40 protein-coding genes and 2 pseudogenes are annotated in these 47,029 nt (G+C 66.3%); 20 read left to right on the top strand and 22 right to left on the bottom strand.

The window, feature by feature from the left end; all coding sequences use genetic code 11:
- From J7024_RS26360 to J7024_RS26380, 5 genes are all read right to left on the bottom strand, one after another.
- Positions 1 to 2,985: ESPR-type extended signal peptide-containing protein (locus tag J7024_RS26360; protein WP_268838421.1), on the bottom strand; the 2,985-nt coding region annotated here is incomplete at its 3' end.
- Positions 2,986 to 4,111: 1,126 nt separating this feature from the next.
- Entirely contained in the window at positions 4,112 to 5,014 is a 903-nt protein-coding gene (locus tag J7024_RS26365) for a ferritin-like domain-containing protein (protein ID WP_124829555.1), read from the bottom strand.
- 92 nt (positions 5,015 to 5,106) lie between these two features.
- Positions 5,107 to 5,325, bottom strand: coding sequence for a transcriptional regulator (locus tag J7024_RS26370; protein WP_096502005.1), 219 nt, complete (start codon positions 5,323 to 5,325; stop codon positions 5,107 to 5,109).
- Positions 5,326 to 5,550: 225 nt separating this feature from the next.
- Positions 5,551 to 6,201: an NADPH-dependent FMN reductase gene (locus tag J7024_RS26375; RefSeq protein ID WP_098551163.1), complete on the bottom strand. Its 651-nt coding sequence runs from the start codon at positions 6,199 to 6,201 to the stop codon at positions 5,551 to 5,553.
- A gap of 316 nt (positions 6,202 to 6,517) precedes the next feature.
- Positions 6,518 to 6,823: an NIPSNAP family protein gene (locus J7024_RS26380; protein WP_124826838.1), complete on the bottom strand. Its 306-nt coding sequence runs from the start codon at positions 6,821 to 6,823 to the stop codon at positions 6,518 to 6,520.
- Between the two features lie 290 nt (positions 6,824 to 7,113).
- On the opposite strand from J7024_RS26380, the gene J7024_RS26385 reads away from it, so the two are divergent.
- The 3 genes and pseudogenes from J7024_RS26385 to J7024_RS26395 all read left to right on the top strand — a co-directional run bounded on the left by J7024_RS26385 (position 7,114) and on the right by J7024_RS26395 (position 10,174).
- Positions 7,114 to 7,911, top strand: a complete 798-nt coding sequence (locus J7024_RS26385) for a GNAT family N-acetyltransferase (protein ID WP_175750766.1) — start codon at positions 7,114 to 7,116, stop codon at positions 7,909 to 7,911.
- Between the two features lie 370 nt (positions 7,912 to 8,281).
- Positions 8,282 to 9,435 (top strand): annotated as a pseudogene (locus tag J7024_RS37575) (hypothetical protein).
- A 40-nt stretch (positions 9,436 to 9,475) separates the two neighbouring features.
- On the top strand, positions 9,476 to 10,174 hold the full coding sequence (locus tag J7024_RS26395) for a response regulator (protein ID WP_175750767.1): 699 nt from the start codon (positions 9,476 to 9,478) through the stop codon (positions 10,172 to 10,174).
- 19 nt (positions 10,175 to 10,193) lie between these two features.
- On the opposite strand, the gene J7024_RS26400 is transcribed toward J7024_RS26395, so the two are convergent.
- The 3 genes from J7024_RS26400 to J7024_RS26410 form a co-directional block, all read right to left on the bottom strand.
- Complete coding sequence (locus tag J7024_RS26400) at positions 10,194 to 10,853, bottom strand: lytic transglycosylase domain-containing protein (RefSeq protein ID WP_234745600.1); 660 nt, start codon at positions 10,851 to 10,853, stop codon at positions 10,194 to 10,196.
- Between the two features lie 129 nt (positions 10,854 to 10,982).
- Entirely contained in the window at positions 10,983 to 12,338 is a 1,356-nt protein-coding gene (locus J7024_RS26405; RefSeq protein WP_175750768.1) for a DUF3999 domain-containing protein, read from the bottom strand.
- Entirely contained in the window at positions 12,335 to 15,733 is a 3,399-nt protein-coding gene (locus tag J7024_RS26410; RefSeq protein ID WP_175769950.1) for a DUF2339 domain-containing protein, read from the bottom strand. The genes J7024_RS26405 and J7024_RS26410 overlap by 4 nt, the downstream gene beginning before the upstream one ends.
- Before the next feature lie 476 nt (positions 15,734 to 16,209).
- Here J7024_RS26410 and J7024_RS26415 point away from each other — a divergent pair.
- The 6 genes and pseudogenes from J7024_RS26415 to J7024_RS26440 form a co-directional block, all read left to right on the top strand.
- Positions 16,210 to 17,503: pseudogene (locus tag J7024_RS26415) on the top strand (quaternary amine ABC transporter ATP-binding protein); the annotation flags it as partial.
- A complete protein-coding gene (choW, locus tag J7024_RS26420; RefSeq protein ID WP_124826843.1) occupies positions 17,496 to 18,392 on the top strand; it encodes a choline ABC transporter permease subunit in 897 nt (298 codons plus the stop codon). The pseudogene J7024_RS26415 and the gene choW, both read left to right, overlap by 8 nt.
- A gap of 118 nt (positions 18,393 to 18,510) precedes the next feature.
- Positions 18,511 to 19,509, top strand: a complete 999-nt coding sequence (locus J7024_RS26425) for a GlxA family transcriptional regulator (RefSeq protein WP_124826844.1) — start codon at positions 18,511 to 18,513, stop codon at positions 19,507 to 19,509.
- Between the two features lie 109 nt (positions 19,510 to 19,618).
- Positions 19,619 to 20,566, top strand: coding sequence for a choline ABC transporter substrate-binding protein (locus J7024_RS26430; protein ID WP_175769951.1), 948 nt, complete (start codon positions 19,619 to 19,621; stop codon positions 20,564 to 20,566).
- A 979-nt stretch (positions 20,567 to 21,545) separates the two neighbouring features.
- Positions 21,546 to 22,166 carry a M35 family metallo-endopeptidase gene (locus tag J7024_RS26435; RefSeq protein WP_234745601.1) on the top strand — a complete coding sequence of 207 codons (621 nt, stop codon included), beginning with the start codon at positions 21,546 to 21,548 and terminating at the stop codon, positions 22,164 to 22,166.
- Between the two features lie 81 nt (positions 22,167 to 22,247).
- Complete coding sequence (locus tag J7024_RS26440) at positions 22,248 to 22,577, top strand: OmpA family protein (RefSeq protein ID WP_261323595.1); 330 nt, start codon at positions 22,248 to 22,250, stop codon at positions 22,575 to 22,577.
- A gap of 125 nt (positions 22,578 to 22,702) precedes the next feature.
- Here J7024_RS26440 and J7024_RS26445 read toward each other — a convergent pair whose 3' ends face one another.
- From J7024_RS26445 to J7024_RS26455, 3 genes are all read right to left on the bottom strand, one after another.
- Positions 22,703 to 23,851: a WD40/YVTN/BNR-like repeat-containing protein gene (locus J7024_RS26445; protein ID WP_124826848.1), complete on the bottom strand. Its 1,149-nt coding sequence runs from the start codon at positions 23,849 to 23,851 to the stop codon at positions 22,703 to 22,705.
- 56 nt (positions 23,852 to 23,907) lie between these two features.
- The gene (locus tag J7024_RS26450; protein ID WP_124826849.1) at positions 23,908 to 24,177 is read right to left on the bottom strand and encodes a MoaD/ThiS family protein; all 270 of its coding nucleotides are present in this window, start codon (positions 24,175 to 24,177) and stop codon (positions 23,908 to 23,910) included.
- 128 nt (positions 24,178 to 24,305) lie between these two features.
- Positions 24,306 to 24,995, bottom strand: a complete 690-nt coding sequence (locus J7024_RS26455) for an aspartyl/asparaginyl beta-hydroxylase domain-containing protein (RefSeq protein ID WP_124826850.1) — start codon at positions 24,993 to 24,995, stop codon at positions 24,306 to 24,308.
- A gap of 237 nt (positions 24,996 to 25,232) precedes the next feature.
- Between J7024_RS26455 and J7024_RS26460 the strand changes: the two genes are divergently transcribed.
- Together J7024_RS26460 and J7024_RS26465 are read left to right on the top strand one after the other, a co-directional pair.
- Positions 25,233 to 25,577 carry a DUF4148 domain-containing protein gene (locus tag J7024_RS26460; RefSeq protein WP_124826851.1) on the top strand — a complete coding sequence of 115 codons (345 nt, stop codon included), beginning with the start codon at positions 25,233 to 25,235 and terminating at the stop codon, positions 25,575 to 25,577.
- Between the two features lie 70 nt (positions 25,578 to 25,647).
- On the top strand, positions 25,648 to 25,923 hold the full coding sequence (locus J7024_RS26465; RefSeq protein ID WP_124827035.1) for a DUF4148 domain-containing protein: 276 nt from the start codon (positions 25,648 to 25,650) through the stop codon (positions 25,921 to 25,923).
- 50 nt (positions 25,924 to 25,973) lie between these two features.
- Here J7024_RS26465 and J7024_RS26470 read toward each other — a convergent pair whose 3' ends face one another.
- From J7024_RS26470 to J7024_RS26480, 3 genes are all read right to left on the bottom strand, one after another.
- Positions 25,974 to 26,501 (bottom strand): cytochrome b, encoded by a 528-nt coding sequence (locus J7024_RS26470; protein ID WP_124826852.1) that lies wholly within the window; start codon positions 26,499 to 26,501, stop codon positions 25,974 to 25,976.
- 68 nt (positions 26,502 to 26,569) lie between these two features.
- On the bottom strand, positions 26,570 to 28,048 hold the full coding sequence (locus J7024_RS26475) for an ATP-binding protein (RefSeq protein ID WP_234745602.1): 1,479 nt from the start codon (positions 28,046 to 28,048) through the stop codon (positions 26,570 to 26,572).
- A complete protein-coding gene (locus J7024_RS26480; RefSeq protein ID WP_175796134.1) occupies positions 28,045 to 28,704 on the bottom strand; it encodes a response regulator in 660 nt (219 codons plus the stop codon). Before J7024_RS26480 ends, J7024_RS26475 begins: the two co-directional genes overlap by 4 nt.
- Positions 28,705 to 28,987: 283 nt before the next feature.
- On the opposite strand from J7024_RS26480, the gene J7024_RS26485 reads away from it, so the two are divergent.
- From J7024_RS26485 to J7024_RS26495, 3 genes are all read left to right on the top strand, one after another.
- Positions 28,988 to 29,341 (top strand): hypothetical protein, encoded by a 354-nt coding sequence (locus J7024_RS26485; RefSeq protein WP_124897136.1) that lies wholly within the window; start codon positions 28,988 to 28,990, stop codon positions 29,339 to 29,341.
- Positions 29,342 to 29,402: 61 nt separating this feature from the next.
- Positions 29,403 to 30,572 carry a bacteriohopanetetrol glucosamine biosynthesis glycosyltransferase HpnI gene (gene hpnI, locus J7024_RS26490; RefSeq protein ID WP_124826856.1) on the top strand — a complete coding sequence of 390 codons (1,170 nt, stop codon included), beginning with the start codon at positions 29,403 to 29,405 and terminating at the stop codon, positions 30,570 to 30,572.
- Positions 30,569 to 31,657, top strand: a complete 1,089-nt coding sequence (locus J7024_RS26495; protein ID WP_124826857.1) for a lysylphosphatidylglycerol synthase domain-containing protein — start codon at positions 30,569 to 30,571, stop codon at positions 31,655 to 31,657. Before hpnI ends, J7024_RS26495 begins: the two co-directional genes overlap by 4 nt.
- Positions 31,658 to 31,725: 68 nt before the next feature.
- Here the strand turns inward: J7024_RS26495 and denD are convergent, their stop codons facing one another.
- The 8 genes from denD to J7024_RS26535 all read right to left on the bottom strand — a co-directional run bounded on the left by denD (position 31,726) and on the right by J7024_RS26535 (position 39,876).
- Complete coding sequence (denD, locus tag J7024_RS26500; RefSeq protein ID WP_124826858.1) at positions 31,726 to 32,697, bottom strand: D-erythronate dehydrogenase; 972 nt, start codon at positions 32,695 to 32,697, stop codon at positions 31,726 to 31,728.
- A 28-nt stretch (positions 32,698 to 32,725) separates the two neighbouring features.
- The gene (gene otnI / locus J7024_RS26505) at positions 32,726 to 33,502 is read right to left on the bottom strand and encodes a 2-oxo-tetronate isomerase (protein ID WP_124826859.1); all 777 of its coding nucleotides are present in this window, start codon (positions 33,500 to 33,502) and stop codon (positions 32,726 to 32,728) included.
- A gap of 62 nt (positions 33,503 to 33,564) precedes the next feature.
- The gene (locus J7024_RS26510; protein WP_124826860.1) at positions 33,565 to 34,890 is read right to left on the bottom strand and encodes an MFS transporter; all 1,326 of its coding nucleotides are present in this window, start codon (positions 34,888 to 34,890) and stop codon (positions 33,565 to 33,567) included.
- Between the two features lie 118 nt (positions 34,891 to 35,008).
- The gene (otnC, locus tag J7024_RS26515) at positions 35,009 to 35,647 is read right to left on the bottom strand and encodes a 3-oxo-tetronate 4-phosphate decarboxylase (RefSeq protein WP_124826861.1); all 639 of its coding nucleotides are present in this window, start codon (positions 35,645 to 35,647) and stop codon (positions 35,009 to 35,011) included.
- Positions 35,644 to 36,945, bottom strand: coding sequence for a 3-oxo-tetronate kinase (gene otnK / locus J7024_RS26520; RefSeq protein ID WP_234745603.1), 1,302 nt, complete (start codon positions 36,943 to 36,945; stop codon positions 35,644 to 35,646). The genes otnC and otnK overlap by 4 nt, the downstream gene beginning before the upstream one ends.
- 19 nt (positions 36,946 to 36,964) lie before the next feature.
- A complete protein-coding gene (gene ltnD / locus J7024_RS26525; protein WP_327796269.1) occupies positions 36,965 to 37,903 on the bottom strand; it encodes an L-threonate dehydrogenase in 939 nt (312 codons plus the stop codon).
- A gap of 14 nt (positions 37,904 to 37,917) precedes the next feature.
- Positions 37,918 to 38,622 (bottom strand): FadR/GntR family transcriptional regulator, encoded by a 705-nt coding sequence (locus J7024_RS26530; protein WP_124826864.1) that lies wholly within the window; start codon positions 38,620 to 38,622, stop codon positions 37,918 to 37,920.
- Between the two features lie 186 nt (positions 38,623 to 38,808).
- Positions 38,809 to 39,876, bottom strand: a complete 1,068-nt coding sequence (locus J7024_RS26535) for a GlxA family transcriptional regulator (protein WP_124826865.1) — start codon at positions 39,874 to 39,876, stop codon at positions 38,809 to 38,811.
- A 260-nt stretch (positions 39,877 to 40,136) separates the two neighbouring features.
- On the opposite strand from J7024_RS26535, the gene J7024_RS26540 reads away from it, so the two are divergent.
- From J7024_RS26540 to J7024_RS26565, 6 genes are all read left to right on the top strand, one after another.
- Entirely contained in the window at positions 40,137 to 41,522 is a 1,386-nt protein-coding gene (locus J7024_RS26540; RefSeq protein WP_124826866.1) for an L-serine ammonia-lyase, read from the top strand.
- 15 nt (positions 41,523 to 41,537) lie between these two features.
- The gene (locus tag J7024_RS26545; RefSeq protein ID WP_006480591.1) at positions 41,538 to 42,782 is read left to right on the top strand and encodes a sarcosine oxidase subunit beta family protein; all 1,245 of its coding nucleotides are present in this window, start codon (positions 41,538 to 41,540) and stop codon (positions 42,780 to 42,782) included.
- A 25-nt stretch (positions 42,783 to 42,807) separates the two neighbouring features.
- Positions 42,808 to 43,122 carry a sarcosine oxidase subunit delta gene (locus J7024_RS26550; protein ID WP_124826867.1) on the top strand — a complete coding sequence of 105 codons (315 nt, stop codon included), beginning with the start codon at positions 42,808 to 42,810 and terminating at the stop codon, positions 43,120 to 43,122.
- Positions 43,119 to 46,130: a sarcosine oxidase subunit alpha family protein gene (locus tag J7024_RS26555; RefSeq protein ID WP_124826868.1), complete on the top strand. Its 3,012-nt coding sequence runs from the start codon at positions 43,119 to 43,121 to the stop codon at positions 46,128 to 46,130. Before J7024_RS26550 ends, J7024_RS26555 begins: the two co-directional genes overlap by 4 nt.
- On the top strand, positions 46,120 to 46,749 hold the full coding sequence (locus J7024_RS26560) for a sarcosine oxidase subunit gamma (protein ID WP_124826869.1): 630 nt from the start codon (positions 46,120 to 46,122) through the stop codon (positions 46,747 to 46,749). The genes J7024_RS26555 and J7024_RS26560 overlap by 11 nt, the downstream gene beginning before the upstream one ends.
- A partial coding sequence (locus tag J7024_RS26565; protein ID WP_234745604.1) for a dihydroneopterin aldolase occupies positions 46,746 to 47,029 on the top strand: 284 nt, incomplete at its 3' end. The genes J7024_RS26560 and J7024_RS26565, both read left to right, overlap by 4 nt.

Consider the following 47,029-nt stretch of genomic DNA (forward strand, 5'->3'; position numbering starts at 1 on the left):
CGACAACGAGTTGATACCGGTCGAGGTCGACGTGGACAACGAGCTGATCGAGCTGTCAGCCGACGAGAGGCCCGTCGACGTGGAGGTCGAGAGCGAAGCGACCGTGCTATCGGTCGAGCTCAGGCCCGTCGACAGCGACGAGATTGCGTTGCTGGACGATGACACCGTCGTCGACAGCGAGTCGACGGCCGAATTGGTCGCGAAGAGCTGGGAGCCGTTGATCGCATCGGTACTGGTCGAGGTGATTTGACCGGCCGCGACATTGGTGATCTGACGCGTGGTGTTCGTGCTTGCGTCGCCGACGCTGACGACGCTACTCGGGTTGCCACCCGCAAACGTGGTCGTCACGCCGCCGACGGTACCAGTCGGCGTCGGGTTGGGGGCTTCGGTGACGGAGCCGCTGCCGAGCGCGACATCACCGGTGTTGTTGGCGACGGCATTCGGGCCGATCGCAACGGAATTGGTACCGAGTGCCTGGCTGTCGGCAGCCGTCGAGTTCGCGTGGAAGTATTTGATGCCCTGGCTGTTGATGCTGTCGATCGCCGAGCCGACGTTATTGGCGGTCGACGTTGTGCCGTTCGCGTTGTAGGTCGTGTATGCCGGCGCGGAAACCGTTCCGGTCGTCGAATCATATTTCGCACCGCCGCCGAGCGCCGTAGCCGTGCTGTTGCCGAGGTTGTCGGTCTTGGTCGTGACCGTGCTGAGGCCGGTGGACAGAGAGCCGATCGAGCTGGTGGCAGACGAAAGACCGGTCGACGTGGACGTGGACAGCGACAGAACTGAACTGTTGGTCGAACTCAGTCCCGTCGAAAGCGAGCCGATGGAGCTGGTAGCTGACGAGAGGCCCGTCGATGTGGACGACGACAGCGAAGTGACGTTGCTGTTGGTCGAGCTGAGGCCGGTGGACAGCGAGCCGATGGAGCTAGTCGCCGACGACAGCCCCGTCGACGTGGACGACGACAGCGAGGTAACGTTGCTGTTGGTCGAGCTCAGCCCCGTCGAAAGCGAGCCGATGGAGCTAGTCGCCGACGACAGACCCGTCGACGTGGATGACGACAGCGAAGTGACGTTGCTATTGGTCGAGCTCAGCCCCGTCGAAAGCGAGCCGATGGAGCTGGTAGCTGACGAGAGGCCGGTCGACGTGGACGACGACAGCGAAGTGACGTTGCTATTGGTCGAGCTGAGGCCGGTGGACAGCGAGCCGATGGAGCTAGTCGCCGACGACAGCCCCGTCGACGTGGATGACGACAGCGACGCAACCGAACTCTTGGTGGCACTGAGCCCCGTCGAAAGCGAGCCGATGGAGCTAGTCGCCGACGACAGTCCCGTCGACGTGGACGACGACAGCGAGGTAACGTTGCTATTGGTCGAGCTGAGGCCGGTGGACAGCGAGCCGATGGAGCTAGTCGCCGACGAAAGACCTGTCGACGTGGACGAAGACAGCGAGGTGACGTTGCTGTTGGTCGAGCTCAGCCCCGTCGAAAGCGAGCCGATGGAGCTAGTCGCCGACGAGAGGCCCGTCGACGTGGACGACGACAGGGAGGTAACGTTGCTGTTGGTCGAGCTGAGGCCGGTGGACAGCGAGCCGATGGAGCTAGTCGCCGACGAAAGACCCGTCGACGTGGACGAAGACAGCGAGGTGACGTTGCTATTGGTCGAGCTCAGCCCCGTCGAAAGCGAGCCGATAGAACTGGTAGCCGACGAAAGCCCCGTCGAAGTCGACGACGAAAGACTCGAGATGCTCGAAGTCGTCGTGCTGGCGACCGAGTACAACTGGCTGCCGTTGATCGCGTCGGTGCTGTTTGCCGAGACCAGGCCTGCTGCGACGTTCTGGATGCGTCGCTCCGCGCCGGCCTTGCCGACACTCACGACGCCGCCGCTTGCGGCGCTGCCGGCGTAGTTGCCGAATGTCTGCCCGCCGATCGTCGTGCTGAGCACCGAGCTGGTGCCGCCGGTCGCGGTCGATGCCGTGCCGGTCGTCACTGCGCCCTGGCCGATCGCGACGGAGCCCGTCACGTTCGCCGTGGCGCCCGTGCCGAACGCCGATGCGTTCGCGGTGGTCGCGGATGCGCCCGCGCCGAATGCCGTCGTGTTGGTCGCCGACGCATTGGAGGTGTTGCCGAACGCGGCGGCGTTGTTCCCCGACGCCGTTGCGGAGTTGCCGAGCGCCGTGGCGGACAGGCCCGTTGCTGTCCCGGTCGTGCCCTGTGCATAGGCGCTCTGGCCGATCGCGACGTCGCCGTTAGACAGCGTCTGCGCCGAATTGCCGAGCGCCATCGAGTTGGCGCCCCCGCCGGCCGCGCTCGCGCCCAGCGCGAATGCACCGCTGGCAGACGACGTCGCGCCGTTGCCGATCGCGACGGACGACTGGCTCGTCGCGGTGACTGACTGACCGATTGCGATGGACTGGTTACCGGTGGCCTGCGAGCCCGACGCCCCGGCGTGACCGCCGATGGCGACCGCATCCGTGCCGGTCGCGAGTGCCTGGTCGCCGATCGCAACCTGCGAGCCGAGGCCGTTGGCCGTGGCGGTGGCGCCGATGGCGACAGGCGAGGTTCCCTGGCCCGTGTTGGTACCGATGGCCTGCGCGCCCTGGCCGATTGCGATCGCGCCGTTTTGCAGCGCCGTATTCGAAGTGCCGGCCGTCGCGTTGCCGATTGCGATCGCGCCGGAAACCGTCGAGTTGCCGGTCGCGGTTGCACCATTGCCGACCGCGACCGCGTAAAGGCCCGACGCGGTCGACGAGTACGACGACCCGGTGCCGCCGCCGATCGCGACCGCGCCGGTGCTCGCGGACGATCGGGTGCCCACCGTGTATTGCGCGTACGCCACATTGGTTGCACACGCGCCAGTCACGAGCATGGCTGCCACGACGGCTTTTGCCACGGCCGACTTGTTCGGCTTGCCGCGTGCGGTAGAAATTTCCGATGCGGCAACCCAGGCGCCAAGGGATTCGTTCCAGATAGAGCGGTATGTGCGGTTCATGTCCTGCTATCTCCAAGTGCGCAACGCAACAAACCGGTCTATATCGTCAGATGAATCTGCCGTGCGCCCGCGCGAATCTAAAAAATGTAGGGCCGAGTTTATTTGAGATGGTTTTTTGAGATTGACAAATAGTGAAAAATGGAAGGCTTCGAAAGTTAAAAGAAGGTTAATGGGTCGTGTTTTGATGTATTAACGCGTAACGATTTGGAAAATAACGAGAATGCAGTGTGTAGGGCTTCGTGCACGCCATGTGGCGGGAAGAAAAGTCATAAGATTCAAATGGTTAAGTTTGTTATGTGCGGCAGGTTACATATGACTCACCACAAAACGTAAGACAAATGAAATGGCAAACGTTTGCGCTTGAGCGTCGCCTTTCGGATTTGTAATGATTGTTGGATGGCCGGAGTCGAGAAAATTTGCTGCTTTGTTAATCTATTAATTCGATAGCAATTTGTATTTTTATTTATATTAAATGCCATTCGGCGTGAATGGAAAACACCTGAAGAAGGTGATGCATAATTGTGCACGTTTGCTCATGGCGGGAGCTGCTGCTGACCGTCTGACGGGCGTTCGGCGACCGGTCGGTCAAGCGAAGTTGTAAAAAATTGCTACAGAGCAGTGCTGCTCAGCTCGGTATTCCGATCGGAAATTTGTTCCAATTGATGTGTCCCGGAGGACGTGGTGAGTGGGGACTGAAATAACATGCCCGCCTGTCCCCGACGATCGGGCTTTTAACGCTTACGATCTGGTGGCGAGGGGTTGCGCCCGGCGCTGCCGATAGACGTCCATGGCAAGGTCGGAGACGCGGTGGAAGGGGCCGAAATGTCAAATTCCTGGTGTGACAATTTGCCCTGCCACACGGAGGTCGGACATGCGTGCCGAACGACGGAAACGACGCACTCGAATGTATCGGGTGAGCAACATGGGTCCGACGGACGCGCATCGAGTCCCGCGTCGTCGTGCACGAGGCGTCGGATTCGGGCCGTGGCGCGGCCGAATCGTCGCGTGCGCCGCTCGAGCCCACGGGCTTGTGAAAGGAGGCGCCGCATGGGCAGCGGCTGGAGTGCGCCGGCGACGCTGCGCGTCGGCTTCCGGATCGGAAACCGGAAACGGACGCGCCTCGGCGCTATTTCCGCAAAAAACGCAGCGCGAGCCGCGCCATGCGCGGGACGAGCATCGGGCGCAGCAGCCGCTTGTCGTACCCGGCCATCCGGCGGTCGTTCTCGCTGAGGCACAGCTCGATCAGCTCGCGCGGGTTCAGCGTCTCGCCGATATCGGCGGTGCCCGTTGCCGGGAAGTTAGCGTCGCGTGCGACGCCATCGGCATCGATGCCGCGCGCGATGCCGATGCGCTCCCGGATCAGGAACACCCACACGGCCGCCGCGCGTGCGAAGAACCAGGGCCGGCGCCACCACGGCAGATTGCGCCAGTACCACGCGTACCAGTTAACGAAGAACAGGATGTGCCGGCCTTCCTCCTGGATCACGGGTTCGAAGGTTTCGACGAGTTCGGACGGGAAATAACCGGAGCGTTGCGCGGAGCGAAACAGGCCGAACGCGAAGAAGCTGTCGATGCACTCGCTGAAGCCGGTCATCATCCACGACCATTCGGGATCCGTCGGCGCCGGATAGGCAGGCTCGAGGGCGAGCTTGATGCCGTATGCGTGCACCAGCTTCGACAGTACGACCTTGTGGCGTGCTTCCTCGCCGCCGTCCATCTCGAGTGCGCGGCGCAGCAGCGGATCGTCGACGGTCGCGGCGAAGGTGGCGACGCGAATCGATGCGCGGCCTTCGGTCTGCACGGCGATGTCCCAGATGGGCAGCGACGTGAGTCGCTTGAGTGCGTCGGGTTGGAGTGCTGGCCAGTCGATGACTGCCGGTTTGTACGGGTTGTGTGTGTCGAGCAGCATGCGGCAGAACATCTGCCTGTGCGCATCGGAACCGATCCTGACCGGACCGTGCCTCTCGAAGGTCCAGTTGCGCATGGCGTGATCTGCCGCTGCATGCTCTTCCTGCAGCGTGTCGGACATGGCTGTTGTTATGCGATTACGGAGTGAAAGATTTTTGCATAGCTTCCGTAAACGCGTATTTTCGAGCGCGCGGCTGTGCTGCGGCCGTGCGCTCAGGCCTGCGTGTCGACCCAGAGGCGGCCCCAGCGGGACGCATATGCGAGCGCGTGTTCCTCTTCGAAGAAGAAGTCGATTGCGTCGAACGAGACGGCGCGCGGCGACGGGCCGCCGGTGGCCTTCTCGATCGTCAGGTTCGCGGCGAACAGCCCATTCGGCAGCCGGGCGGCAGCGGGGGCCACTTCGTAGCCTTTGTAGCGGATCGTGCGGTTCATGGCATGCGCAGAGGGTTCGGGCTTTCAGCGTACGAAAACCGGCAGCCCGCGTGAACCAATCTTTCGGCCAATGCAAATTACGTGGCGGGCCGAATCGTTATCGGCGCTGCGGGCGGGCTCGATGGAACGGGATGTGTGGAAGCGGCTCGCGCCGGGCTTCGGGACGCGCACCGCCCGCCGCCGGCGGATCAGGTCGGCCGGGGCGGGGCGGCAGGAAGGCGGCGATTACTGGTTGGCGATCTTCAGAACGGGCGCGAGCGCGTCGACCGATGCGGCATGCGTGGCCGCGCGATGCGACGCGAACGCGAGCGCGAATTCGGCGGCTTGTGCGCCGACTGTCTCGAGCTGCGCGACGACCTTCGGGTCCGAGCAACTGTCGGCGCTGTCGAAGCGCGTTTCGAGCGTGTTCACGGTAGCGCCGAACGGCGTCGGCCAGCCGCGCAGCGCGTGGACGATCGAGCGCAGCGACGTGAGCACGGTGCCGGCCGCCTGCCACCCGTACGCGGTGACGATCAGGCCGACCGCGCGGCCGTCGAGATACGGACGGTCGTCGGCGCGCAGTTCCTCGAGCGTGTCGAGTGCGTTCTTCACGAGGCCGGACACGCCGCCGTGGTAGCCGGGCGTGGCGATGATGATCGCATCGGCTTCTCGCACGGTGTCGATCAGCTCGCGCTGTGCGTCGGTGAGCGTTTTGTGTTCGGGGGCGTAGTGCGGCAGCGTATGCAGGAACGGGCCGTCGAACAGGCGCGTGCGTGCGCCGGCGGCTTGTGCGCCGCGCAGCGCGAACGACAGTGCGCGCTCGGTCGACGACGCGGCTCGGGTGGTGCCGCCGATGCCGACGACGAAGGGGCGGCGGTGTTGATCGAATGCAGTCAAGGGACGCTCCTCGGATGGCTTGCCCGGCTAAGCACCGGCTTAAAACCAGATGGTAACGACCCTGTCGCCACTCTGAAAACGACTTTTCGTTCTATCGATATGCCATGCACGAGGGTCGCGCGTGCGCGCGACGCCGCAGATGGATAGCAGAAATGCTTGGTTGGGACGGCGAGCCATGCTCGATAAGATGGACTCGTCTCCTCCATGATGTCTCTACTGACATGGGTTGGCCCCGCCAAGCGGATGCAGGCGGGGCTTTTTTTCGTCCGTCGCCGGAGCGCGGCGCGTGCCGTGTGGCGGGTCTCCGATTGACGCGTCAGCCGAACACGGGGCGGAAGAAGCTGCGTTCGTAACTGACGATGCAGCGCGTTTCCTCCGCGTAGCGGAAGGCGGCCTGGCAGGCCGGATCGTCCTTCGAGCGTTCGCGGTAACGCTCGTATTCGGCAAGGCTCGGAAACGAGAACATCGCGAGCGCGATATTGCTCGCGCCTTCGGACGGCAGGAAGTAGCCGTGATGCGTGCCGCCGAATTGCTCGACGAGCGGGATCCACATCTTGCCGTACGTTTCGAACTGATCGAGTTTGTACGGATCGATGACGTAGCGAAGGAAGCAGGTGACCATGGGCGCTCGCGGTGCAATGAAGGAGCAGCGAGTCTGGATCGCGTTGAGTGGCGTGTCAACGGTCGGGCGAGTGCGCGTGACGATGTCGTCGACGAGCGGCAAGCCGTGCACTGATTCCCCGAACAACCATCGACGACTTCGCGCGCATGCGGTCAGTTGCACGCGCACCGGACCCGCACGTCGCCGTCGCGTCGTACGCATTCGTGCAGCGCCGTATTTACGACATTTTTTCTTGCGACGCCAGCCGGCACGCTCCTAGACTTCGGTCATTCGAACCACGGAGCACCGCGATGTCGATTTCCCGGAACACGATCGCCGAATGGTCACCCGATGCGCCGCCTGCGCTGCGCACCGACCGGGTCGTCGTGCGACGCTTCGATCCGGCGTTCGACAGCTATGCTCAGCTCACCGCGCTGCTGCACCGTGCGTTCGCGCGGCTCGGCGCGATGGGGTTGAACTGCACGTGCGTCGACCAGGGCGAGGACGTCACGCGTCGTCGCGCCGAGGGCGGCGAGTGTTTCGTTGCGGTGTGCGGTGGGCGCGTGATCGGCACCGCGACGCTGTACGCGACCGATCCGGCGTCGCCATGCTCGCTGTACCGGCGCGAAGGTGTCGCGAGCGTGCGGCAACTGGCGGTCGACCCCGAATGCCAGAGCCGCGGAATCGGTGCGCTGCTGCTGTCGTTTGCGGGGCAATGGGCCGCGTTGTGCGGCTATACGCTGCTCGCGCTGGATACGCCGTATCCAGCGGCGCACCTGGTCGCGTTCTACGGCGCGCAGGGTTTCGAGGTGGTCGACGTGATGCGCTTCGCCGGCAAGCGCTACGACAGCGCGATCCTCTGCAAAAGACCCGTCGCACTGCCTGTTCATCCTGCCCGCCGTGTGTCGCCGGCATCGCGTCTGGCTGCGCGCGCGGCTGCGGTGCGACGCCTCGCGTATGCGTTGCCGTCGCGGGGCGCGACGGTGGCCCGACGCGATTCGCGCATGCGGCGTGGCGCGGGATGGGCTGCGCGCCGTGCGGCCGGCGCCGCGAGCTGCCGCGCGTCGCCGTGGCGGCCGCGCCAGCACGGGCGCCATATGGTCGGCTGAGCATCGCACGCCGGCCCAATCTCGAGTTCTCCCCCGCTTTTACCGCGTCGACGTCGTGTGAGCAGAGCGTGGCGCTCCTGCTCGTGCAAGGCCCATGAGATACCTCGCCGCGTCGCGGCGAAGTGGACGTTTGCGCGCTTTTTATGCTTTGACGGTGCCCTTTGTCGCGATCTTCACGCGGACCTTCCTATGACGGTTGTGTGGAAACGGAAGCCGCACGCCCGGACGCGCGAAGGCATCCGGCTCACCCGACCGATACCGGATGCGGCCGCGTCAACGCGCGCCGGCAAAGGAAAATCGCCATGTCTCCCGCCCTGTGACAAGCCCGCCCCCCGATTGCTCCGGCCATCCGCGCACGGCCACCCACTCGATGTTCGATCCCCGCTCAGGTGCGTCCCGCGATCGCCGACGCGTTCCGCAACCCGGTGCGGTGTCGAAGAGCGAAGGCATCGGACGGCGCCGCTATGGTTGATCCTGCGCCGCTGTTCGGCCGACCGAGGCGCCGGCCGGATTCGCATCGATCGCGATCGCGCTGGCTGTGGTTCGGTGTGTTCGGCAAGCTCCAGCATCGGCTGCTGAGCCGAAAGTTCGAACTTCAGCGAATCACTTCTGGTGGCTCGCGCTCGTCTGGAAGACTCAAGCGACCATAACGCACGGGTGGTGTCGAGGTGGATGGCGTCGGCCGGAAGCTGGCGGCAAAGGGCGGCGTGGTGCTGATGAAGTTTCAGCGGCAATTCGCTGGCGCGGCGGTGAAATCGGGCATCGCTGCGCCGTCGGGTCGACGATCAGCGATCAGCTCGTACCGATCGACGCGTTGATCAGCGGATCGGGCGGCGACTTCTCCATCGGTGACGGAGCGGCACGCGCGTGCTGTCCGACTGGATCGTCGTTCGGGTGGCGGTCAATCCGGGCGAAGCGCTTCTCGACGGTCGTCGCGATGGTCGAAGGCGCGAGAAGCGCAGAAGACGCCGAACGAAATCGCGCTGACCGATCCTGCTGGTCGCGCTGACGATCGTGATGCTGCTCGCGACCGCCACGCTGCTGCCGTTCTCGATGTTCTCGGTCGAGGCGATGAAGGCCGGCCACGTGGTGACGATCACGGCGCTCGTCGCGCTGCTCGTATGCCTGATCCCGACGACGATCGGCGGTCTGCTGTCGGCGATCGGCGTGGCGGGGATGAGCCGGATGATGACGCGCGGCTAGCTGACGACCTTCTCGATCGCGAATGACGTCGCGAAATACTTCGCGATCATCCCGGCGGCCTTTGCGACAACCTATCCGCAACTGCGTGTGCTTGACATGATGCACCTCGCGTCGCCGGCGTCGGCGATCCTGTCGGCGGTGATCTTCAACGCGCTGATCATCGTCGCACTGATCCCGCTCGCACTGAAGGGCGTGCGCTATCGTCCGCTCGGCGCCGCGCCGCTGTTGCGCCGCAACCTGCTGGTGTACGGCCTGGGCGGCGTGCTGTTGCCGTTCCCGTTCATCAAGCTGATCGACATGGTGCTGGTTGCATGCGGATAGGCGTGAACATGAGCTCGCATCGGGACGGAGGCGACGTCGCATGAGCGAGCCGAGCGTCGTCATCGTGATCGTCGACGATGACAGGTTGATTCGGCATTTCGTCCGGGTCGCGCTGAAGGCCGAGCACATGAACGTCTGCGAAGCCGCGACCGGCGTCGCGGGCGTGGCGGCGGTTCGCGCGCGCCACCCGGACCTGATCGTCGCGGATACGAACCTGCGAGATATCGGCGGCACCGCGCTGATCCGTGCGGTGCGGGCCTGCTCGGCCGCACCGCTGATCGTGTTGTCGGCGCTCAGTGCTGAGCGCGACAAGGTCGCGGCGCTCGACGCGGGCGCGGACGACTACCTGACGAAGCCGTTCGGCACGGCCGAGCTGATCGCGCGGATTCGCGCGCACCTGCGGCGGCAGGCTGGCGGTGGCTGCGTCGGGCCGGTGCGGGTATGTTTCGGCGACGTCATCGTCGATCTCGGCAACCGTCAAGTATTGCGCGGCGGTGCGCGCGTGCATCTGAGCCCGATCGAATACCGGCTGCTCGCCGTACTCGCGCATCACGCGGGACGCCTGCTGACGCACGACCGTCTGCTGAACGAGGTGTGGGGTGCGACGCACGACAAGGACGCCCACTATCTGCGCGTGTACGTCGGTCATCTGCGGCGCAAGCTCGAATACGATCCGCGCAGGCCGCAGCACATCGTGACGGAAACCGGCGTCGGCTATCGGCTGGCCGGCGCGCAGTAGCGGTACGTCGTGCGCTGGCTCAGGGGGGCGCGGCGGTTCTTGGCTCGCTGAGGGGCGCGCCGTTCCGCCGGCGCAATTGCGCGTCGAATTGCTGCACGTGAAGGGCCACGCGCTGCGCATAGCGCTTCGTGCCGCCGTTGTACCGCACGAGCGCGGATTCGACGTCGCCGTCCGCATTGTCGAGATAGCCGTGGAAGATCGCCGCGCCGATTCGCACATTGGTCGCCGGATCGGACAGGTCCTTCACATGCGCAACGAGGTCGCGATGCGCGGACGGCAGCACCTGCATCAGGCCGCGCGCGCCGGCGACGCTGACCGCATGGCGATCGAAACCCGACTCGACGGCGATGATAGCGAGCAGCAACGCGGGTGCGAGTCCGTAGCGGTCCGATTCGGTCTGTACTGCACGGGCGATCGCGCATGCGTCGGCATAGGCAACATGAAAGCGGGTGCGCAGCGTGGCCACGATCGCGTCGAGTGCGGGGGACGGTGACGCATCGGGCTCGGCGACGGCGGTTGCCGACGCCGTCGGCGTCGTGTCGGCTCGGGCCGCGGGCGTGACCGCCAGCGCCAGCGCCAGCGCGAGCGCGATCGGGACGGCGGACAGCAGTTGCCTCGTCGGCGGGGCCGGGCGCGTGCGTTGGAGCGGAAGGTCATGCGATGGGTACGTGTCCTGCATGTCGTCGCATCGTGGTTGCGATGCGACGACTGTACGCAGTTACCCGTTGCGATCGTCGAAAGAAACGGGGGCGGCGGATAAAAGGCGTGTAAAGCGCTCGGCGAACGCGCGGTATCACTTGTCGCGATTTTATGTACCGCCGCCGTCGGCGTTGCCGCCGCCCCGTGCGAGGCGCCACGCAATCGTTCCCAGCATGCCGACCGCGACGACCAGCGCGCCCCACAGCACGTAACGGCGTGTCGCGTCCGTATCGGCGACGGCTGATTCCGGCGGTGCTTCCGATACCGGCAATGCCGCGCCCACGCGTGCGGGCCGGACTTCCGGCGCCATGCCGACCAGCAGCGCATCGCGGCTCACGGCTGACGACAGCAGCGCCGCGTTGCCGACGCCGAGCGTAAACGGCGGCGTGCCGCGCGCAACGAAGGTCAGCGCGGCCGGATGCCAGCCGACCGAGACGGCCGGCTGGCCGCCGCCGAGTCCGCCGTTGCGCGTGTCGACGACGATCCGCCATGCGCGGTCCGTATCCGACGGGAATTCGAGCGGCGGATTGCGTTGTTCGCCGCCCTTGCCCTGCAACCGGAACAGCACGGCGTCGGCAACGTCGCGCCACGGCGCTTGCGCGTCGGGGCGGCTCTGCAGTGTTGCACGCGCAACGGTATTCGGTTGCGGCAGGTCGATCCGGACGCGGTCGACCGGGTATGCGCCGTCGGTCTCGAACAGGTATTCGCCGGGCACGCTGCCGGCGCGCACGTGCGTGGCATCGCGCCATTGGCGCGGCACGGTCGACGCATCCGTCGAGCGTGCATCGCGCGGATGCGTCTCGACGTCGACCGACCCGATCGCGGGTGCGCCGTCGAGCCAGTCGAGCCGCAGGTAGCGCGGCCCCGCGCCTTCGAGCGCGATGCGTTCCTGCACCAGCATGTCACCGCCACGCCCGACCTTCAGCAGTTGCGTGCTGCCGAGCGAGCGCCAGCTGCGCAGGTCGTCGCTCGCGGCGACGGCAACGCGCCCCTGGTAGCTGTCGTCGTTCACATGCACGAACAGCGCGTCGATTTCGCCGTCCGCATGCGACAGGTCGACGAGATCCGACGCATGCCTGGCGCGTGCCGGCGCGGTGGCGGCCGCGCGCAGCGAGCCGTCCGGGCCGACGGACACGCCGAGCGGCGCGCGGCTGTCGTCGTTACGGGCCGGCGGCAGCGGGAACCAGTGCACCGGCGTGCGCGACGGCGCCGCCGCGGCCATGACGGGCGCATCGAGTGAATACGGCACGGGCTCGCCCGCGCTGTTGAAGATGCGCACGTCGCCGAGATCGTCGCGCCGGCTGCCCGCATAGACGGCCTGCGGCACGGTGAGCTGGTAATACGCGGCGCTGCCGTCGAGATCGAGCGAGAAGCGATGCACGACGCGTTCGGCGCCCGACGTGGCGTCGGCCGCCGCGAACGACGTCAGCAGGCTCAGGCCGAGCAGGGCTGCGAGTCGTTTCATGATTGTTGATCGTTGCGTTGGAGCGCGGCCTTCGGCGGCAGCGGCGAGAAATAACCGATCAGCAACAGCAGCACGCCGATGCCGATGAACGACACGATGCGCTCGATGCCGGTGACGTGCGACAGGTCGAACAGGAACAGCTTGATCACCGTGAGCGCAAGCAGCGCGGCGCCGACGAACCATAGCGCACGCAACCCGCGACGCGTCGCCCAGATCATCGTCGCGAGCGCGCAGACCGTCCAGTACACGGACACCGACGCCTGCACGAGCGTCGATTCCGCCATCGCATCCAGCGCGTATGGCACGCCGGTCCAGTGATGCAGCGTGCGCAGCAGGATCGCGTTCAGCCACAGGAACGCCGTCGCGCCGGCCGCGCCGAGCAGCCCGACGCGATAGTTGTCGAACGACCAGCCGAGCTTGCGCGCACGCACGAACCACGACCCGGCGAGCGCATAGACGACCACGAGCACGAGATCGAGCGGATTGAGCAGCGGGATGCGCGCCCAGTTGCCGCCGTCCTGCGTGAAGTTCGCGTAGAAGGTCCAGGCCCACATCACGACGATCAGCGGCAGCGCCGCGAGCGCGCACACGCGCGCGATGCCGTCGCGGCGCACGAGCCACATGCCGGCGAACGCGAACAGGCTCCAGCCGACCATGAACACCTGCTGGATGCCGAACGACGACAGCACGGTGTCGATGTCGTAGCCGAAGTGGAACCGCTGATGCAGCGTGCGCAGCAGCAGCGCGTTGAACCACAGGAACACGGTTGCGAGCGCGGCAAGGTCGATCGCGAGCGGATGCCACGTGACGCCGAGCGTCTTCAGGCGGCGCAGCCACGTCGCGAACCCGACGAAGATCAGAAGTTGCGCGACGTCGAGCGGATTGAGCAGCGGCAGCCAGAACAGCGGCGACGCGTCGCCGTCGCTCGTCACACTGGCGATGCTCCACAGCCACAGCAGCGCGGCGAGCGGCGCGGCGCCCCATACCTGATAGGCGCGCGGGAATGCGGCAATCGGCCAGCGCAGGCGCGTGCCGGGGCCGGACACCAGCAGGAGCAGCGCGCCGAAGCCGTATGCCCATGCGCTCCAGCTCCACGCGCCTTCGGGAACGAACGCGCGCAGCCGCCAGAAGCCTTCGAGCGAGAACAGCCCGCACAGCGTCCAGAACGTCAGCGTGTGCAGCGGCGCGATCACGCCGGCGGGGATGGCCGTCGCGCCGGTCGATGTCGCGCCCGACGTGCCGGCGGCCGCGGTGTTGCGCGACTGGCGCCACAGCAGTGCATGGCATGCGACGACGGCGATCGGCCACGCGAACGCGCCCATGCCCGACAGCGGCGCTTCGTGCGCGTCGAACGCGCGCAGCGCGAGCAGCGCCAGTACCGGCGTCAGCGCAAGCGCCGGCCATTCGGCGATCGGCCACGCGAGCTTGCGGCGCGCGACGTGTGCGAGCCAGGCGGTGCCGGCCGCGAACAGCGCGGTCGTGTCGACGACGAAGCGGTCCGGATGCAGGTCGACATGACGGCTTGCGTAGACGAGGATCTCGTGCAGCCCGCCGCTCAACCACCACAGCAGTCCCCAGGCCGCGGCGGCTGCGCCGACCTCTGGCATCCATGCGTGCCACGCGCGCGCTTCGTCGCGCCCGTGCAGCCACCAGCCCGTGAACAGCCCGGCGAGCGCGATCAGCAGCATCGCGATATACGGGCTGTTGAGCACCGGCAATGCGTTTGCGTCGACCGGACCGAGCACGCTCGTGAAGAACGCGCCGGCCGCGGCCACCTGCATCAGCAGCCCGAAGCCGAACGGCGCGAGGCGCTTCTCGCGCACACCGACCCATACGATGGCCGCGCCTTCGATCGCCCATGCGGCGCTCGTCGTCGGGCCCGAGAATGCGAGCGGCACCGCCAGCGTCGCGAAGATTACCGCGAGCGCGAGCATCGCCTCGAACAGCAGCGCGAGGCGATCGCGGCGCCGCGCGAGCCATGCGGCGACGGCAACGTAGAACGCCGACAGCGCGACGGCGCTCCACGCGAGCCCGAACGGCATGTCCTTCACGAGCGACGCCTGCAGTGCGGTCGCGACGATCGGCGTGCCGAACACGAGGGTGCCGTCCACATAGTGACGCAACGCGAGCTCGCGTTTGACGGCATAGAGCAGCGCGATGCCGACATACATCAGGAAGAACAGGATCAGGAACGGCTCGGTGCTCGCGAACAGCGCGGGGCGGTAGGCCGTCACGCCCCACGCGGAGCCGATCGTGAACGTGAACACGAAGCCGAGCAGGTTCAGCGGGCGCCATGCCTTGAACCACGCGATCGCGAAGATACCCGCGTTCAGCAGCGCGTAGTAGCTGAACAGCGCGACGTGGCTGCCGTGGCCGGTCGACAGCAGCACCGGCGCGAGAAAGCCGCCCGCGCTGCCCATGAACGCGAGCGGCAAGGCGTTCTGTTTCACCGCGAGGAACGCGCTCAGCGCGCAGACCGCAACCATCAGCGGGAACGCCGCGCCGACGGGCAGCAACGGGTAGAGCTTGGTCGCGGCGAAGATCGTCAGATACAGGATGCCGATGCCGCCACCCTGCAGCACGAGACCGTACGCGGCGCGGCGCGCACGCACGCGCCAGCCGATCGCGAGCAGCGCGGCCGCGGCGAGCGCGGTGCCGGCCAGGCGGAATTCGATCGGCAGCATGTTGTTGTCGGCCGCGTACTTGAGCAGGAACGCGACGCCGAAGAACAGCACGATGATCCCGACGCGCACGACCGTGTTGCCGCCGAGCAGCCAGTCGCGCGCGGCACGGAACGCGCGTTCGGCGATGCCGGGTTCGCGCGGCTTCGGCGGGACGGGCGGGGTAGCCGGGGCAGGGCGCTCGATCGTTGCGGGCGCATTCATCGGTGCGGGAGTGGCAGCGTCGGCGTCGCGCATGCGCGGCGTGGTGATTGCAGGCGCGGGAGCCGGCATGGACGTCGACGACGGCGAACTCGCGCTCGCGGCGGCAGGCAGTGTCGACGGTCGTGGCGGAATCGCGGCGGCGGATGGCGCGACGATGGCGGACGGAGACGACGCTTGCGCGGGGCTGCCGGCTGCTGCTGCGCCGGCCTTCGCACCGGCGAGCTGGCCGCGCAGCACATCGAGCTCGCGCGTGAGCGTGTCGACCGTCGCCTCGAGACGAGCGACGCGATCGGCGAGCGTCGCGGGCGGCTGTGGTGGCGTCGCTGCCGTCGTGATGGCGAATGCGTCGCGTGCGGTGGTGCCGTTCTTGCGCTTGTGTTGCAGCAGCGCGTGGCCGAGACAGAACCCAACCGCCGCGCCGAGCAGCGCGCCGTTGGCGGCGGAGAAATCCCCGAACAATGCGGCGATACCGCCCACGATGAAGCCGATTGCGGCAAAGGCCCAATTCATCGCCTTGCTCCCTCTTTCATTTCGTTATCGTGCTTCGATCGCGGTGCGCCCCGATCGAGGCTGTTTCGGCATGGCCGGCAGGCGAACCGGCATGCGCGCACTCCGGCGCGGTGCGGTGCGTGCAAGGCGCCGCGACGTCGCGAACAGTGTGGTTGCCGGCAATGTATCACAGCGGCCATGCGGGATTTTCTGGGTTGCGGACAGGCCTCCAGACGTGGCTGTCTGGCCGTTGCGACGCGCGGTTTTACGTACGGTCATGCTTTTTGTCCGCATGCGACCGCGATTCGGTCCGATCGGACGTGAAATTGTCGCAAAGCGACCTGCGGCCGATGCGCCTTGACGCAAAACGTCATCGGTCGCGCGTCACGCTGCTGCGCACAAGTCTCGCGCGCGATGCCCGTCGTTGCCGGCCCTGCGCGTATTGCATTGCCGCAATCGGATGCGGTCGCGTGCCGCGGTCCGCCAGGTGCGGCTGCCGGCCGTGTCGTATTTGCGCAAGCGTTTGTCGTAATTCGTCGGCAGGTCGGGGTTTTTTCTGGCAACTATGTAGGCACGCTATGTGACACGCGTGAGTCCCCGCTACACGAGGAGAAGGTTTCGATGGATGCCCCCAAGGTCGTGGTCGAAGGTCTGTGCAAGGTGTTTGGAAGTAACCCGCAGCAGGCGCTCGACATGCTCGCCGCCGGCTCGACGAAGGACGAAGTGCTCAAGCGTACCGGTCAGGTCGTCGGCGTGCACAACGTATCGTTCGACGTGCAGGAAGGCGAAATATTCGTGCTGATGGGCCTGTCTGGCTCCGGCAAGTCCACTCTGATCCGCCTCGTGAACCGGCTGGTCGATCCCAGCGCCGGCAAGGTGATGATCGACGGGCTCGACGTCGCGTCGGCACGCCGCTCGGCGCTGACCGCGCTGCGCCGCAAGGACATGAGCATGGTGTTCCAGTCGTTCGCGCTGATGCCGCATCGCACCGTGGTGTCGAATGCCGCGTTCGGCCTCGAGGTCGCGGGCGTCGGCAAGAAGGAACGCGAGCGCCGTGCGATGGAGGTGCTCGAGCAGGTCGGTCTCGCCCCGTTCTCGCAGAAGCTGCCGTCCGAGCTGTCGGGCGGGATGCAGCAGCGCGTCGGCCTCGCCCGCGCGCTGGCCGTGAACCCGTCGCTGATGATCATGGACGAGGCGTTTTCCGCGCTCGATCCGCTCAAGCGCCGCGAAATGCAGGACGTGCTGCTGCAACTGCAGAAGGAACAGCGCCGCACGATCATGTTCGTGTCGCACGATCTGGAAGAGGCGCTGCGCATCGGCAACCGCATCGCGATCATGGAAGGCGGCCGGCTCGTGCAGGTCGGCACGCCGCAGGACATCATCACGAACCCGGCCGACGACTACGTGCGCGCGTTCTTCGACGGCGTCGACACCAGCCGCTATCTCACGGCCGGCGACCTGATGCAGACGGGCGCCGTGCCGATCGTGTCGAAGTGCGATGCCGCAAATGTCGCAGCGACGCTGAACGGCAGCGCCGAATACGCGTTCGTGCTCGATGCGGCACGCAAGCTGCGCGGCTTCGTCACGCGCGATGCGATCGGCCAGGAGGCGCCGTCCGTGCGCCCGATCGAAAGCATCCGGCACGATGCGTCGCTCGAACACGTCGTCGCGCGCGTGGTCGCGAGCCCGAATGCACTGCCGGTCGTCGACGACGACGGCTGCTACTGCGGCTCGGTCGACCGTGCACTCATCCTGAAGGCCATCACGCGTTCGCGAGGTTCCCATGTCTGAAATGATTCCGCTCGGTACCTGGGTCGACCAGTCCGTTCACTACCTGCTCGACCACGATGCGGCGACGTTCGATGCGATCGGTCGCGCGATCGAGGGTCTCGCCGCCTTCGTCGAACACAGCCTGCAGGCGATCCCGATGTGGCTGATGATGGCGATCTTCATCGGTGTTGGTCTGTGGCGCGTGGGTTGGCGCTTTGCGCTGTTCACGACGCTGTCGCTGCTGCTGATCTTCGCGACGGGCTTCTGGGATCAGACCGTCATCACGCTCGGCCTCACGCTGTCGTCGACGATCATCAGCCTCGTGCTCGGCATTCCGCTCGGCATCTGGGCCGCGAAGAGCAAGTGGGTCGCCGCGATCGTGCGTCCGATCCTCGACCTGATGCAGACGATGCCCGCATTCGTCTACCTGATTCCGGCCGCAATGCTGTTCGGTCTGGGCCGCGTGCCGGGGATCCTGTCGACGGTGATCTTCGCAATGCCGCCGGCCGTGCGTCTGACGAGCCTCGGCATCCGTCACGTGAACCGCGAGATCGTCGAAGCCGGCCAGGCATTCGGCTGCACGCCGTGGCAACTGCTGTACAAGGTGCAGTTCCCGAACGCGCTCCCGTCGATCATGCAAGGCGTGAACCAGACGATCATGATGGCGCTGTCGATGGTGATCATCGCGTCGATGGTCGGTGCGGGCGGCCTCGGCAACGACGTGCTCGCCAGTATCCAGCGTCTCGACATCGGCCTCGGCTTCGAAAGCGGTCTGTCGGTCGTGCTGCTCGCGATCATTCTCGACCGCATTACCGAAAGCTTCGGCCGTGCGCCGGGCACCGTGAAAGCACCGCTGTTCTCGGGCCTGAAGCAACTGTTCCGCGGCAAGGCAACGCCCGTGCAAGCGTGACGCGCTGGCGGCCGGCAAGTCCTCCGGCCGCCTTCCCTGACTCGATACCGGCCTCCGCGGCATCCGTCGCGGGGCTGACCGCCTGCAACCTGCTCAACCCGTTCGCCAGGAGCCCGATGTGACGTCCGCCGCTGCCGTTGCGCCCGCCGCCTGCGTTTCACCGGTTTCGTCCCTCGCCCATTTCGGCTTCCTGACGCTGCCGAATTTCTCGATGATCGCGTTTTCGAGCGCCGTCGAAGTGCTTCGGATGGCGAACTACGTCGGACGCGCCGACCATTACCGGTGGTCGATCTACTCGCTCGACGGCGCTCCCGTGCATGCCAGCAACGGCATCGCGGTGCGGCCGACCCAGGCGCTCGACTACACGAGCCTGCCCGACGTGATGATCGTGTGCGGCGGCATTCGCATCCGCGACGTGGTCGACGACGGCGCGCGCGACACGCTCGCGGCGCTCGCCGAACGCGGGCTGCCGCTCGGCGGCATCTGCACGGGCGCGTATGCGCTGATGTCGGGCGGGCTGCTCGACGGCTATCGCTGCACCGTGCACTGGGAGAACCTGTCGTCGCTGCACGCCGAGTTTCCGAACGTCGGGTTTGCGGACGAACTGTTCGTGGTGGACCGCGACCGGCTGACCTGCACCGGCGGCACCGCGCCGCTCGACCTGATGCTGAACCTCGTCGGAATGCGCTTCGGCCAGCAGCTCGCCGCGCAGGTGTCCGAGCAGTTCATTCTCGAACGCATCCGCAGCTCGACCGACACGCAGCCGATTCCGGTGGATGCGCGCGTGGGCTTCTCGCGCGCGGAGCTGATCGAGGTCGTGCGGCTGATGGAAGCGAACATCGAGGAGCCGTTGTCGCTCGAGGAGCTCGCGCGGCTCGTGCGCCTGTCGCAGCGGCACTTGCAGCGGATGTTCAAGGTGTACCTGAACGTGTCGCCGACCCACTATTACCTGACGCTGCGTCTGAAACGCGCGCGCGATCTGCTGCGCACGACCGACGCGTCGATCGCACGCGTGACGACGACCTGCGGATTCCATTCGCCGTGTCACTTCAGCAAGGCATACCGCGCGCAGTTCGGCCACGCGCCGAGCTACGAGCGCCGATTGCCGGGGCGCTGAGACTTTGCGCGAACCCTGTTCGGTCCGCGACGCCGCCGGGATCGCGGCGCGCGGCTTCAATCAACGATCCCGCATCCAAGCAAACGACGTCACCTTGAGGAGAAGACAAATGAAGCGCCTATTGATCGCAGCGGTATGCGGGATCGGGATCGCCGCGCCGATGTCGGCCGTTTATGCGGCCGACCCGCCCGTGTGCAAGAACGTGCGCTTCGCGGACGTGGGCTGGACCGACATCGCGGCCACCACCGGCCTCGCAGCGACGATGCTGCAGGGCCTCGGCTACTCGCCGACCAAGACGATCGCATCGGTACCGATCACGTTCGCCGGCATCAAGAGCAAGCAGATCGACGTGTTCCTCGGCTATTGGTCGCCGACGATGGACCCGATCATCCAGCCGTTCACGAAGGCCGGCACGATCAAGGTGCTCGCGACGCCCAACCTGACCGGCGCGAAATACACGCTGGCCGTGCCCGACTATGTGTACCAGGGCGGCCTGAAGTCGTTCGCCGACATCCAGAAGTACGCGGACAAGCTGAACGGCAAGATCTACGGGATCGAGCCGGGCAACGACGGCAACCTGCTGATCAAGAAGATGATCGACGGCAACCAGTTCGGCCTCGGCAAGTTCAAGATGGTCGAGTCGAGCGAAGCGGGGATGCTGGTCGAGGTGAATCGCGCGATCCGAGACAAGCAGTGGATCGTGTTCCTCGGCTGGGAGCCGCACCCGATGAACGTGCAGATGAAGATCGACTACCTGAGCGGCGGCGACAGCGTGTTCGGCCCGAACTACGGCGAGGCGAAGGTGCTGACGGCCACGCCGCCCGACTACGCGCAGCGCTGCCCGAACGTCGCGAAGTTCGTGTCGAACCTGCAGTTCACGACGTCGATCGAAAACCACGTGATGGTGCCGATCATGAACAAGGAAGACCCGAACAAGGCGGCCGCCGAATGGCTGAAGGCGAACCCGCAATCGCTCGACAAGTGGCTGGCCGGCGTGACGACGTTAGACGGCAAGCCGGGTCTGCCGGCCGTGAAGGCGTATCTCGGCGTGCATTGAGCGAGGTGGTTGGTTTTTTTTCGCTTGGGCCTAAGGTTTGACGGTGGTCATGCGCCCCCGAACGACAGAGTTGTTATCTGGGTTCGGGGGCTTTTTGCATGCTTGTTCAGCATCCTGGTCGAGCGATTCGGAAGTTCAATGATGGAAATATAAGAAAAATTAGTTATACGAATTTCAAACTCGTATGATTGAAAACCCTTTCGAGAGCGAGCATCTTTGTGTTGGCCAATCACGCCAATTTCATGAACGGGGATCAGGATGCCGCATAAGCAGAAATTTCCCACGTATTTGTTTTCCGTTGTCGACTCGCATGCCGATCGCGGCGGGCACGGGGACGCTACCAATAGAGAACTGATGGTCCTGAGGCTTGCCGTCTCAGGCAGCGAGCGGGGTGGCGGCGCATGATCCGCTATTTTCTTGCCCAAGGTGATCGGGGCGGCAGCGCGACAATTACGGAAGGGCTGCCGACCGTTACCGGCTCCAATCCACCGCCGCGCGTGCATATCGCGCACTCGATATGAAAACCTACTGCACGGCTTGCGGGCAGAAGGGATTTATTGCCCCAAAGGGCCGCGGTGGCCTGGATTCGGGCCGAACGGAAAACCTTGGGCGTTGAGCGGCGACATTAACGTCTGTGGTTGCAATCCGCCGCCGGTGTTCTATGCCGAGCGCGGCATGAGGATGTTATTTACGGCTGAGCAAGCAGCGGCGTTGACTGGGCGGATCCGAAATCACACGGATTCTGCATCGGCAGCCAGCGATGAGCAGTATGTCTTGTGCGATGAGCGGAGCGGTCGGCCGCTTGCACGTGTTCGGTACCGGATATGCACAACATCAGGTCATGTCTTTAGTGGCGTCACTGATTTCGAGGGAAACACCCAGCGTGTAACAACGCGTCACGCGGAGAAAATCAGGCTCGAGGTCGTGGAGGAGAGCAGCGATGCCGTGTAACGAATACGTTTGCGTCCACGATTCTGCCGTGACGAACACCGTGCCGGGTTCCAAGCTTAAAGTTTCCCTTACGTTCAACGGGCCACCAATCTGTCCGACCATGACTGATGCAGAATTCAGAAAACTGATGATGCAACTTCGCGATGAAGGGGCCGATCTGGTCAAGGAGCGGCTCAAAAGACTGGCCGAGTGGGCACCCGAGGAACGTAGACGAGTCTGGACGTGGTTTGGCGCAAATAACCACGAGATTCGTCATCGCCTCGCCACTGGACTGACGTCGACCCTTTCTGCCATGCGGTCACTCGGCCCGGGGAATTTCCTAAGGGCTCGTCCCGATCTGGATAGAGCACTTGGGTGCTTGCCTACTAACAAGAATGTTGGAACCGTTGCGCATGTATGTGGCCCTGACACTGAAACGCATACAATAAGCATTCACGAAGAATTTTGTACCATTCGCGATCGAAGTCGGGCGGCAACTTCGAAGTTGTCAACAATTATCCACGAATGTACTCACTTCAAGGATACGTTCGGGGCGGGCGATCCAAAGTATGGAATCAAGCGATTTCTTCCCGAATGGGGGCAAAATAATCCTGAGATAGCCATTAAAAATGCGGACAGTATTTCGGCATATGTTATCTGGCTTGATTAGCGGTGCATTCTTGTTGTTTGGATCCGTAAATTCGTATGCTTGCGATGGGCCCGAGAATTTGCCGGGGAAAATTTTGATCTTATGTTTGAGCGGAATTCTGCGACGGTGAGCGACGCGCAAGCGAAGAGGCTGAGAGTCTGGGTATCGAAAATGTTGTCGCAGTTTCCGATTCGCGAAGGTGTAGCCGTGAGCGGCGTGGCCGAGTCTGCGGAAGTCTATCCAGGAGAACTGTCTGCCCGGCGTGCCGAGTCCGCCCGGCGGTTGTTGGTGCGTTTCGGGCTGAAACGGGAGCGCTACGCTGTTCATGGTTATGTTTATGAACGCATGAGCATTCAGGACGATGAAAATGCAAAGCGCGCCGAGATAACATTGCTCCCTGGCTGCCCCGACAACTGTTGCGTCGATAAGTAATGCACGTCGTGACGTGAGGCGGGGCGTATCCCGGCGGCGTCATTTCAATGACGACCGCGTCACTCAGGCCTCCTTCCTCGCCGCCGGCACATCGAACACGCGAGCGAACGCCCACTGGAACTTCGTTACCCGAAGCGCACGCAATACACCGGCGGCAAATGCGCCGATACCTGCCGCCAGTTCCCGCCGCCGTCGGCGGAGGTCCATAACCCGCCCGTCGTCGACGCTATCGCGAGGCGCGTGCCGGAATCATCCACGGCGAGCCCGTGCCGATACACGAGGTCGTAGGCCGGCACCGGCGGCAACCCGTTCGACAGGCTCTCGAAGCTGCGGCCGCCGTCGCGCGTGCGCGTGACGACGAACCGGCCGTTCACCGGAATCCGGCATGCATCCTTCACGGCCGGTACGAACCACGCGGTGTCGGGATCCGCTGGGTGCACGGCGACCGCGAAGCCGAAGCTCGACGGCTGTGCTTCGATGCGCTGCCAGCGAACCGCGCCGTCGGTCGAGCGGAAGATCGCGCAATGATGCTGGGTCCACAGCACGTCGGGATTGGCCGCGCACTGGACGACGCGGTGCGGGTCCTGCACGTTGGGCTCGCCGCGCCGCTCGGGCGGCATGTAGTCGGCTTCCATGCCGTCGGCGCTGACGCGCCAGGTCGCGCCGCCGTCAAAGGTCTGCCAGACGCCGCCGCACGAGATGCCGATCGTCACGTGCCGGCTGTCGCGCGGATCGACCATCACCGAATGGATGCCGGGCGCGTCGTAGCCGCCGCCGAACCACTCGGGGCGCTCCGGGCGATCCCACAGTGCGCGGTTGAGCACCCACGAATCGCCGCCGTCGTCGGAGCGGAACAGTCCGCCGGGTATCGTGCCGGCCCACAATACGCCCGGCTCGTCGACGCCGCCGGTTTCGAGCGACCAGATCTGCCGAAGCGTCCAGGGCGGGCGCGGCGGGGCGGGCGCTGCGCCGTCCGCGTCGCCGGCGGCTGCGTGTGCGCCTAGATCGGCGCGCGGTGCGTCGGCGGGCTGCAACGGATACACGGGAACCGCGCATTCTTCCCATTCGGCCGCGCCGGCGCGGTGGCGATGCAACTTGACGCCGAAATGGCCGAGATCGAGCGCCGCATACAGCGTGCCGTCGCGCGGGTCGGCGAGCGCCATGCTGACCGGGTCGCCGATGAAGTGCGGTTCGCCGAGCGACCAGCCGCCGTTGCTGTCGGCTTGCAGCACGAACAGGCCCTTGCGGGTCGCGACGAGCAGTCGATCGTTCATGTCGGGTGTCTCCGGTGGGCGCGGTCGGACGCCGGCTTCGGTGAGGATGGGACCCTTTATCCTCCGGACAACGCTTGCACGACGTAGACGCGGCTGGCGTCGCCGAGCGCATCGGACAGATGCTGCCGGTCGCGCACCGGCTGGCCGTCGATGAACACCGACAGGTGCTTTCTCAGCGCGCCCTGGTCGTCGACGATGTAGCCGCGTAGCCGCGGCTGTGCGCCGAAGACGGTTTCAAGCGCTTCGCCGAGCGTCCGTGCGTCGATGTCGCGTTCGGACACGTCGATGTGCCGCTGGATCGACGCCGCGAAGAAGAGATGTGCCATGACAGTGGCTGGCAGAACCCGTGCGGAAATGGGCGGGATATCGGTTCTATAGTTTAGGCGATCGTTCGGGGCGGCGACGCAGCGATGTTGCTGCGTCGCGCAATGGCTGGCATGCGCCGGACGGTTTGCTAAACCGGGATCGACCGTCCCCGCAAACGGATGCCGAGCCGCACGATGCCGATCACCGCATTCGACAGCCACGTCAGCAAGCGCGGCATGCCGCGCCGGCGGATATCGAGCAGCAGCACGATCCGCACTTCGTCGCTGTCGTTCCACACCTCGTGCATGAACGTGTCGTCCCACAACAGGAAGCGGCCTTCGTCGAGCCGGTATTCGCTGCCGTCGACCTTCAGCACCGCAGCGGGCGAGCCGTCCGCGCGCTTCGGCATCGACAGCACCAGATAGCCGCGCAGGATGCCGCGGAACGGCCCGCGATGCGGCGGGATGTGCTTGCCCGGCGCGAGGAACGACAGCGATGCGGACAGCACATCCGGCGACGCCGTGACGATCGATGCGATGGTCGGGCAGCGCGACAGGTTGCGCGGGAACGGCTGGCCATACGCCTGCATGATGAACATCCGCCAGTCGCGCGTATCGTTGGCCGAGATGTCGTACTGCTCGCGCATGATCTCGTGAAAGCGCGGGATGCGCGGCATGTCGCGCGCGACGGCGAGTGCCTCTGCCTGAATGTCGGGCCACGCACGGACGAAACGTTCGGCATCGGGGAACACGGCCGTGTCGAGCACCGCGCCGCCGTCGATATGACGGTCGTAAAGCGTGCGAAGCCAGCCGGCTGCATAGTCGTAAGCGACGGACATGATCGAAGGGCGATCCACGGGATGTCGTCAGTCTGCCCCACGCGCGGTGGGGGCTGCGTTACGTCAGGTTACGCCGGCTAACGAACGAATGACAGCAGGGTGAACGGCCGGCGCCGATGATCCGGAAGGCGGGGAGGTATCGCCTTCGCCGCCGCGGCACACCCGGGAATAAACACGCGTCGGGCGTCGTCATACGGGATGTAGCACGTCGTCTCGTTGATCTCGGAGGAGTAGACCATGAACGGGTACTGGATGAAGGCCGCCACGGTGGCGGCAATGGCTTTCGCGGGTGTCGCGACGCAGGCGTCGGCCCAGGCGCTGACGCGCGCGCAGGTCAGGCAGGAACTGATCGACGCCGAACGACACGGGATGAGCCTCGTGACCGATACGTCGTATCCGGACGTGAGCCCGCTGTTCCGGCGGCAGGTCGAACGGATGCCGTGGTATCGGACCGAGGCCGCGCTCGGAAGCGAGCCGGCAGCGACTTCCGAGGCGGGCAGGCCGGCGGTGGCGCCATCGCGTCCCGGCCCGGTTGCGTGCGTCGGCCCGGAGAGCTTCTGCAGGCCTTATTTCGGAAGCTGACGCATTCGCTCGCGTCGCCGGGTTCGACATTCACGCGGTTGATCGCTACGGAACATGGATGGAGTTCGTGATGAAAACATATATCGCACTACTGATGATGATCGGTGCAATGGCCGGTCAGTCTGGGTTCGCGCAGTCGTCTGAGCCGCTGACGCGCGCACAGGTTCGAGAAGAACTGATTCGTCTGGAAGCGGCCGGGTACGAGCCGTCGAAGGGCGACGACGGCGAATATCCCGCGGACATTCAGGCTGCGCAGGCGCGGGTTGTGGCGCAGGAGCAGGCGAGGCCGGCGGCGTCCGGCGTGCGTGCCGTCACCGCGGGTACACCGCTGCAGGCCGGAAACTAGGCGCCCGCACGAGGGCGGGCTCGTCCCGTTTCATGCCCGCGGCGCGGGGATCACCACGGCATCATGCGCTGCATCACGCCGTCGCGCAGCACGAAGCGATGCGCGAGTGCGGCCGCCACGTGCAGGCAGATGCCGCCGAACAGCACCCATGCGAGGATGCCGTGCACGTCGCCCATCGCATGACCGAATCCGGAGCCGGCCGCCGACAGCGCCGGCAACGGCACGATCCCGAGCAGCGTCACGCTCCATGCACGCGACGATGCGTTGATCCAGCCGAGCAGCGGCACCGCGACCAGCAACGCGTAGAGGGCGACGTGCGTCGCACCGGACAGCGTGCGCATCACGGGCGACAGGTCGTCGGGGGGCGGCCTGTGCGTCACGCGCCAGAGCACCCGGCATGCCATCGCCGCGAGCAGCGCGGCGCCAACGATCAGGTGTGCGGCGATCAGGCCGACCGGTTGCGTGTCGCGATGCACGTCGGGCATCGTCCAGCCGATCGCATACTGCGCGACGATCAACGTCACGATCAGCCAGTGGAGAAGGCGCGCAACGGCGTCGTATCGGGCAGGTCCGGACATGAAAGCTCCTGACGGATGGCGGAGGGTATCGATGGGGCGGATTCTACGGGGGAATCCTTAACGAAACGTTAAGCGCGAGGCGTCGCGTGCGAACGGTCTGCGCGCTCGCTGCCCGGCTCCGATCCGGCTTCGTCTGCTGATGGCAGCGCGATCACGATGCCGAGGCCCTGGCCGTCGATGCCCGTTCCGAATCGCACGGTGCCCCCGAAGTACTGGGCAATGCGCGTGACGATCGACAACCCGAGTCCGCTGCCCGGCGCCTGCGCGCCGCTGCCTCGATAAAAGCGGTCGCCGAGCCGTTCATGTTCGCCGTGCGCGACGCCCGGCCCGTCGTCGCGCACGACGATGCGCTGCACGGCGCCGTCGTCGTGCACGCCCAGCGCGATGTGTCCGCCCCGATGTCCGTACTTGATCGCGTTGTCGATCAGGTTGTCGAGCAGGATGCCGATCAGGATCGGATCTGCCGGCACCGCGCGCACCGATGCGCCGGTCGCCCCGATGTCGATGGCATGGTCCGACGCTTTCGCGGCGTGGCGGTCGATGGCGGCGTCGACGAGTTCGCGGAGGTCCACGGCGCGCGCCGGAATGCGTTCGTATTCGTCGAGCCGCGCGAGCAGCAGCAACTGCTCGGCAAGTCGCGCGCTGCGGTCGACGCCTTGCACGACGCGCTGCATCGCGAGCTGCTGGCGCGCCGGATCGTCGGTCGCGAGCGCCACCTGGGCCTGCACCTTGATCGCGGCCAGCGGTGTCTTGAGTTCGTGCGCCGCATCCGACGTGAACGCGCGCTCGCGCACGATCGATTGCCGCAGGCGGCCCAGCAAGCGGTCGATCGCGTCGACCAGCGTGCGCACTTCGTCCGGCACGGTGACGACGCCGAGCGGTTCCAGCGATCGCGCATCGCGCGCGCCGATCAGTGTCGACAGCGTTTTCAGCGGGGCGAGGCTGCGCCCGATCATGTACCACAGCAGGAGCGCGAGCACAGGCAGCGCGACGACCAGCGGCAGCACGATGCCGCGCGCGATCCCGGTCGCCAGGTCGCTGCGCGTATTGGTCGGCTCGATCACGCGCACCCATCGGCCCGACGCGTCGTCGTGTAGCGCATACGTGCGCCACGGTGCGTCGTGGACGACGATCGTCACCGGCGCGTCGTGCCCGTCGTGCCCGTCGTGCCCGTCGTGTGCATTGTGTGTATCCGTCGACCCGGCAGCGCTCGCCAGCAGGCTCGATGCAACGACCTTGCCCTGCGCATCGCGCACTTCGAACAGCACGTCGCGCGGCAGGCGATCGCCGTCGGTGTCGGCGTCGTGTCTCGATGCGCCGCGAGCGAGTTCTACGCGCGCGTCGGGCGGGATGCGGGCAAGACGATCGAGATCGGCCGGCGACAGGTTGACCAGCAGCGACGCGTATTCGACGAGACGCGCATCTTCCCATTCGCCGATTTCGCGCGTCGCGTGCCGGAAGCTGCTGAATACGGCGACGAGCCACACCACGGTCACGCAGCCGAGCGCCATCAGCGAGACGCGGCGCCGTATCGAGCGCGAGATCATGGCTTGTCGACGACGTAGCCGATGCCGCGCACGGTTCGGATCAGCTCCGCGCCGAGCTTCTTGCGCAGGTTCGAGATATGGACCTCGATCGCATTGCTTTCGATGCCTTCCTGCCAGCCGTACAGGCCGTCCTCGAGACGCGAGCGTGACTGGGGCGTGCCCGCGTGACTGACGAGTTGCACCAGGATGCTCCATTCGCGCGACGTCAGCGCGATGCGCGACGCATTGCGGGTGACCGTATGGGCGGCCAGATCGATCGTGATGTCGCGCCAGACGATCTCGTCGCCGGCGCGGCCCTGCGAACGGCGCACGAGTGCACGGCAACGGGCGAGCACTTCGCTCAGCTCGAACGGCTTCGCGAGATAGTCGTCGGCGCCGTCGTCGAGGCCGCGGACGCGGTCGGCCACGGTGCCGCGCGCGGTCAGGACGAGCACCGGCGTCGTATTGCCCCCGTCGCGCAACGCGCGCAGCAGTTCCGATCCGGATTTCCCGGGCAGCCCGAGATCGAGCACGACGAGCGCGAAGCGCGTCGTCGCGAGTGCCGCGGCGGCCGCGTGGCCGTCGCGCAGCCAGTCGACTTGGTAGCCGGCCTGGCCGAGGCTGATCTCGAGGCCGCTGCCGATCAGGTCGTCGTCTTCAACAAGGAGGAGTCGCATGGTCGATCCGTATGCAGGCGTGTGCGATTGTACGAGCGTGGCCGCGAGTTCGTGCAACGGAACGTAATCGCGCCGCGTCGAATGTCGACCGATTCTGAAGAACGCTTAAGGTTTGCCGCCGGCATTCCCGCTACCATCGGCCACACCGTTTCCCGGTTATCCCCCGCTTCTCCAGGTCCCGAACGGCTCGGCACGTTCGGCACGGACCGCACACGGGGCCCCGAATCCGCGACCCGTCGATCGAACCGGATCGACGCCGGTCGACTGCACGGGAGGTTCGTTCGTGATGGCACCCTCGACGATCGAGCGATGGCGCGCCCATCTGCTGATCGCCGCGCTGGCCGGCATGGTCATCCAGTGCTTCGTGCTGGTGTCGTTGCTCGCGCTGCGCGTACCCGAAGCATTTTTCACCACGATGACATTTCGCGCATGGACCGTCGTTGCGATCGCGACGGCAATCCTGTCGGCCCGCAAGGTTGCCGACGCTGCGTTTGCGACCGCGCTCGCGTGCGGCGACGTGTGCGTGAGCGGGATCGATCGTTGCACGGTAGCCGTGTCATCGGATTGCGCGTACCGTGCGTGGGTCATTCTCTACATCCGGCTCAACGGCAACCGTTTCGACCGCGTGTGTGGATGAGCCCGTGCGCGCGGTGCTGGTCCCGGCGTCGCGGTCGTACGGGAAACCATGGGGACGAAGCATGGTCTTGCTGCATGTGGCGCACGCGCTGGCCTGGGCAATGTCGGTCGTTTGCGGGCTCGGCGCGGTGCTGGGCACGGCGTACACGATCGTGGCCAGCGTGCTGGTCGGCCGGTTCTTTTCCCGCGCGGCGGCGATGCCGCGCGATTTTCCGGGCGTCACCATCGCGAAGCCGCTGCACGGCGACGAGTGGCAGCTCGTACAGCATCTTGAAAGCTTCTTCGTCCAGGACTATCCGGGTCCGGTTCAGCACCTGTTCGGCGTGCACGATGCGGACGACGCCGCGCTCGACGCCGTCGCGACGCTGCGCGCGCGCTATCCGGACGCGAACATCGCGGTCGTCGCCGACGCGCGGCTGTACGGGCCGAACCGGAAGATCGCCAATCTCGTCAACATGCTCGAACGCGCGGAGCACGCGGTGCTCTGTCTCGCCGACAGCGACGTGCTGGTCGAGCGGGATTATTTGCGCGCCGTCGTCGGCGCGTTGCAGGAGCCGGAGGTCGGGATCGTGACGAGCGTGTATCGCGGCGTCCCGTCGCCGGGCTTCTGGCCTCGTGTCGCGGTCGCGATGACGAACTACCATTTTCTGCCGGGCGTGATCACCGGGCTTTTCATCGGTCGCGCGCGGCCGTGCTTCGGCCAGACCATTGCGATCACGCGCACGACGCTCGAACGCATCGGCGGCCTCGCGCGCTTCGCCCATCACCTGGCCGAAGATCACGCGCTCGGCGAAGCGGTGCGGCAGGCCGGCGCGCGGGTTGTCGTTCCGCCGTTCGTGGTCGGGCACGCGTGCGTCGAGGACACGTTTGCCACGCTGTACGCGCACGAATTGCGCTGGAGTTGCACCATCCGCGCCGCGGACCGGATCGGTCATGCCGGTTCGGTGCTGATGCATCCGTTGCCGCTCGCGCTGCTGGCGCTGCTGCTGTCCGGCGGCGCGCCGGCCGCGTGCGTGCTGACGGCGGCCTCGCTCGCCGCTCGCGCGCTGCTGATGGTGAAAACGGGCCGTGCAACCGGCGCGGGGCTGAGCGGCGCGGCGTGGTTGCCGCTCGTCGATCTGCTGCAGTTCGCGGTGTTCGTGTCGAGCTTCTTTTCGTCGCACGTCATCTGGCGCGGCACACGGTTTCGCGTCGACCGCGAGGGTCTGCTGTCGCCGGCGGGGAAATCATGACGCACGACACGCATTCCGGCGACGACGGTACGCGCCCGCCGTCCGTGCGTGGCGACGCACGGCTGCGGCATGCGGGCCGCCTGGCTGCGCTCGCGGGGCTGGCGATCGCGGTATGGCTGATCTGGCGCGAGCATCCGCTCGATATCCTGCACCGCCTCGAGGCGGCCGGTGCCGGGCTGCTGGTCGCCGCGCTCGTCCATATCCTGCCGATGCTTGCGAATGCGTGGGACTGGCGGATGCTGATTCGCGGCCGGCGCCGGCCGTCGTTCGCGACGATGCTGAAAATCGTCTGGATCCGCGAATCGATCAACGGGTTGCTGCCGGTCGCGCGGATCGGCGGCGAAATCGTGTCGTTCAGCCTGCTGCGGCAGGCCGGTGTGCGGCCGGCAACCGCCGTCGCGAGCCTCGTCGCCGACATGCAGCTCACGCTGATCAGCCAGCTGGTGTTCGCGCTGGTCGCGATCGGCTACGTGCTCGAGCGCGTGTCGTCCGATGCCGCGCGCGTGGCCGCGCAGCTCGCGATCGGGATGGCGGCGCTGGTGCCGGTGCTGCTGCTGTTCGCGCTGGTTCAGCATGCGCGGCCGTTCGAGCGGGCGATGCGCGCGCTCAACCACATCACGAGCGGAAAGGTCTATGCGCTGGTCGGCGAATCGGCGCGTACCGATCAGTCGATCCGAATGATCTGGAGAAAGACGGGGATCGTCGTCCGCTATCTGGGCATCTGGCAGACGCTGCAGTTTGCCGGTTATGCGCTGGAACTCTGGCTCGCGCTGCGTTTTCTCGGCACCGATGCGACTTTCGCGCAGGCGCTCGCGATCGAGGCGCTGATCCAGCTGCTGAGCAGCATCGCGTTCCTGATGCCGGGCGGGCTCGGCGTGCAGGAGGGCGGCTTCGTGTTGATCGGCGGCCTGCTCGGGTTCGACGCGTCGACCTGTCTGGCGCTGGCCGGCGCGCGGCGGGTGCGCGATCTGCTGTTCTATCTGCCGGGTTTGCTCGCGTGGCAGCACGCGGTCGGCGCGGCACGCCCGCCGGGCGGCGCGAAACCCGCGTCGATGCGTATCGGCGAATCCACCGGGCGGCGCTGAGCAGCGCGGCCCGATGTGGCTGCCTGCCGGCGCGGCCCGTTGCGGGCCGGGCGCGGCAGGCGCGACCGTCAACCGCGTTCGTCGGCGATATGACTGCGGATCACGTCCGCGAACGACGTATCGCCCTTCAACCCGAGCGCTTCGGCGCGCGTCGTGTCCCAGCGGCCCGGCCAGCTGCCGACGATCTTCTCGACACGCTCGTCCGGTGCATGGCGAATCAGCTTCACGACGTCGTCGCCGGCCACTTCGCGCAGCGCCGCGATCATTTCGTCGACCGACACCGACAGGCCGGGCAGGTTGATCACGCGCTTGTTGCCGAGCTTCGCGCTGTCGATCTCGCAGCCCGCGACGAGCGCCTCGATCGCGCCGCGCGGCGACAGCAGCCACAGCCGCGTCGACCCCGGCACCGGGCACACGCTTTCCTCGCCATTGAGCGGCTCGCGGATGATGCCGCTCGCGAACGACGACGCAGCCGCGTTCGGGCGGCCCGGCCGCACGCTGATGGTCGGCAGGCGCAGCACGCGGCCGTCGACGAAGCCGCGACGGGCGTAGTCGCACAGCAGCAGCTCGGCGATCGCCTTCTCCGCGCCGTACGACGATTGCGGGTTCAGCGCGGTGTCGTCCTGCACGACGTCGGGCAGCACGCCGCCGTAGACGGCGACCGAGCTCGTGAACACGACGCGCGGCTGGTGGCCGCGCGCGCGGCACACTTCGAGCAGCGCGCGCGACGCGTCGAGGTTGATCCGCATGCCGAGATCGAAATCGGCTTCGGCTTGCCCGCTGACGATCGCCGCGAGATGGAAGATCGCATTCGTCTGCGTGTCGATCGCGCTTTCGAGCACCGCGCGATCGGCGATGTCGCCGACGATCGACTTCACGCGTGCGTCGCCGAAATCGCTGCCCTTGACGACGTCGAGCAGCACCAGCTCGTCGATCTTCCCGATACGGCCGTCGGGGCCGGTCAGTTCGCCGCGCTCGAGCAGCTTGCGTGCGAGACGCTGGCCGAGAAAGCCGGCGCCGCCCGTGATCAGTACTTTCATTTGGATTGCCCTCTTCGAATGCTTTGAATTACAGGTAAGGCTTGAGCCAGCCGAGCCCTTCCGACGTGCCGGCCTTCGGGCGATATTCGCAGCCGATCCAGCCGTCGTAGCCGAGCGCGTCGATCAGCGCGAACAGGTACGGGTAGTTGAGTTCGCCGATGTCCGGCTCGTGGCGCTCTGGCACGCCGGCGATCTGGATGTGGCCGATGCCCGCGAAATCGCGCTTGAGCTTCATCGCGAGATCGCCCTCGACGATCTGGCAGTGATAGCAGTCGAACTGCACCTTCAGGTTCGGCGCGCCGACTTCCGCGCAGATCGCCTGCGCGTCGTCCTGCCGGCTCAGGAAATAGCCGGGCATGTCGCGCTGGTTGATCGGCTCGATCAGGATCGTGATGCCGTGCGCGGCAGCCGCCTGCGTCGCATGCCGCAGGTTCGACAGGTAGGTATCGCGATGGCGTGCGCGGTCCGCGCCCGGCGCTACCATGCCGGCCATCACGTGCAGCTTCCTGTTGCCGAGCACGCGCGCATAGTCGAGCGCCTGGTCGATGCCGCGGCGGAACTCGTCCTCGCGGCCCGGCAGCGACGCGATCCCGCGCTCGCCGGCGGCCCAGTCGCCGGGCGGCGCGTTGAACAGCGCCTGTTCGAGGTTGTGCGCGTCGAGGCGCGCACGGATGTCCCCGGCGGCGAAGTCGTACGGGAACAGGTACTCGACGGCCTTGAAACCGTCGTAGGAGGCAGCGGCGAAGCGTTCGAGGAACGCGTGCTCGGTGTACATCATCGAGAGGTTGGCGGCGAAGCGGGGCATGGCAGCGGGTCCTGTGAATGAGTGGGGCGGGGCGTCGCGCCCCGCGTCGAATGACGTGCGCGTCAGCGGTTCACGAGCTTCGCGGGCGTGAGCCACACGGCGATCGCACCGATCACGAGCATCGCCGCGAGCATGTACATGCCGGACGACGTGCTGTGCGTGACGTCCTTCAGGTAGCCGATCACGTACGGGCTTGCGAAGCCGGCGAGGTTGCCGACCGAGTTGATGATCGCGATCCCGGCGGCGGCGGCGGAGCCGGCGAGAAACGCGGTCGGCAGCGACCAGAACAGCGGTGCGCAGGTCAGCACGCCGCCTGCCGCGAGCGACAGGAACACGATCGACACCGCCGTATTGTGCGAGTACGACGCGGCGACCGCAAATCCGACCGCGCCCATGAGCGCCGGCACGATCAGGTGCCAGCGGCGTTCGCGGCGCTTGTCCGCGCTGTGGCCGAACAGGTTCATCACGAAGATTGCGACGAGGAACGGAATCGCGGACAACAGGCCGATCTGGAACGTATCGGTGATCCCGGTGGATTTGACGAGCGTCGGCATCCAGAACGTCAGGCCGTACTGGCCGGTGACGAACGCGAAGTAGATCAGCGACATCCACCACATGCGCGGGTCGGCGAACACGGCCTTCAGCGAATGGCCGTGCTGTTGCCGTTCCTGCGGCTGCGCGGCGATTTCCGTTTCGAGCAACTGCTTCTCGCGCTCGTCGAGCCACTTCGCGCTGCGGATGTTGTTGTCGAGATAGAGGATCGTCGCGATGCCGACGAGCACGGCCGGCACGGCTTCGATCATGAACATCCATTGCCAGCCGTGAAAACCCGAGCCGCCGTGAAAGCGCTCCATGATCCAGCCCGACAGCGGGTTGCCGAAGATGCCCGACACCGGGATCGCGGACATGAACACCGCGATGATCTTCGCGCGGCGATGCGACGGGAACCAGTACGTGAGGTACAGGATCACGCCCGGATAGAAGCCGGCTTCCGCGAGACCGAGCAGGAAGCGCAGCACGTAGAACTGCGTCGGTGTCTTCACGAACGCGAACACCGCCGACAGCAGCCCCCACGTGATCATGATCCGCGCGATCCAGATGCGTGCGCCGATGCGGTGCATCAGCATGTTGCTTGGCAGTTCGAACAGAAAATAGCCAAGGAAGAAGATGCCGGCGCCGAGGCCGAACACTGTTTCGCTGAACGCGAGATCCTGCGACATCTGCAGCTTCGCGAAGCCGACGTTGACGCGGTCGAGATACGCGACCACGTAGCAGAGCATCAGGAACGGCACGATGCGCCAGAACACTTTCCTGTAGGTGCGATCGAGTTCGGCCGCTTGGGCGGGCGCGGCGGGCGAGCGGCTTGCGGCCGCATCGAATGCAGTCATTGTCGTCTCCATGAATGTCGTGTGCCGGCGGCGCGTACGCCGCCGGATCGTGTGTGCTGACGGAAGGGCCCGCGCACACGGCGGGCATGGGAATCGGTGCGGATGCGTGCGCGACGGGTTACCAGCGTGCGCCGAAGGTGTCGCGCAGTTCGTCGAGCGCCGCGTCGGACAGCGGCTCGGGCTTCGGGTGCGTCATCAGCCACAGCCGCGCGGTTTCCTCGAGCTCCTCGAGTGCATACGACGCGTGCGACACCGACGGCCCCCACATCACCGGCCCGAGGCGGTCGAGCAGCACGCCGCGCACCTGGTCGGCCAGCGCGGCGACTTCGGCCGCGACGGCCGGGTCGCCGGGGCGGCGATAGCGGATCAGCGGAATGTGGCCGACCTTCATCACGTAGTACGGCGTGATCGGCGGCAGCACGTCGGTGTCGCGCCACACGCCCGCGAGCGTCAGCGCGACGAGGTGCGTCGAATGCGTATGGACGATGCCGTTCGCTTGCGTGTTGCGCGCGTAGATGCCGCGGTGCAGCGCGAGCGTCTTCGACGGCTTGCCGCCCGATATGGGCTGGCCGTCGACGCCGACCTTCGCGATGTCGTTCGGGTCGAGCCGGCCGAGGCAGGCATCGGTCGGCGTGATCAGCCAGCCGTCGGCAAGCCGCGCGCTGATGTTGCCGGCGCTGCCGACCGCATGGCCGCGCGCATACAGGCTCGCGCCGACGACGCAGATTTCTTCGCGCAGTTTCGCTTCGACGCTCATCGTGCGGCTCCGTCCAGCGCGCGCAGCGCCTTGTCGAAAAAGTCCACCGTGCCGAAGTTGCCGGATTTCAGCGCGAGGCCGAGCGGCTGCGCGTCGATGGTGGCGGTGGCGGGCACGCCCGGATCGATCTGCGCGCCGATCTGCAGCGACTTCACGTCAAGCGCCTGCACGACCGCGCCGGACGTCTCGCCGCCGGCGACGACGAACTTGCGCACGCCGAGCGCGCGCAGGCCGCGGGTGATCTCCGCGAGCGTGCTTTCGACGAGATGGCCGGCCGCTTCGACGCCGAGCGCCTGCTGGACGGCCCTCACCTCGTCGGGCGTCGCCGTTGCATAAATCAGCACGGGCTGCGGCAGGTGCGCGCGCGCGAAGGCCAGTGCGTCGTCGACGACGGGTTCGCCGCGCGAGGCCGCGAGCGGATCGATCCGGAAGCTCGGCCGGCTGTCGCGCCACACGGCGACCTGTGCATTGGTCGCCTTCGATGCGCTGCCGGCGAGCACCGCCGACAACCCGTCGATGCGCGGCAGCGACGCCGCGTTGTCGCGCGCGGGCAGCAGCCCCGCGCGGCGGAAATTCTCCGGCAGGCCGAGCGCGATGCCCGAGCCGCCGGTGACGAGCGGCAGGCTCGCGCATGCTTCGCCGAGCACGTGGAGATCGTGGTCCGACAGCGCATCGGCGATCGCGAAGCGCACACCGTCCGCACGCAGCGCGTCGATGCGCGCACGTACGGCAGCCGCGCCCTGCGCGATCGTGTCGTAGCGGATCAGGCCGACCGGCGACGTCGTTTGCCGCTGGAGCACGCGCACGAGGTTCGCGTCCTGCATCGGCGTGAGCGGGTGGTTTTCCATTCCCGATTCGTTCAGCAGCACGTCGCCGACGAACAGGTGGCCGCGGAAGATCGTGCGGCCGTTCTCGGGGAACGCCGGGCACGCGATCGTGAAGCCGCCGTCGGTCGCATCGAGCAGCGCGTCGGCCACCGGCCCGATGTTGCCCGCGTCGGTCGAGTCGAACGTCGAGCAGTACTTGAAGAAGAATTGCCGGCAGCCCTGCGCGCGCAGCCATGCGCAGGCGGCGAGCGATTGCGCAACGGCGTCGGCGGCGGGAATCGTGCGCGACTTCAGCGCGACGACGATCGCGTCGGCGTCGATGACCGTGTCGGCAGCGGCGCCGTCGGCGGGCACGCCGATCGTCTGCACGGTGCGCATGCCGCTCTTGACGAGCATGTTCGCGAGATCGGTCGCGCCGGTGAAATCGTCGGCGATGCAGCCGAGCAGGGGACGGGAAGCGGAAGCGGTCATGGCAGGAACGTCGTTCGAATCAGCGGGCAGGCGGCAGCGTGATGCCGGGGAAAGTCTTGATCACGGCGGAATCGTCCTCGCCGCCGTGGCCGGCGCTCGACGCGCTCATGAACATCTGGTGCGCGGTGGCCGACAGCGGCAGCGGGAACTTGCTGCGGCGCGCGGTATCGAGCACGAGGCCGAGATCCTTCACGAAGATGTCGACGGCCGACAGCGGCGTGTAGTCGCCGTTCAGGATGTGCGGCACGCGGTTCTCGAACATCCACGAATTGCCGGCGCTATGCGTGATCACGTCGTACAGCGCGTCCGCATCCACGCCTTCGCGCAGGCCCAGCGCCATCGCTTCGGCGGCCGCGGCGATATGCACACCGGCCAGCAGCTGGTTGATGATCTTCACCTTCGAGCCGACGCCGTGCGTGTCGCCGAGGCGATAGACTTTGCCGGCGATCGCGGCGAGCACGTCGTCGCAGCCCGCATACGCGGCGGCGGGGCCCGATGTCATCATCGTCATTTCGCCCGACGCCGCGCGCGCGGCGCCGCCGGACACCGGCGCATCGAGCATCTGCAGGCCCGCGGCCTCGATGCGCGCACCGAGTGCAACGGCGAATTCGGGGGCGACGGTCGCGCTCGCGATCACGACGCCGCCCGGCTTCATCGCGGCGACCGCGCCGTGCTCGCCGAACAGCACCGTTTCGGTTTGTGCGGCATTGACGACGAGCGTGACGACGACGTCGCACTGCGCACCCAGTTCGGCCGGCGTCGTGCAGGCCACGCCGCCTTCGGCCGCGAACGCCTGCAGCACGGTGTCGCGCACGTCGCATGCGTGCACGCGAAAGCCGGCGCGCAGCAGCGAGCGCGCGACGCCTAGGCCCATCGCGCCGAGGCCGATGACTCCAACATTTCGTGACATGGTCAACCTTGATCGATTCGGGAGAGGTTCGGGACAACGGCGGCGCACGCGCGCCGCCGGCTTCAGCAGATGCCGGCTTCCGCGAGACGTCGGGCAGCGTTGTACATGTGAGTGCGCGCCGCGTTGCGTGCCGCCATCGGGTCGCGCGCGCGGATCGCGTCGGCGATCGCCGCGTGTTCGTCGCGCACCTGGCGCGAGAAGTCGTCGCGCGTCGCTTCGTTGCGCCGCGTGACCTTCACGCCCGCTTCGAGGTACTGGTTCAGGAACTGCAGCGTCTTCAGGAAATACGGGTTGCCGGTGACGGCCGCGATCGTGCGGTGGAACGCGACGTCTTCCGCGACGCCGTCGCGGCCTTCGGCCACCGCATCGTCGATCCTGCGCAGCGCGTCGTCGATGTCGGCCATGTCGTCGTCGGTGTGGTGCAGCGCGGCTTCGGCCGCGACTTCAGCCTCGATCGCGCGGCGCACAGCGAGCAGGTGCGGCAGCGAGCTGGCTTCGACCGCTTCCGCGTAGTCGATCCGCAGCGGCCGGATCGCGCCGTGCTGGTTCACGTACACGCCGCTGCCCTGGCGCGGCTCGACCACGCCTTCGTTCTTCAGCCGCGAGATCGCCTCGCGGATCACGGTGCGGCTCACGCCGAATTCCTGCGCGAGCACGGCTTCCGTCGGCAGCTTGCCGCTGGCCGAGAAACTGCCGACTTCGATCTGCTTGAGCAGTTGCTGCGCGACATGGTCGCTCATCGCACGGGCGGGAATTTTCTCGAACATGACGCTCTAGTTTGTAAGGTGATGTGGTCATCATACAAATTTGAATGTGCGTCAGCATCAGGGATAACCCTCGGTTAATGCGCTGTAACGTCGGTCAAATTGATTGGAACCGGTTCCAATTGGCGGTAAAAATGGCTATCGCGCGCGGTTCGGCGCGCGATAGGGAGCGAAAAAGGGTGTCTCGCGTCAGTCGGCGATGTCTTCGACGGGATCGGTCACGGCCGGCGCCGCGACTTCCGCTACGTCTCCGCCGCGCTCGCGATACGTCGCGGGCGGCACGCCGAACTGCTTGCGGAATTCACGCCCGAGGTGCGACGCGTCGGCGAACCCGCAACTCGATGCGATATCGGCGACGGTGCGATCCGAACTGGTCAGCAGCCATGCGGCCGTGCGCAGCCGCACCTGTTTCGCGAACGCCTGCGGGCTCTTGCCCGTCTCGGCCTTGAACAGACGCTCGAGCTGGCGTGTCGACATGTCGAGCTTGGCCGCGAGTTCTTCGAGCGGCAGCGCGCGCCCGACATGCTGTTCCATCAGAAGAATCGCACGTTTGACCTTCGGGTGCGTGGCCGGCTCGAGGCCGGGCGGATGCGGCTGCGGCGCATTGCCTTTCTGCATCTCGCCAACGAGGAGGATACGCAGCGCCTTCTGCACCGTCGCATGGTCGAAATGGCGCAGCAGGATCGCGGCGGCGACGTCGATCGACGCGCGGCCGCCCGAACACGTGATCCGGCGCCGGTCGATCACGAACAGCCGGTCGGCGATCAACAGGTCGGGATCGGCGCTCGGGAAGCGCTCGATGAAATCCCAGTAGTGGAACCAGCTCACGCAGGTGCGGTAGCCGTCGAGCACGTTCGCGCGCATCAGCGTAAACACGCCCGTGCAAATCCCGACGACCGTCGCGCCGCCCGCCGCCGCCTGGCGGATGAACTGGAGCGTTTCGGGGCCGGCCTGCGGCCCCGAATGCAGCAGGCCGCCCACCACGACCACGTAGTCGAACGGCTCGGCCGCATCGAAGGTTTCCCACGGCGTGATCTGGATCCCGCAGCTTGCGCGCACCGGCGCGAGGGTTTCGCCGATCACGCTCCAGGCGCAGCGCACGGGCTTGCTGTAGTCGCCGTCGTCGGCCGACAGCCGCAGCATGTCGACGAAACCCGAGAACGCGGTCAGCGTGAAATTCGGCAGCAGCAGGATGCCGAAGCGAATGCGCTGCGGCGCGGGTTCGGCGAGGGGGGAAGCGGGTACGTCGGGTGTCATCGCGGTAAATCTCGTCACGCCGGGCAGGCGGGTCTCACTCGTTTCACTCAGTTTGGGGGCACGGCTGCCGGCGCGCGCATCGCCGGCCGACTTGTGCTTTTTCGTCGCGAACCATCGTCAAAACGTACTTTCGGACCGTCCTTTTCGGGGCTTGGCGGCGGTGTCCCACGCCGATGCCGTTTTTGTTCTATCGGCCAATTTTACGCTTTGATGTACTGATGCCAACGACATTTCACGTACGTCCACCCAGAGGAAGTCAGATGAACGTCAGCGCGTTCGACCTGTTCAAGATCGGTATCGGCCCGTCCAGTTCGCATACGGTCGGCCCGATGATCGCCGCCTGCCGCTTCGCGTCGCATATCGAAGATGCGAACCTGCTCGGCTTCGTGCGCCGCGTGCGGGTCGAACTATACGGCTCGCTCGGTGCAACGGGCAAGGGCCACGGCACCGACAAGGCCGTCTTGCTCGGTCTCGAGGGCCATCTGCCCGACACGATCGATCCGGACCTGATCGAGCCGCGGCTCGCGGCGATCCGTGCGGAGAAGTCGCTGTCGCTGCTCGGCAAGCAGACGATCCGCTTCGACGAGAAGGAAAACATCGGCTTCTATCGCAAGCTGATGAGCGGCACGAGCATCGTGCATCCGAACGGGATGCGCTTCCAGGCGTTCGACGAGCACGGCCAGCTGCTCGTCGAGAAAGAGTATTACTCGGTCGGCGGCGGCTTCGTCGTGAACCGCGACGGCGATCGCGTGAACGGCGTGCGCGCGGCGGCCGAAGTGCCGTATCCGTTCCGCACCGGCGACGACCTGATGCGCCAGTGCCGCGAACACGGCCTGTCGATCGCCGAACTGATGCTGCGCAACGAAAGCGCGCTGCGTTCGGCCGACGAGGTGCGCGCCGGGCTGCTCGCGATCTGGCGCACGATGGCCGCATGCGTGGAGCGCGGCTGCAAGGTCGAAGGCGAACTGCCGGGCCCGATGCGCGTGAAGCGCCGCGCGGCCGAACTGAACGGCCGCCTGCGCGCGCGTTCGGAGGAGTCGCTGCGCGATCCGCTGTCGATGCTCGACTGGGTCAACCTGTATGCGATGGCCGTCAACGAAGAGAACGCCGCGGGCGGCCGCGTCGTCACCGCACCCACCAACGGCGCGGCCGGCGTGATTCCCGCCGTGCTGCACTACTACGTGAAATTCGTGCCGGGCTCGAGCGAGGCCGGGATTGTCGAATTCCTGCTGACGGCCGCGGCGATCGGGATCATCTACAAGGAAACCGCGTCGATCTCCGGTGCGGAAGTCGGTTGCCAGGGCGAAGTGGGCGTTGCGTGCTCGATGGCCGCCGCCGCGCTCGCCGCGGTGATGGGCGGCACGCCCGACCAGGTCGAGAACGCCGCCGAGATCGGCATGGAGCACAACCTCGGCATGACCTGCGACCCGGTCGGCGGGCTCGTGCAGATTCCGTGCATCGAGCGCAACGCGATGGGCGCGATCAAGGCGCTCAACGCGTCGCGCATGGCGCTCAAGGGTAACGGCCAGCACTACGTGTCGCTCGATTCGGTCATCAAGACGATGCGCGAGACAGGTGCGGACATGAAGACGAAATACAAGGAAACGTCGCGCGGCGGTCTTGCCGTGAACGTCATCGAATGCTAACGAAGGATCACTAACATGAGCCGCTACTCGATATTCAGCCTGTTCCGCAACGGCCTCTCGTATCACGAGAACTGGGAAAAGCAGTGGAAGAGCCCGGAACCGAAGAAGGAATACGACGTCGTGATCGTCGGCGGCGGCGGCCACGGCCTCGCGACCGCGTATTACCTCGCGAAGGAGCACGGGATCACGAACGTCGCGATCCTCGAGAAGGGCTGGATCGGCGGCGGCAACACCGCGCGCAACACGACGATCGTGCGCTCGAACTACCTGTGGGACGAATCGGCCGCGCTGTACGAGAAGGCGATGAAGCTGTGGGAAGGGCTGTCGCAGGATCTCAACTACAACGTGATGTTCAGCCAGCGCGGCGTGATGAACCTCGCGCACACGCTGCAGGACGTGCGTGACACCGAGCGTCGCGTGAATGCGAACCGGCTGAACGGCGTCGACGCCGAATTCCTGACGCCCGCGCAGATCAAGGAAATCGAGCCGACGATCAACCTGAACAGCCGCTACCCGGTGCTCGGCGCATCGATCCAGCGCCGTGCGGGCGTCGCACGTCACGACGCGGTGGCCTGGGGCTTCGCGCGCGGCGCGGACCGCGCCGGCGTCGACATCATCCAGAACTGCCAGGTGACAGGCATTCGCCGCGAAGGCGGCGCGGTGGTCGGCGTCGATACGGTGAAGGGCTTCATCAAGGCGAAGAAAGTCGCGGTGGTCGCGGCCGGCAACACGACGACGCTCGCCGACATGGCCGGCGTGCGCCTGCCGATCGAAAGCCACCCGCTGCAGGCGCTGGTGTCCGAGCCGATCAAGCCGGTGGTCAACTCGGTGATCATGTCGAACGCGGTGCACGCGTACATCAGCCAGTCCGACAAGGGCGATCTCGTGATCGGCGCGGGTATCGACCAGTACACGGGCTTCGGTCAGCGCGGCAGCTTCCACATCATCGAAAGCACGCTGCAGGCGATCGTCGAGATGTTCCCGGTGTTCTCGCGCGTGCGGATGAACCGCCAGTGGGGCGGCATCGTCGACGTGTCGCCGGACGCCTGCCCGATCATCACCAAGACCGACGTGAAGGGCCTGTATTTCAACTGCGGCTGGGGTACCGGCGGCTTCAAGGCGACACCGGGCTCGGGCTGGGTGTTCGCGCACACGATCGCCCGCGACGAACCGCATCCGCTGAACGCACCGTTTGCACTCGACCGCTTCTACACGGGTCACCTGATCGACGAACACGGCGCTGCCGCCGTCGCGCACTAACCCCCGCACTGAAGGAGAAAGAAACATGTTGCTGATCGAATGTCCGTGGTGCGGGCCGCGCGCCGAATCCGAGTTCACGTGCGGCGGTGAAGCCGACATCGTGCGCCCGGTTGCGAACGAGAACATGACCGACCGCGAATGGGGCGAGTACGTGTTCATGCGCGAGAACAAGCGCGGAATTCACCGCGAGCAATGGCTGCACACGCAGGGTTGCCGCCGCTGGTTCAAGGTGACGCGCGACACGGTCACCTACGATATCAAGGGCTACGAAAAGTTCGGTGGGGCTGCCGTCAGTGGCGCAGCCGCCGGCAACGCACACGAAGAGGGCACGAGCAAATGAGCCAGAAAGACCGCCTCGGCACCGGAGGCCGCATCAATCGCGCGATTCCGTTGACGTTCACGTTCAACGGCCGCACGTATCAGGGCTTCCAGGGCGACACGCTCGCATCCGCGCTGCTCGCGAACGGCGTGCATTTCGTCGCGCGCAGCTTCAAGTACCACCGTCCGCGCGGGATCGTGACGGCGGACGTCGCGGAACCGAATGCCGTCGTGCAGCTCGAAACCGGCCCGTACACGGTGCCGAATGCGCGCGCGACCGAGATCGAGCTGTACCAGGGCCTCGTCGCGACGAGCGTGAACGCCGAACCGTCGCTCGAGAACGACAAGTACGCGATCAACCAGAAGCTGTCGCGCTTCATGCCGGCGGGCTTCTACTACAAGACCTTCATGTGGCCGCGCAACATGTGGCCGAAGTACGAAGAGAAGATCCGCGAGGCCGCCGGCCTCGGCAAGGCGCCTGAAGTGCTCGACGCCGATCGCTACGACAAGTGTTACGCGCACTGCGACGTGCTCGTGGTCGGCGGCGGGCCGTCGGGCCTCGCGGCCGCGCATGCGGCGGCCACGGCAGGCGCGCGCGTGATCCTCGTCGACGACCAGCGCGAACTCGGCGGCAGCCTGCTGTCGTGCCGTGCGGAAATCGACGCGAAGCCGGCGCAGCAGTGGGTCGAGAAGATCGAGGCCGAGCTGCGCAAGTTGCCCGACGTGACGATCCTGTCGCGCAGCACCGCGTTCGGCTACCAGGACCACAACCTCGTGACGGTCACGCAACGCCTGACCGATCACCAGCCGGTGTCGATGCGCAAGGGTACGCGCGAACTGCTGTGGAAGATCCGCGCGAAGCGCGTGATCCTCGCGACCGGCGCGCACGAGCGTCCGATCGTGTTCGGCAACAACGACCTGCCGGGCGTGATGCTCGCGGGCGCGGTGTCCACCTACATCCATCGCTTCGGCGTGCTGCCGGGCCGCAACGTGGTCGTGTTCACGAACAACGATCGTGCGTACCAGACCGCGCTCGACCTGAAAGCGTGCGGCGCGAAGGTGACGATCGTCGATTCGCGCGCATCGTCGAACGGTGCGTTGCCGGCGGCGGCAAAGCGGCAGGGCGTGACGGTGATGAGCGGTGCGGTCGTCACGGCCGCTTCGGGCAAGTGGCGCGTATCGTCGGTCGACGTCGCGTCCTACTCGAACGGCAAGACGGGCGGCAAGATGCAGTCGTTGCCGTGCGATCTCGTCGCGATGTCGGGCGGCTTCAGCCCGGTGCTGCACCTGTTCGCGCAGTCGGGCGGCAAGGCGTGCTGGAACGACGAGAAGGCGTGCTTCCTGCCGGGCAAGCCCGTGCAGGCCGAGGCGAGCGTCGGTGCGGCCGCGGGCGAGTTCGGTCTCGCCCGTGCGCTGCGGCTCGCGCTCGACGCGGGCGCCGAAGCGGCGAAGGCCGCGGGCTACACGGCCGCGCAGCGCCCCGTCGCGCCGCAGGTCGCTGAAACCGTCGAAGGCGCGCTGCAGCCGTTGTGGCTGGTCGGCAGCCGCGAGGCTGCGCCGCGCGGGCCGAAGCAGTTTGTCGACTTCCAGAACGACGTGGCCGCCGCCGACATCCTGCTGGCCGCTCGCGAAGGTTTCGAGTCGGTCGAGCACGTGAAGCGCTACACGGCGATGGGCTTCGGCACCGATCAGGGCAAGCTCGGCAACATCAACGGGATGGCGATCCTCGCGCAGGCGCTCGGCAAGACGATTCCGGAAACGGGCACGACGACGTTCCGCCCGAACTACACGCCGGTATCGTTCGGCACGTTCGCGGGCCGCGAAACGGGCGACTTCCTCGATCCGATCCGCAAGACGGCCGTGCATGAATGGCACGTCGAGCACGGTGCGATGTTCGAAGACGTCGGCAACTGGAAGCGGCCCTGGTATTTCCCGAAAAACGGCGAAGATCTGCACGCGGCCGTGAAGCGCGAATGCCTCGCGGTGCGCAACAGCGTCGGCATCCTCGACGCGTCGACGCTCGGCAAGATCGATATCCAGGGTCCGGACGCGGTGAAGCTGCTGAACTGGATGTACACGAACCCGTGGAACAAGCTCGAAGTGGGCAAGTGCCGCTACGGGCTGATGCTCGACGAAAACGGTATGGTGTTCGACGACGGCGTGACGGTGCGCCTCGCCGATCAGCATTTCATGATGACGACCACCACCGGCGGCGCGGCTCGCGTGCTGACGTGGCTCGAGCGCTGGCTGCAGACCGAATGGCCCGACATGAAGGTGCGGCTCGCGTCCGTCACCGACCACTGGGCGACGTTCGCAGTGGTTGGCCCGAAGAGCCGCAAGGTCGTGCAGAAGGTGTGCCAGGACATCGACTTCGGCAACGATGCGTTCCCGTTCATGAGCTACCGCAACGGCACCGTCGCAGGCGCGAAGGCGCGCGTGATGCGGATCAGCTTCTCGGGCGAACTGGCCTATGAAGTGAACGTGCCGGCGAACGCGGGCCGCGCGGTATGGGAAGCGCTGATGGCGGCCGGTGCCGAGTTCGACATCACGCCGTACGGCACCGAGACGATGCACGTGCTGCGCGCGGAGAAGGGCTACATCATCGTCGGACAGGATACCGACGGGTCGATCACGCCGTACGACCTCGGGATGGGCGGCGTCGTCGCGAAGTCGAAGGACTTCCTCGGCAAGCGCTCGCTGTCGCGCTCGGATACGTCGAAGGAAGGCCGTAAGCAGTTCGTCGGCCTCTTGACCGAAGACGAACAGTTCGTGCTGCCGGAAGGCGCGCAGATCATCGCGAAGGACACGCAGGTGTCGGCGACCGATCCGACGCCGATGCTTGGCCACGTGACGTCGAGTTATTACAGCCCGATCCTGAAGCGCTCGATTGCGCTGGCCGTGGTGAAGGGCGGTCTGAACAAGATGGGCGAGAGCGTCGTGATTCCGCTGGCCAACGGCAAGCGCATCACCGCGAAGATCTCGAGCCCGGTTTTCTATGATACGGAAGGGGTGCGCCAGCATGTGGAATGAAACGAGAAACCAGACGCCGGTGGCGGGCGCGAGCGTGACGCTCGAATCGCCGCTCGTCGGCGCGGCCGATGTGCTGAAGCCGCACCAGGCGCGCGTATCGAAGAAGTTCACGCTGCGCGAGCGGCCGTTCCTCGATCTCGTGAACGTGCGCGGCGAGCTGAGCGACCCGGTCTTCGTCAGCGCGTTCGAGCGCGTGGTCGGCTGCCGGCCGCCGGCGGCGCCGAACACGGTGGCGCGCGGCGCGGAGTACGACGTGCTGTGGCTCGGTCCTGACGAGTGGCTCGTGCGCTCGAACGGGCCGGTGCAGGCCGGCGTGCTCGAGGGCCGGCTCGCGGAGGCCGTGCAGGGTCTGTATGCGGCGGCCGTCGACGTCGGCAGCGGCTACACGGTGGTGGAAATCAGCGGCGAACGCGTGCGCGACGTGATCGCGCGCGGCTGCCCGCTCGATCTGCATCCGCGCGTGTTCAAGCCGGGCCAGTGCGCGCAGTCGCACTACTTCAAGTCGCCGATCACGCTGATCCCGACCGGCGACGATACGTTCGAGATCGTCCTGCGTCGCAGCTTCGCCGACTATTTCGTGCGCATCATGCTCGACGCCGCGGCGCCGCTCGCATCATGAAGCCGTTCGACGAACCGTTCGTGGCGATCGAATCGCCGCGCCTGCGCGGGCGCGGCTGGAGCGTGTTCGTCGACGAATTGAAGGTGCCTGCGCGGATCGGCATCCATGCTCACGAGCACGAGGCGCCTCAGCCGATCGTGGTCGATGCGCGGCTCGGGTATCGCTGCGAGCCGAGCGAGCAGGGCGAGTGGATCGACTACGACGGCTACTGCGCGCGTCTCGCGTCGTTCCTGTCGCACAAGCCGCATACGCGGCTGCTCGAAACGCTGGTCGCCGACAT

Origin of the sequence: Burkholderia sp. WTPI3 (genome assembly GCF_021483755.1) — a bacterium.
Classification (GTDB): Bacteria; Pseudomonadota; Gammaproteobacteria; order Burkholderiales; family Burkholderiaceae; genus Burkholderia.

Excerpts from the sequence above, each read along its gene's own strand:
- J7024_RS26365 (WP_124829555.1), bottom strand. The coding sequence starts at position 5,014 with ATGTCCGACACGCTGCAGGAAGAGCATGCAGCGGCAGATCACGCCATG.
- J7024_RS26370 (WP_096502005.1), bottom strand. The coding sequence starts at position 5,325 with ATGAACCGCACGATCCGCTACAAAGGCTACGAAGTGGCCCCCGCTGCC.
- J7024_RS26380 (WP_124826838.1), bottom strand. The coding sequence starts at position 6,823 with ATGGTCACCTGCTTCCTTCGCTACGTCATCGATCCGTACAAACTCGAT.
- J7024_RS26385 (WP_175750766.1), top strand. The coding sequence starts at position 7,114 with ATGTCGATTTCCCGGAACACGATCGCCGAATGGTCACCCGATGCGCCG.
- J7024_RS26395 (WP_175750767.1), top strand. The coding sequence starts at position 9,476 with ATGAGCGAGCCGAGCGTCGTCATCGTGATCGTCGACGATGACAGGTTG.
- J7024_RS26400 (WP_234745600.1), bottom strand. The coding sequence starts at position 10,853 with ATGCAGGACACGTACCCATCGCATGACCTTCCGCTCCAACGCACGCGC.
- J7024_RS26405 (WP_175750768.1), bottom strand. The coding sequence starts at position 12,338 with ATGAAACGACTCGCAGCCCTGCTCGGCCTGAGCCTGCTGACGTCGTTC.
- J7024_RS26410 (WP_175769950.1), bottom strand. The coding sequence starts at position 15,733 with ATGAATTGGGCCTTTGCCGCAATCGGCTTCATCGTGGGCGGTATCGCC.
- choW (WP_124826843.1), top strand. The coding sequence starts at position 17,496 with ATGTCTGAAATGATTCCGCTCGGTACCTGGGTCGACCAGTCCGTTCAC.
- J7024_RS26430 (WP_175769951.1), top strand. The coding sequence starts at position 19,619 with ATGAAGCGCCTATTGATCGCAGCGGTATGCGGGATCGGGATCGCCGCG.
- J7024_RS26440 (WP_261323595.1), top strand. The coding sequence starts at position 22,248 with ATGTTTGAGCGGAATTCTGCGACGGTGAGCGACGCGCAAGCGAAGAGG.
- J7024_RS26445 (WP_124826848.1), bottom strand. The coding sequence starts at position 23,851 with ATGAACGATCGACTGCTCGTCGCGACCCGCAAGGGCCTGTTCGTGCTG.
- J7024_RS26450 (WP_124826849.1), bottom strand. The coding sequence starts at position 24,177 with ATGGCACATCTCTTCTTCGCGGCGTCGATCCAGCGGCACATCGACGTG.
- J7024_RS26455 (WP_124826850.1), bottom strand. The coding sequence starts at position 24,995 with ATGTCCGTCGCTTACGACTATGCAGCCGGCTGGCTTCGCACGCTTTAC.
- J7024_RS26460 (WP_124826851.1), top strand. The coding sequence starts at position 25,233 with ATGAACGGGTACTGGATGAAGGCCGCCACGGTGGCGGCAATGGCTTTC.
- J7024_RS26465 (WP_124827035.1), top strand. The coding sequence starts at position 25,648 with ATGAAAACATATATCGCACTACTGATGATGATCGGTGCAATGGCCGGT.
- J7024_RS26470 (WP_124826852.1), bottom strand. The coding sequence starts at position 26,501 with ATGTCCGGACCTGCCCGATACGACGCCGTTGCGCGCCTTCTCCACTGG.
- J7024_RS26475 (WP_234745602.1), bottom strand. The coding sequence starts at position 28,048 with ATGATCTCGCGCTCGATACGGCGCCGCGTCTCGCTGATGGCGCTCGGC.
- J7024_RS26480 (WP_175796134.1), bottom strand. The coding sequence starts at position 28,704 with ATGCGACTCCTCCTTGTTGAAGACGACGACCTGATCGGCAGCGGCCTC.
- hpnI (WP_124826856.1), top strand. The coding sequence starts at position 29,403 with ATGGTCTTGCTGCATGTGGCGCACGCGCTGGCCTGGGCAATGTCGGTC.
- J7024_RS26495 (WP_124826857.1), top strand. The coding sequence starts at position 30,569 with ATGACGCACGACACGCATTCCGGCGACGACGGTACGCGCCCGCCGTCC.
- denD (WP_124826858.1), bottom strand. The coding sequence starts at position 32,697 with ATGAAAGTACTGATCACGGGCGGCGCCGGCTTTCTCGGCCAGCGTCTC.
- otnI (WP_124826859.1), bottom strand. The coding sequence starts at position 33,502 with ATGCCCCGCTTCGCCGCCAACCTCTCGATGATGTACACCGAGCACGCG.
- J7024_RS26510 (WP_124826860.1), bottom strand. The coding sequence starts at position 34,890 with ATGACTGCATTCGATGCGGCCGCAAGCCGCTCGCCCGCCGCGCCCGCC.
- otnC (WP_124826861.1), bottom strand. The coding sequence starts at position 35,647 with ATGAGCGTCGAAGCGAAACTGCGCGAAGAAATCTGCGTCGTCGGCGCG.
- otnK (WP_234745603.1), bottom strand. The coding sequence starts at position 36,945 with ATGACCGCTTCCGCTTCCCGTCCCCTGCTCGGCTGCATCGCCGACGAT.
- J7024_RS26530 (WP_124826864.1), bottom strand. The coding sequence starts at position 38,622 with ATGTTCGAGAAAATTCCCGCCCGTGCGATGAGCGACCATGTCGCGCAG.
- J7024_RS26535 (WP_124826865.1), bottom strand. The coding sequence starts at position 39,876 with ATGACACCCGACGTACCCGCTTCCCCCCTCGCCGAACCCGCGCCGCAG.
- J7024_RS26540 (WP_124826866.1), top strand. The coding sequence starts at position 40,137 with ATGAACGTCAGCGCGTTCGACCTGTTCAAGATCGGTATCGGCCCGTCC.
- J7024_RS26545 (WP_006480591.1), top strand. The coding sequence starts at position 41,538 with ATGAGCCGCTACTCGATATTCAGCCTGTTCCGCAACGGCCTCTCGTAT.
- J7024_RS26550 (WP_124826867.1), top strand. The coding sequence starts at position 42,808 with ATGTTGCTGATCGAATGTCCGTGGTGCGGGCCGCGCGCCGAATCCGAG.
- J7024_RS26555 (WP_124826868.1), top strand. The coding sequence starts at position 43,119 with ATGAGCCAGAAAGACCGCCTCGGCACCGGAGGCCGCATCAATCGCGCG.
- J7024_RS26560 (WP_124826869.1), top strand. The coding sequence starts at position 46,120 with ATGTGGAATGAAACGAGAAACCAGACGCCGGTGGCGGGCGCGAGCGTG.